Source organism: Pseudomonas sp. OTU5201 (assembly GCF_038440135.1).
GTDB lineage: Bacteria > Pseudomonadota > Gammaproteobacteria > Pseudomonadales > Pseudomonadaceae > Metapseudomonas > Metapseudomonas resinovorans.
Genome location: NZ_JASATC010000022.1, coordinates 57,672 through 98,461, shown reverse-complemented (window position 1 = coordinate 98,461; position 40,790 = coordinate 57,672). Strand labels below are relative to the sequence as shown.

Annotated in this window: 42 protein-coding genes (1 of these 42 only partly in view); 20 read left to right on the top strand and 22 right to left on the bottom strand. The window is 63.9% G+C overall.

Annotated elements, in window-relative coordinates; genetic code table 11:
* Nucleotides 1-87 precede the first annotated feature (87 nt).
* The 7 genes from AAHM40_RS15450 to AAHM40_RS15420 all read right to left on the bottom strand — a co-directional run bounded on the left by AAHM40_RS15450 (nucleotide 88) and on the right by AAHM40_RS15420 (nucleotide 8,617).
* A complete protein-coding gene (locus AAHM40_RS15450) occupies nucleotides 88-270 on the bottom strand; it encodes a hypothetical protein (RefSeq protein ID WP_342245432.1) in 183 nt (60 codons plus the stop codon).
* Complete coding sequence (locus AAHM40_RS15445; RefSeq protein WP_342245431.1) at nucleotides 267-1,397, bottom strand: PepSY-associated TM helix domain-containing protein; 1,131 nt, start codon at nucleotides 1,395-1,397, stop codon at nucleotides 267-269. Before AAHM40_RS15445 ends, AAHM40_RS15450 begins: the two co-directional genes overlap by 4 nt.
* Nucleotides 1,398-1,443: 46 nt before the next feature.
* The gene (locus AAHM40_RS15440; RefSeq protein ID WP_342245430.1) at nucleotides 1,444-3,822 is read right to left on the bottom strand and encodes a TonB-dependent siderophore receptor; all 2,379 of its coding nucleotides are present in this window, start codon (nucleotides 3,820-3,822) and stop codon (nucleotides 1,444-1,446) included.
* 225 nt (nucleotides 3,823-4,047) lie between these two features.
* The gene (locus AAHM40_RS15435; RefSeq protein WP_342245429.1) at nucleotides 4,048-5,007 is read right to left on the bottom strand and encodes a FecR family protein; all 960 of its coding nucleotides are present in this window, start codon (nucleotides 5,005-5,007) and stop codon (nucleotides 4,048-4,050) included.
* Nucleotides 5,004-5,522, bottom strand: a complete 519-nt coding sequence (locus AAHM40_RS15430) for an RNA polymerase sigma factor (protein ID WP_342245428.1) — start codon at nucleotides 5,520-5,522, stop codon at nucleotides 5,004-5,006. Before AAHM40_RS15430 ends, AAHM40_RS15435 begins: the two co-directional genes overlap by 4 nt.
* 165 nt (nucleotides 5,523-5,687) lie before the next feature.
* On the bottom strand, nucleotides 5,688-6,098 hold the full coding sequence (locus AAHM40_RS15425; protein ID WP_342245427.1) for a PA2817 family protein: 411 nt from the start codon (nucleotides 6,096-6,098) through the stop codon (nucleotides 5,688-5,690).
* 71 nt (nucleotides 6,099-6,169) lie between these two features.
* Nucleotides 6,170-8,617 (bottom strand): acyl-CoA dehydrogenase, encoded by a 2,448-nt coding sequence (locus AAHM40_RS15420; RefSeq protein ID WP_342245426.1) that lies wholly within the window; start codon nucleotides 8,615-8,617, stop codon nucleotides 6,170-6,172.
* Between the two features lie 152 nt (nucleotides 8,618-8,769).
* Between AAHM40_RS15420 and AAHM40_RS15415 the strand changes: the two genes are divergently transcribed.
* From AAHM40_RS15415 to AAHM40_RS15390, 6 genes are all read left to right on the top strand, one after another.
* Entirely contained in the window at nucleotides 8,770-9,447 is a 678-nt protein-coding gene (locus tag AAHM40_RS15415) for a transglutaminase-like domain-containing protein (protein ID WP_342245425.1), read from the top strand.
* Between the two features lie 72 nt (nucleotides 9,448-9,519).
* Complete coding sequence (locus AAHM40_RS15410; protein ID WP_280285467.1) at nucleotides 9,520-10,437, top strand: AAA family ATPase; 918 nt, start codon at nucleotides 9,520-9,522, stop codon at nucleotides 10,435-10,437.
* Nucleotides 10,437-11,384, top strand: a complete 948-nt coding sequence (locus AAHM40_RS15405; protein ID WP_342245424.1) for a DUF58 domain-containing protein — start codon at nucleotides 10,437-10,439, stop codon at nucleotides 11,382-11,384. Before AAHM40_RS15410 ends, AAHM40_RS15405 begins: the two co-directional genes overlap by 1 nt.
* Nucleotides 11,381-13,369 (top strand): transglutaminase TgpA family protein, encoded by a 1,989-nt coding sequence (locus AAHM40_RS15400; RefSeq protein WP_342245423.1) that lies wholly within the window; start codon nucleotides 11,381-11,383, stop codon nucleotides 13,367-13,369. Before AAHM40_RS15405 ends, AAHM40_RS15400 begins: the two co-directional genes overlap by 4 nt.
* Nucleotides 13,370-13,425: 56 nt before the next feature.
* Nucleotides 13,426-14,187, top strand: a complete 762-nt coding sequence (locus tag AAHM40_RS15395; protein ID WP_342245422.1) for a CHAD domain-containing protein — start codon at nucleotides 13,426-13,428, stop codon at nucleotides 14,185-14,187.
* A gap of 117 nt (nucleotides 14,188-14,304) precedes the next feature.
* Nucleotides 14,305-15,102, top strand: coding sequence for an acyl-CoA thioesterase (locus AAHM40_RS15390; protein WP_342245421.1), 798 nt, complete (start codon nucleotides 14,305-14,307; stop codon nucleotides 15,100-15,102).
* A gap of 144 nt (nucleotides 15,103-15,246) precedes the next feature.
* Here AAHM40_RS15390 and AAHM40_RS15385 read toward each other — a convergent pair whose 3' ends face one another.
* From AAHM40_RS15385 to AAHM40_RS15375, 3 genes are all read right to left on the bottom strand, one after another.
* On the bottom strand, nucleotides 15,247-15,603 hold the full coding sequence (locus AAHM40_RS15385) for an Mpo1-like protein (RefSeq protein WP_028627299.1): 357 nt from the start codon (nucleotides 15,601-15,603) through the stop codon (nucleotides 15,247-15,249).
* Nucleotides 15,604-15,698: 95 nt separating this feature from the next.
* Nucleotides 15,699-17,180 carry a methyl-accepting chemotaxis protein gene (locus AAHM40_RS15380; RefSeq protein ID WP_342245420.1) on the bottom strand — a complete coding sequence of 494 codons (1,482 nt, stop codon included), beginning with the start codon at nucleotides 17,178-17,180 and terminating at the stop codon, nucleotides 15,699-15,701.
* 106 nt (nucleotides 17,181-17,286) lie between these two features.
* Nucleotides 17,287-18,093: a TatD family hydrolase gene (locus AAHM40_RS15375; RefSeq protein WP_342245419.1), complete on the bottom strand. Its 807-nt coding sequence runs from the start codon at nucleotides 18,091-18,093 to the stop codon at nucleotides 17,287-17,289.
* Nucleotides 18,094-18,327: 234 nt separating this feature from the next.
* On the opposite strand from AAHM40_RS15375, the gene AAHM40_RS15370 reads away from it, so the two are divergent.
* Together AAHM40_RS15370 and AAHM40_RS15365 are read left to right on the top strand one after the other, a co-directional pair.
* Nucleotides 18,328-19,749 (top strand): transglycosylase SLT domain-containing protein, encoded by a 1,422-nt coding sequence (locus AAHM40_RS15370; RefSeq protein WP_342245418.1) that lies wholly within the window; start codon nucleotides 18,328-18,330, stop codon nucleotides 19,747-19,749.
* A 101-nt stretch (nucleotides 19,750-19,850) separates the two neighbouring features.
* A complete protein-coding gene (locus AAHM40_RS15365) occupies nucleotides 19,851-20,285 on the top strand; it encodes a DoxX family protein (RefSeq protein WP_342245417.1) in 435 nt (144 codons plus the stop codon).
* 44 nt (nucleotides 20,286-20,329) lie between these two features.
* On the opposite strand, the gene AAHM40_RS15360 is transcribed toward AAHM40_RS15365, so the two are convergent.
* From AAHM40_RS15360 to thpR, 3 genes are all read right to left on the bottom strand, one after another.
* Nucleotides 20,330-21,367, bottom strand: coding sequence for a lipase secretion chaperone (locus AAHM40_RS15360; protein WP_342245416.1), 1,038 nt, complete (start codon nucleotides 21,365-21,367; stop codon nucleotides 20,330-20,332).
* A gap of 55 nt (nucleotides 21,368-21,422) precedes the next feature.
* Nucleotides 21,423-22,367, bottom strand: a complete 945-nt coding sequence (locus tag AAHM40_RS15355) for a triacylglycerol lipase (protein ID WP_342245415.1) — start codon at nucleotides 22,365-22,367, stop codon at nucleotides 21,423-21,425.
* A gap of 211 nt (nucleotides 22,368-22,578) precedes the next feature.
* Nucleotides 22,579-23,109, bottom strand: a complete 531-nt coding sequence (gene thpR / locus AAHM40_RS15350) for an RNA 2',3'-cyclic phosphodiesterase (RefSeq protein WP_342245414.1) — start codon at nucleotides 23,107-23,109, stop codon at nucleotides 22,579-22,581.
* A 197-nt stretch (nucleotides 23,110-23,306) separates the two neighbouring features.
* On the opposite strand from thpR, the gene AAHM40_RS15345 reads away from it, so the two are divergent.
* Complete coding sequence (locus AAHM40_RS15345) at nucleotides 23,307-23,615, top strand: class I SAM-dependent methyltransferase (RefSeq protein ID WP_280285480.1); 309 nt, start codon at nucleotides 23,307-23,309, stop codon at nucleotides 23,613-23,615.
* Between the two features lie 29 nt (nucleotides 23,616-23,644).
* Here the strand turns inward: AAHM40_RS15345 and greB are convergent, their stop codons facing one another.
* From greB to AAHM40_RS15330, 3 genes are read right to left on the bottom strand one after another with little or no spacing between them, the layout of a single operon-like run.
* Complete coding sequence (greB, locus tag AAHM40_RS15340; RefSeq protein ID WP_342245413.1) at nucleotides 23,645-24,142, bottom strand: transcription elongation factor GreB; 498 nt, start codon at nucleotides 24,140-24,142, stop codon at nucleotides 23,645-23,647.
* A gap of 34 nt (nucleotides 24,143-24,176) precedes the next feature.
* Nucleotides 24,177-26,681, bottom strand: coding sequence for an ABC transporter permease (locus AAHM40_RS15335; protein ID WP_342245412.1), 2,505 nt, complete (start codon nucleotides 26,679-26,681; stop codon nucleotides 24,177-24,179).
* A complete protein-coding gene (locus tag AAHM40_RS15330) occupies nucleotides 26,681-27,364 on the bottom strand; it encodes an ABC transporter ATP-binding protein (RefSeq protein ID WP_342245411.1) in 684 nt (227 codons plus the stop codon). Before AAHM40_RS15330 ends, AAHM40_RS15335 begins: the two co-directional genes overlap by 1 nt.
* A 10-nt stretch (nucleotides 27,365-27,374) precedes the next feature.
* On the opposite strand from AAHM40_RS15330, the gene AAHM40_RS15325 reads away from it, so the two are divergent.
* From AAHM40_RS15325 to AAHM40_RS15315, 3 genes are all read left to right on the top strand, one after another.
* The gene (locus tag AAHM40_RS15325; RefSeq protein WP_342245410.1) at nucleotides 27,375-27,980 is read left to right on the top strand and encodes an arylesterase; all 606 of its coding nucleotides are present in this window, start codon (nucleotides 27,375-27,377) and stop codon (nucleotides 27,978-27,980) included.
* Between the two features lie 56 nt (nucleotides 27,981-28,036).
* Nucleotides 28,037-28,309: a hypothetical protein gene (locus tag AAHM40_RS15320; protein WP_342245409.1), complete on the top strand. Its 273-nt coding sequence runs from the start codon at nucleotides 28,037-28,039 to the stop codon at nucleotides 28,307-28,309.
* Nucleotides 28,310-28,391: 82 nt separating this feature from the next.
* Nucleotides 28,392-29,354: a L,D-transpeptidase family protein gene (locus AAHM40_RS15315; protein WP_342245408.1), complete on the top strand. Its 963-nt coding sequence runs from the start codon at nucleotides 28,392-28,394 to the stop codon at nucleotides 29,352-29,354.
* Between the two features lie 199 nt (nucleotides 29,355-29,553).
* Here AAHM40_RS15315 and oprI read toward each other — a convergent pair whose 3' ends face one another.
* Nucleotides 29,554-29,805, bottom strand: a complete 252-nt coding sequence (oprI, locus tag AAHM40_RS15310) for an outer membrane lipoprotei OprI (RefSeq protein ID WP_003448337.1) — start codon at nucleotides 29,803-29,805, stop codon at nucleotides 29,554-29,556.
* A 455-nt stretch (nucleotides 29,806-30,260) separates the two neighbouring features.
* On the opposite strand from oprI, the gene AAHM40_RS15305 reads away from it, so the two are divergent.
* Together AAHM40_RS15305 and AAHM40_RS15300 are read left to right on the top strand one after the other, a co-directional pair.
* Nucleotides 30,261-31,535, top strand: coding sequence for a hypothetical protein (locus tag AAHM40_RS15305; protein ID WP_342245407.1), 1,275 nt, complete (start codon nucleotides 30,261-30,263; stop codon nucleotides 31,533-31,535).
* Between the two features lie 19 nt (nucleotides 31,536-31,554).
* On the top strand, nucleotides 31,555-31,839 hold the full coding sequence (locus tag AAHM40_RS15300) for a GNAT family N-acetyltransferase (protein ID WP_028627315.1): 285 nt from the start codon (nucleotides 31,555-31,557) through the stop codon (nucleotides 31,837-31,839).
* A gap of 59 nt (nucleotides 31,840-31,898) precedes the next feature.
* Here the strand turns inward: AAHM40_RS15300 and AAHM40_RS15295 are convergent, their stop codons facing one another.
* Together AAHM40_RS15295 and AAHM40_RS15290 are read right to left on the bottom strand one after the other, a co-directional pair.
* Nucleotides 31,899-32,972 (bottom strand): 3-deoxy-7-phosphoheptulonate synthase, encoded by a 1,074-nt coding sequence (locus AAHM40_RS15295; protein WP_280285488.1) that lies wholly within the window; start codon nucleotides 32,970-32,972, stop codon nucleotides 31,899-31,901.
* Nucleotides 32,973-33,140: 168 nt separating this feature from the next.
* Nucleotides 33,141-33,551 carry a PilZ domain-containing protein gene (locus tag AAHM40_RS15290; protein WP_342245406.1) on the bottom strand — a complete coding sequence of 137 codons (411 nt, stop codon included), beginning with the start codon at nucleotides 33,549-33,551 and terminating at the stop codon, nucleotides 33,141-33,143.
* On the opposite strand from AAHM40_RS15290, the gene AAHM40_RS15285 reads away from it, so the two are divergent.
* The 5 genes from AAHM40_RS15285 to cysB all read left to right on the top strand — a co-directional run bounded on the left by AAHM40_RS15285 (nucleotide 33,550) and on the right by cysB (nucleotide 37,448).
* Nucleotides 33,550-33,936, top strand: a complete 387-nt coding sequence (locus AAHM40_RS15285; RefSeq protein WP_342245405.1) for a thioredoxin family protein — start codon at nucleotides 33,550-33,552, stop codon at nucleotides 33,934-33,936. The genes AAHM40_RS15290 and AAHM40_RS15285 overlap by 2 nt on opposite strands.
* Nucleotides 33,937-34,890: a putative 2-dehydropantoate 2-reductase gene (locus AAHM40_RS15280; RefSeq protein ID WP_342245404.1), complete on the top strand. Its 954-nt coding sequence runs from the start codon at nucleotides 33,937-33,939 to the stop codon at nucleotides 34,888-34,890.
* 13 nt (nucleotides 34,891-34,903) lie between these two features.
* Entirely contained in the window at nucleotides 34,904-35,809 is a 906-nt protein-coding gene (locus AAHM40_RS15275; protein WP_028627320.1) for a 5'-nucleotidase, read from the top strand.
* A 44-nt stretch (nucleotides 35,810-35,853) separates the two neighbouring features.
* A complete protein-coding gene (locus tag AAHM40_RS15270) occupies nucleotides 35,854-36,354 on the top strand; it encodes a universal stress protein (RefSeq protein ID WP_274800787.1) in 501 nt (166 codons plus the stop codon).
* 119 nt (nucleotides 36,355-36,473) lie between these two features.
* Nucleotides 36,474-37,448, top strand: coding sequence for an HTH-type transcriptional regulator CysB (cysB, locus tag AAHM40_RS15265; protein ID WP_342245403.1), 975 nt, complete (start codon nucleotides 36,474-36,476; stop codon nucleotides 37,446-37,448).
* Between the two features lie 105 nt (nucleotides 37,449-37,553).
* On the opposite strand, the gene AAHM40_RS15260 is transcribed toward cysB, so the two are convergent.
* Both AAHM40_RS15260 and AAHM40_RS15255 read right to left on the bottom strand, forming a co-directional pair.
* Nucleotides 37,554-37,907, bottom strand: coding sequence for a hypothetical protein (locus AAHM40_RS15260; RefSeq protein WP_342245402.1), 354 nt, complete (start codon nucleotides 37,905-37,907; stop codon nucleotides 37,554-37,556).
* 4 nt (nucleotides 37,908-37,911) lie between these two features.
* On the bottom strand, nucleotides 37,912-38,646 hold the full coding sequence (locus tag AAHM40_RS15255) for a phosphoadenylyl-sulfate reductase (protein ID WP_028627324.1): 735 nt from the start codon (nucleotides 38,644-38,646) through the stop codon (nucleotides 37,912-37,914).
* Between the two features lie 194 nt (nucleotides 38,647-38,840).
* On the opposite strand from AAHM40_RS15255, the gene thrH reads away from it, so the two are divergent.
* Nucleotides 38,841-39,458: a bifunctional phosphoserine phosphatase/homoserine phosphotransferase ThrH gene (gene thrH / locus AAHM40_RS15250; RefSeq protein ID WP_342245401.1), complete on the top strand. Its 618-nt coding sequence runs from the start codon at nucleotides 38,841-38,843 to the stop codon at nucleotides 39,456-39,458.
* A 114-nt stretch (nucleotides 39,459-39,572) separates the two neighbouring features.
* Here the strand turns inward: thrH and pabB are convergent, their stop codons facing one another.
* Nucleotides 39,573-40,790: the 3' portion of an aminodeoxychorismate synthase component I gene (gene pabB, locus AAHM40_RS15245; RefSeq protein ID WP_342245400.1), read on the bottom strand. It continues 135 nt past the right edge of the window; the window shows 1,218 of its 1,353 coding nt (coding positions 136-1,353); its start codon lies beyond the right edge, outside the window; it ends in the stop codon at nucleotides 39,573-39,575.

The following is a 40,790-nucleotide window of genomic DNA, read 5'->3' as shown; positions in this document are numbered from 1 at the left end:
TTGCGCGCCGTCTACCCCCCAATCCCCCCCAAAAAAAACCCGCCCCCCCGCCACTGGGGGGGGGGGGCCTTTTTTGCACGTCTCGAATCAGCGCTTGCGGCTGATCGGGCGGCGCAGGAGCGGCCAGGTGCTCAGCAGGGCAGGCACCCCCAAGCCCAGCCAGGACAGGGCGTCCCACCAGCCATCGCCCAGCAGGGCACTGAACAGGCCGAGGGCGCCTAGCAGGACGATGAACAAGGGCAGGGCGAAGGTGGATTGGCGCCAGTTCATGCTGTCGCTTCCTCGGATGAGCGCTGTCCAGTGGTGCGTCGCAGGCGAACCCACCAGAGATAGAGCCCGCTGCCGAGCACGATGATGGTGAGGATATCCAGTGCGGCCCAGAGCAGTTGCATGGGACGGCCGCCGTAGTCGCCGAAATGCAGTGGCTGGGACATCGCCAGTGCATCCATGTACCAGGGACGCTGCGCGACGGCAGTCACCGCTAGGGTGCGCGCGTCGATCAGCACCGGCGTCCACAGGTGGGCCGTCAGGTGAGAGCTGCCAACCATGAATACCGTGTAGTGGTGCTCGCTGGAGAAGCGGGTGCCGGGGAAGGCAATGAAATCCGCCTGCATGCCAGGCAGTGCGTCGGTGGCAATTGTCAGCACGTTGTCCACGGGGGCGCGCCCGGTGAGTGGCGGTGCGTTGCGGTAGGGTTCTACCAGGGCGGTCAGCGCGTCCTGTCGCCAAGCGCTGATCAGAAGGTCGGCGCAGGCGCTGATGACGCCGGTGACACCCACCACCAGCGCCCAGGTCAGGGTGACGATGCCGATGAGGTTGTGCAGGTCCAGCCAGCGGGTTCGTGTGGAGCGCAGGTGACGCACTTGGGCGAACTTGAGGCGTCGCATGAAGGGCGAGTAGAGCACCACACCGGAGACGATGGCGATCACGAACAACAGGCCCATGAACGCCAGCAGCAGCTTGCCAGGCAGCCCGGCGAACATGTCCACGTGCAGGCGCAGGATGAACATCAGCACCCCGCCGTTGGCGGCCGGCATGGCCACGGGTTCGCCAGTGCGGGCATCGAGCATGAAGGTGTGCGAGGCGTTCGGCTCGGTACCGGCAGTGGCGGCAGTGATGGCGACCACGCCGTTCGGCTCGTCTTTCTCAAAACCCAGGTACTGCACCACCTCGCCGGGGCGGTGGCGCTGGGCGGCATCCACCAGTTGCTGCAGACCCAGGTGCGGGGTGCCAGGGGCCATTTCGCGCAGCTCGGGCGCTTCACCCAGCAGGTGCTCCAGCTCGTGGTGGAAGATCAGCGGCAGCCCGGTAAGGGCCAGCATCAGCAGGAAGAGGGTGCAGATCAGGCTGGTCCAGGTATGCACCTGGGACCAGCGCCGGATGGTGCGGCTTTGCATGGCGATTCCCGATTCAAGGGCCGCCCCGCGGGGCGGCCGTGTTTCGTCAGAACTTGTAGTTCACGCTGCCGACCACGGTGCGTTCGTCGCCGTAGTAGCACCAGTAGCCGTCGCAGGTGGACAGGTATTCCTTGTTGAATACGTTCTTCGCGTCCACCGCTACCGAAAGACCGCGCAGTGAGCTGTTCAGGCGGCCCAGGTCGTAGTGGGCCGAGGCGTCGTACACGGTGTAGGAACCGGTATGGCCGAGCCAGGTGTTGGCCGTGTTGCCGTAGCTGTCCCCCACGTAGCGCACGCCGCCAGCGATGCCGAAACCGTCGAGGATGCCGCTGTGCCAGGTGTAGTCGGCCCAGGCGGTGGCCTGGTTGCGCGGCACCTGGGCCATGCGGTTGCCCTTGTCGGCACCTTTCTGGATTTCGCTGTCGGTGTAGCTGTAGGAGGCCACCAGCTTGAGGTTCTCGGTGACGTCGGCGGTGGCTTCCAGTTCCAGGCCGCGTACTTCCAGCTCGCCGATCTGGCGGGTCACGCTGCCTTCGGTGACGCTGACGTTGGTCTGGGTCAGGTCGTAGACGGCCGCGGTCAGCATGGCGTCGGTGCCGGGCGGCTGGTACTTGATGCCCACCTCGTACTGTTTGCCCTCGGTGGGTTCGAACGACAGCGTGCTGTCGACGTTCGCACCCATCGCCGGCTGGAAGGACTCGGCGTAGGAGATGTACGGGGTGATGCCGTTATCGAACAGGTAGCTCAGGCCCACGTTGCCGCTGAAGGCCACATCGCGCTGGGTGTTGGTGGCGTCGTTCTTGTTGTAGAAGGTGGTGCCGGTGTGCACCCAGTCTTCGCGGCCGCCGAGGCTCAGGCGCCAGTTGTCCAGGGCGATTTGGTCCTGGATGTAGAGGCCGGTCTGGCGGGTCTTCTGGTTGAAGTCCTGCATGGTGAAGTAGCTCACGCCGGACAGGTCGGCGCCATAGATCGGGTTGTTGACGTTGATCGGCGGCACCCCCATCCCGTACAGCCAGCGATAGTTGGTGTTGGCGCGCTGATGGTCGAGGCCCAGCAGCAGGGTGTGGTCCAGCTCACCTGTGCTGAAGTCGGCCTGGAAGTTGTTGTCCACGGCGAATTGGCTGATGTCTTCGTCGACGATGCCGGACTCGCGGTTGACGTTACCGTCGGCATCGATGCTGTTGAAGGTGGCCACGTTCACCGCCTGGAACTCCAGGTCGCTCTTGGTGTAGCGCAGGTTCTGGCGGAACTGCCAGACGTCGTTGAAGCGGTGCTCGAACGCGTAGCCAAGGGCGTAGTAGGTGCGGTCGTAGAAGTCCCAGTCCGGCTCACCCAGGTTCTTGTGGTGGGAGATGTCACCGAAAGGCGAGTCGATCTTGGTGCCCTGCAGTGGCAGGAACTGGCCTGTAATGCCGGTATCGTCACGCGTGTACTGCGAGAGGAAGGTCAGACGGGTGTCGTCGTTGATGTTCCAGGTCAGGCTCGGCGCGAGGTTGTAGCGCTTGTCCGGGATGTGGTCGATGGGCGAGTTGCTGTCGCGCACGGTGCCGCTGACGCGGTAGAGAAACTGGTCCTCGTCGTCGATCTTGCCGGTGCTGTCGAAGTTGATCTGCTTGTGTTCGTTGCTGCCGGCCTGCAGTTCCAGCTCGTTGGCCTGTTCTTCCTGCGGGCGGCGACTGACCATGTCCAGCAAGCCGCCGGGCGGGGTCTGGCCGTAGACCGAGGACGCCGGGCCGCGAAGCACGGCGATGCGCTCCAGGTTCCAGGGCTCGATCTTAGGGTTGGCGAAGGAGCCTACCGGCAGCGGCAGGCCGTCGAGGAACTGGGTCGGCACGAAGCCGCGAACCTTCAACCAGTCGGAGCGGGAGTCGGAACCATAGCCGCTGCTCATCACGCCGGCGGTGTAGCGCAGGGAGTCGTTGAGGTTGAGGGTGGGGCGCGAGTCCAGCTGCTCGCGGGTGATCACCGAGATCGAACGAGGGATTTCGATGATTGCGGTGTCCGTCTTGGTGCCGGCGGCAGTGCGGGTGGCGACCATGCCGGTGGTCGGGCCCCAGGCGGTTTCATAGCTGCGGCTGCCATCGATGTTCACGTCCGGCAGGTTCATCGCCTCATCGGCAACGGGGGCCAGGCTGTAGCTGTCGGTGCCGTTCTGCACCAGGCGCAGGCCGCTGCCCTGCAACGCCTGGGACAGTGCCTGCAGCGGGCTCAGTTCACCCTGCACGGCTGGGGCAGCCTTGCCAGCGGTGAGGGTCGGATCGACGCTGAGGACGATGCCGGCATTCGCGGCGATGCGATTCAAGGTGCTGGCCAGCGACGCGGAGGGGAGTTGGTAAGCCTCGGCCAGGGCCTGGGTGGACAGGCCGCCGAGGGTGATGGCCAGTGCCAGCACGGTGTGGCGGAGCGGGGCAGTAGCAGGGTGCATTGCGAACATCTCCTAAGTGAGAAATCGTCTCAATGCCTTCTTGCCGAACCAGAATCGAAAAGTGACAGGGGGATTGAGAAAATTTTCCGGTCCCGTCCCTGGACTCGTTGTTTTGTGGGGTGGAGAGCGCTTTTTCTGGCTATTTCACAGCCTCGAACGCCAAGGCACTACCGCGCGGTGGAGATCGTTTGAGCGATTGCCACCCTGCGGGACAGTCATGGCGTGTCAGTCGTTCGCGGGCACCACGCGCACCCACCAGTCGCTGTAACGCTCGATGCGCACTGGCAGGCTGGGGGGCAAGGCGGCGAGCGCCTTGTCGCTGTCGTTCAGCGGGAAGACACCACTGATGCGCAAGTTGGCCAGGGCCGGGTCCAGGCCCAGGTAGCCGCTGCGGTACTCACCCAGGCTGTCGATCAGCTGTGCCAATGGCATGTCGTCGGCCACCAGCATGCCGTGGCTCCAGGCCTCCGCGCCCACCGGTGCGGGTTCGCTCTTACCGAGGAGCTTGCGGTCGATGCGCACCTGTTCACCGGCCTGGATCACCCGTTCGCCCGATGCACTACGAGGCGCTGCGGCAACAGCCGATTCGAGCACGATCAACCGGGTCGACTCGCCCTCGCGGCGTACCAGGAAGCGGGTGCCCAGGGGCTGCAGACGGCCCTGCTCGGTTTCGACGATGAACGGGCGCGGGTCGTTGTGGCCGGTCTTCACCAGGATTTCGCCGCTGTGCAAGTAGAGCCGGCGCTGCGCTCGGTCGAAGTCGATGTCCAGGGCGGTACGGCTATTGAGTTGCACGATGCTGCTGTCTGCCAGGCGCAGTTCACGCTGCTCGCCACGGGCGGTCAGTTCATCCGCCAGGTAGTCCCCGAGGGGGTGCTGCTGGGCGAGTAGGCCAAGACCCAGGCCCACGGCCAGTACCAGGGCCAGGGCGTTTCCGGCGATTCGATGTGGGCTGCGCCGCCGCACGCCGCCGCTGCGCAACAAGGCACGGCGGGCCGGGGTGGGGGCGGCCGCTGCCAGTTGCTGGTCGATCCCCGCCAATTGCTGCCAGACCTGGGCGTGCTCCGGTCGCTCGCCGAGCCAGCAGCGGAACGCGTGCCGTTCCTGCTCGGTGGCCTCGCCGGAGTCCAGGCACAACTGCCAGGCGATGGCCTCGTCCAGGGCGCGTGCGGACACCCGGCTCATGTCGGCTCTCCATAGAGGGCGATGTAGCACTGGCGCATGCCTTGGGCCAGGTACTGGCGTACCCGTGAGGGGGAAACACCCAGGCGCTCGGCGATCTCGGCGTGGCCGAGGCCGTCCAAGCGGTTGTAGAGGAAGGCGGCCCGCGCCTTGCTGGACAGCTGGCCCAGTAGACGGTCGATTTCCCGGAGGCTTTCCAGGATCAGCGCCTGTTCCTCGGGGCTCGGGTGCAGGTCCTGGGGCGCATGGGCCAGTTCTTCCAGGTAGGCGCGTTCCAGGTCATGGCGGCGGAACTGATCCACCAGTAGCCCACGGGCGATGGTAACCAGCAGGGCGCGGGGCTCGCGGGGAGGTTGCAGATCGGCCCGGGCGAGCAGACGCAGGAAGGTGTCCTGGCTGACGTCTTCGGCGCGCTGAGGGCATTGCACCGTCTTGCGTAGCCAACTGAACAGCCAATCACGATGGTCTCGGTAAAGCAGCCCTACCAGATGCGGGTTCGCGGGATCACCGGCCGACACGCTGACCTCATTGAAATGATCTGAAAAGAGTGATTAAGAATTATTCGCGATGATGACAGAGGCTGGCCCTATGCCGCAATCGTGGTGGGGGGAATGGGCGATGGGTGGTGGTGGGGCGGGGGAAAGGAGGCGGGGCGGCAGGGAGGTGCCGCCCCGGATGGGGACTCAGTGCTTGCTGCCATTGTTCGTCAGGGCCAGCAACTGCTTCTCCTGGTTCCAATCGAAGGGCTCATCGTTCTGCTCCGCCTCATAGCGACGCTCGTCGAGGCGCTGGAACAGGTCGATTTCCTCGTCGGGCATGAAGTGCAGGCAATCGCCGCCGAAGAACCAGAGCAGGTCGCGCGGCACCAGGTGGGCGATCTGCGGGTAGCGATGGAAGACCTGGCTGATCAGGTCCTGGCCCATGTACAGGCTGCCTTCCGGGTCGCGCGGCAGTTCACTCATCAGTTCGTCGAAACGTTCGACGAAGAGCGCGTGGTTCTCCTCGGGAACCTGTTCGGCCTCGCCCAAGGCGACCAGGATGCTGCGCAGGTGGGCGAGCAGAGCGAGGTGATGGTCGAGGTAGGGATTGGCCATGGCGGATTTCCTGAAGCTTGATCGGGCGCGGGAGTATAAAGTCCTCCGCGCCCGCTGTCCTGCCTGCGGGCTCAGCGGGTCTTGCCGGGGCTGAGCGCAAGGTCCTCCTTGGCGAAATCGTCTACATCTATCACCTGCCGGCGCGCCGTTTCGGCCGCTTGCAGCTGTTGCGCTTCGCCGTCATCCAGCAGGCCGGCGGCCAGTGCGGCGGTTATTTCGCTCTCGCCCGGCGCCGGTTTGAGTACGCCGGACTTGAGGGCTTGCTGCAGTTTCTTCCGCGCGGCCTGGCTGGCGTTCGACAGGTCGATGGCCTGCTGCAATGCGCCTACCGGGTCGGTGGCGGACTGAGGTCGATAGCAGCCGGCGAGCAGCTCTTCCAGGGCCGGGTCGCCACGGTCGCGGCCGATCACCCCGGCCACTTCGGCATCCAACCGATCCGAGGGGCCGGGGTGGCGTCGGCCGAGCGGGAACACCAGCACCCGCAGCAGGCCGCTCATCAGGGCATTGGGGAAGTTATCGAGCAGCCCGTCCAGGGCCTGCTCGGCCTTGCCCAGGCTCTCTTCCAGGGCCCAGCGCAGCAGTGGCTGCAGGTGCTCGGGGTAGTCGCGGTCGTGGTAGCGCTTGAGGGCGGCCGAAGCCAGGTAGAGGTAGCTCAAGGCGTCGCCCAGGCGTGCGGACAGGCGTTCGCGGCGTTTCAGCTCGCCGCCGAGCAGCAGCATGCTGCTGTCGGCCAGCAGGGCAAAGCTCGCAGCCAGGCGGTTGAGGGCGCGGAAGTAGGGGCGGCAGAGGTTGTCGCCGGGGACATCGCCGATGCGCCCGAGGCTGAGGCCGAGCAGCAGGCTGCTGGCGGCATTGCCCACGGCGAAGCCGATATGGCTCAGCAGCAGCTGGTCGAACTCTGCCAACGCCTGTTCGCGGTCGTCGCGGCCCGCCAGGGCCATTTCGTCGAGCACGAAGGGATGGCTGCGAATGGCGCCCTGGCCAAAGATCATCAGATTGCGCGAGAGGATATTGGCGCCTTCCACCGTGATCGGGATGGGCGCCCCCTGCCAGGCGCGACCCAGGTAGTTGTTGGGGCCGAGGATGATGCCCTTGCCGCCGTGCACGTCCATGGCGTGGCCGATGCATTCGCGGCCACGCTCGGTGAGGTGGTACTTGAGAATGGCCGAAAGCACGGAGGGTTTCTCGCCGAGGTCCACGGCGCTGGCGGTGAGGATGCGCGCGCTGTCCATCAGCCAGGCGTTGCCGGCGATGCGCGCCAGGGCTTCCTGGATGCCTTCGAAGGCGGCCAGGGGCACATTGAACTGTTCGCGGACGCGGCAGTACTGGCCGCTGACCAGGCTGGTGAACTTGGCCATGCCCGTAGCCGCCGCCGGCAGGGAAATGGAGCGGCCCACGGAAAGGCAGTTCATCAGCATCATCCAGCCTTTGCCGAGCTTGGCCTGGCCACCGATGACGAAGTCCAGGGGCACGAACACGTCCTTGCCGGAGTTGGGACCGTTCATGAAGGCGGCGCCCAGGGGCAGGTGGCGCCGGCCTATCGTCACGCCGGGGGTGTCGGTGGGCACCAGGGCCAGGCTGATGCCGAGGTCTTCTTCCTCGCCCAGCAGGTGGTCCGGGTCATGGGCCTTGAAGGCCAGGCCGAGGAGGGTGGCCACCGGGCCGAGGGTGATGTAGCGCTTTTCCCAGGTCAGGCGCAGGCCCAGGACTTCCTGGCCCTGCCACTGGCCCCGGCAGACGATGCCGACATCGGGCATGGCGCCGGCGTCGGAGCCGGCCAGCGGGCCGGTCAGGGCGAAGCAGGGGATGTCCTCGCCGCTGGCCAGGCGCGGCAGGTAGTGCTGGCGCTGCTGGTCGGTGCCGTAGTGCAGCAGTAGTTCGGCGGGGCCGAGGGAGTTTGGCACCATCACGGTGGACGCGAGGTCGGCGCTACGGGTGGCCAGCTTCATTGCCACCTGGGAGTGGGCGAGGGCGGAGAAGCCCTTGCCGCCGTACTCCTTGGGGATGATCAGGGCGAAGAAGCCATGCCGTTTGATGTGTTCCCAGGCCTCGGCTGGCAGGTCCAGCTGCTGGCCGATCTCCCAGTCGCTGACCATGGCGCAGAGCTCTTCGGTGGGGCCGTCGAGGAAGGCCTGTTCTGCTTCCGTCAGCTGCGGGCGCTGGGCGTCCAGGAGCTTGTGCCAGTCCGGGCGGCCGCTGAACAGTTCGCCATCCCACCAGACGGTGCCGGCTTCAATGGCGTTGCGCTCGGTCTCGGACATGGGCGGCAGTACCTGCTGGAACCAGGCGAACAATGGCGCGCTGAGCCATTTGCGGCGCAATTCCGGCAGCGCCAGGGGCAGGGCGACGCCCAGCCATGGCAGCCAGAGCAGAAGCAGCAGCCAGCCCGGAGCGCGGCTGAACAGCCCCATCGCCAGCAGGAAGCCGGCCACCAGGGCCAGGGCGGGCAGGGGAGCGGTGCGGCGGTGGGCAAGATAGGCATCGCCCAGGATCAGAGCGAGTAACCAGAACAACAGCATGGTCGATCCTCCTTGATGGCGGCGCGGGGCTGTCACGAGCTTAGTCGCCATCCGGAACCATGGCGACAGGAACGGCGAGCTTGGCCGGATCGTCGTTTCCCCGCCGGGAATGCCCTCTATAGACTGGGCCGATGCCCTGAGGAGCAACCCCCATGCAGTGCTACCTGGAACCCGGCCGCTTCGTTGATAGTGACCACCCCCTGGTGGTCGAGTTCGCCGAAAGGCACCGCGGCGCGAGCGCCGATCCTATTGATCAGGCTGTCAGCCTGTACCGCGCGGTGCGTGACGAGATCCGTTACAACCCCTACGTATTCAGCCGGGTACCCGAGACACTCAAGGCCAGCCACGCGCTGGCTGTCGGGGAGTCCTATTGCGTGCCCAAGGCTATCCTTCTCGCCGCCTGCGCCCGGCATTGCGGCATTCCCGCGCGCATCGGGCTGGCCGACGTGCGCAACCACCTCGCCACGCCCAGGCTGTTGGAATTGCTGCGCAGCGAAGTGTTTGCCATGCACGGTTACACCGAGCTGTACCTCGATGGCCGCTGGGTGAAGGCCACGCCGGCGTTCAACTTGGCGCTGTGCCGCCTCTTCGACGTTCCGCCGCTGGAGTTCGATGGCCGTCACGACAGTGTCTTCCACCCGTTCAATCGCCATGGCGAGCGCTACATGGAATACCTGGCGGACCATGGTCAGTTCGACGACCTGCCGGAGGCGCTGTTCTTCGACCACCTGGCCAGTGTTTACCCGCACCTGTTCAGCGAAGGCGCGGCTTTCCTTTCCGGTGACCTCCATGCGGAGGCGGGCACAGCGAGCTGGCGCACAGTTTCATGAGTAAAGTTTGCCGGCCGCTTTGCCATTGTCCGGCCTGCCAGTAGCATCGTCGCATTACACAGGGAGCGATGAATGCGAACAAAACTGGACGCCTGTCTGCACGCGGTCAACCAGGTACTGCTGGGCAAGGAAGCGCAGGTGCGCCTGGCCCTGACCTGCCTCCTGGCCCGCGGGCACCTTTTGATCGAAGACCTGCCCGGCATGGGCAAGACCACCCTGGGCCATGCCCTGGCCAAGGTGCTGGGGCTGAGCTTTCAGCGCATCCAGTTCACGTCGGACCTTCTGCCCGGCGACATCCTGGGCACCTCGGTGTTCGACAAGGACAGCAGCCAGTTCGTCTTCCATCCCGGCCCGGTGTTCGCCGAGCTGGTGCTGGCAGACGAGATCAACCGGGCTACCCCAAAGAGCCAGAGCGCCTTGCTGGAAGCGATGGAGGAAGGGCAGGTGACCATCGAAGGCGCGACCCGCCCGCTGCCGGAGCCTTTTTTCGTCATTGCCACCCAGAACCCGGTGAGCCAGGGCGGCACTTTCGCCCTGCCGGAATCGCAACTGGATCGCTTCCTCATGCGCCTCTCCCTCGGCTATCCGGCCAGAGCCGCAGAAAAGGCCCTGCTGCAGGGCGAGGCGCGTCGCGCGCTGTTACCGCGTCTGGAACCCGTCTTCACACATGCCGAACTGGGGTTGATCCAGGCGGAAGTACCCAAGGTGGTGGCGCGCGACGCACTGGTGGATTACGTATTGCGCCTGGTGGACGCCACGCGCAGCCAGCCGCAGTTCGCCTGGGGCCTTTCACCACGTGCCAGCCTGGCGCTGCTGTCGGCGGCGCGTGCCTGGGCGCTGCTGGCGGGGCGCGACTACGTGATTCCGGAAGATGTCCAGGCTGTGCTGCCCTCGGTGGTCGGCCACCGCCTGCGTGAGCGTGCCGATCCCTCCGGCCATGGTGGTGGCGCACTGGTGCAGTGGCTGCTGCGCGAAGTGCCGGCGCTCTGATGCTGGAAATCCAGGTCGCTCGCTGGTTGGCCCGGCGTATCCCGCCGGCCAGTCAGGTACGTCTCGATCAGCGACGGATCTTCATCCTGCCCACCCGCGCCGGCGCCGCCTTCGGGTTGGCCCTGGTGCCCATGCTGCTGGTGGCGATCAACTACCAGAACAGCCTGGCCTACGCGCTGACCTTCCTGCTGCTATCGGTGTTCCTGGTGGCCATCTTGCACACCTTTCGCAACCTGTCGGGGCTGAACCTCAAGGCCGCGGGTGGTGCGCCGGTGTTTCTCGGCGAGCAGGCGCATTTTCACGTCACCCTGGAAAGTGGCGGTCGCGAACACCAGGCCATTGCCCTCGGCTGGCCGCCCTTGCCCCTGCAGGTGCAGGACGTAGTGGCTGACGGCGCTTGTGGGGTGGAGCTGCACCTGCCGACCGAGCGCCGCGGCTGGCTGCGGCCCAGGCGCTTGCGCGTCGAAAGCCGCTATCCCCTCGGGCTGCTGGTGGCCTGGAGCTGGGTGGACCTGGATCAGGCACTATTGGTTTACCCACGCCCACTGGTGGGCGATCTGCCGCTGATACCCGGCCACGGCGACGAGGACGGCGACGATGGCCAGCATGTGCTCGGCGCCGGCGCGGACGACTACCAGGGGCTGCGTGCCTACCAGCCGGGCGACTCGCGCCGACGTCTGCACTGGAAGGCCTATTCGCGGGGGCAGGGTTTGTTCGTGAAGGACTTCGCCGCGTTGGCCGGGCGTGATCTCTGGCTCGACCTGGAGCCGCTGGACGGCGGCCTGGAACAGCGCCTGGGGCTGCTCTGCCATTGGGTGTTGCAATTCTCGGCACGCGGCCAGCCCTTCGGCTTGCGCCTGGGGGGGCAGGAGCTGGCGCCGGACACCGGTGAGGTCCATCGAGAGGCCTGCTTGCGCGCCCTGGCGCTGTTCGGGGGGCAGCAATGAAGACCGGCCTGCCGATCACCCGCATCAGCCTCACCTGGCTGCTGGTCGCCCAGGTGCTGGTGATCCTGCCGCACTTGCCTTACCTGCCGCTGTGGATCATCGCCATGTGGCTGGGCTGCGCCGGTTGGCGCATCCAGATCTTCCGCATGCGTGCGCAGTACCCCAGTGGCGTGGTCAAGGCCGCGCTGATCCTGGCCATGGCCCTGGGCGTGTTCCTCTCACGGGGCACCCTGGTGGGGCTGGAGGCGGCCGTCGTGCTGCTGGTGGCGGTGTTCATCCTCAAGTTGTTGGAGTTGCGCAGCCAGCGCGACGCCCTGGTGCTGATCCTGCTCGGCTTCTTCACCCAGGTTACTGCCTACCTGTTCAACGACGGCATGCTCGCCGCCCTCTACAGCCTCTTGCCCCTCTGTGCCTTGCTGGCCGCCCTGGTGGGGCTGCAGCAGAGCCGCTTCGCCGAGCGCCCGCTGGTGCCGCTGAAAGCCGCCGGCAGCCTGCTGCTGCAAGCGGTGCCACTGATGCTGCTGCTGTTCCTGTTCTTTCCGCGGCTGGGGCCGCTCTGGTCACTGCCGCTGCCGAACGACAAGGGTGTCACGGGTTTGTCGGATGCCATGAGTCCGGCCGACATCGCAGAACTCAGCCGCTCCGGCGATCTGGCCTTCCGCGCCAGTTTCGAGGGGCCGGTGCCGCCGATGAGTCAGCTCTACTGGCGCGCGCTGACCCTCGAGCGCTTCGATGGGCGTCGCTGGTCCCAGTCCCTGGGTGCCCAGCATGCACCGGCTGCCGACTGGCGCAAGGAAGGTGAAGCGCTGCGCTACAGCATCGTCATGCAAGCCAGTGGCCGGCCCTGGCTGTTTGGCCTGGATGTCGCCGAGACGAGCGAGGAGGGCGTGCGGGCCACGGCCGACTTCCGTCTGGAACGGCGTCGGCCGGTGGACCGCTCGCTGCTCTACCAGGTCACTTCCTGGCCTCAGGCGGTGCGCGAGCCCGAGGGTAATCCCGGAACATTGACCCGGGCCCTGCAGTTGCCGCCCGAAGGCGAGCCGCGCACGCGGTCCTGGGCGAATGAACTCAAGCGGCAGCACACCGATCCGCAGGAACTGGTGGATGCGCTGCTGGCGCATTTTCACCGCGAACCCTATGTCTACACGCTCAAACCGCCGCCGCTGGGGGCGGACAATATCGATGGGTTCTTGTTCGATACCCGTCGGGGGTTCTGCGCCCACTACGCAGGCGCCATGACCTTCGTCTTGCGCGCCGCCGGCATTCCCGCGCGGGTGGTGGCCGGATACCAGGGAGGCGAGCTCAATCCGGCCGGCAACTACGTGTTGGTGCATCAGTTCGATGCCCATGCCTGGGTGGAGTACTGGTTACCGGGGCGTGGCTGGATCAGTGTCGACCCGACCTTCCAGGTGGCGCCGAACCGCATCGAGCGGGGCCTGGAAGAGGCCGTGGCGGGGGAACAGAGCTTCCTCGAGGGCTCACCCCTGTCGCCCTTGCGCTATCGACAGTTGGCCTGGCTGAACCAGGTTCGGCTCGCCTGGGACAATCTCAATTACGGCTGGCAGCGCTGGGTGCTGGGTTATCAGGGCGAAGCCCAGGTCGAACTGGTGCGGCGCTGGTTCGGCAGCCTGGACGGGCGTGCCCTTGGCGTTGGCCTGGTGGGGGCCGGCGCGGTGCTGATGGCGGTACTGGCACTGTTTCTATTTGCCCCCTGGCGGCGAGAGCGCGACCCGCAATTGCGCCAGTTCCAGGTTTTCGAGCGGCTCCTGGCGCGCCATGGCGTGGTGCGCGGCAAGGGGGAAGGACCGCGGGCCTTCGCTGAGCGTGCGACTCGCGAGCTGCCCCGGCAGGCGGCGTTAATCCGGGCTTTCCTTGCGGCCTTCGAAGCCAGCCGCTATGGCAGTCGCCAGGGGCTCGACTCGGCCAGGCCCCTGCGTGCCCTACGTAAGGGGTTGCCCTGGCGCCTGCGGGGAGTGCGCGGATGATCCATGCTCAATAGTGCCGCGCCCGTGTATGGGCCTGATATCTGGAGAGACTGAACATGGCCAGTTCGCTGGACGATCTGATTGCTCAGGTGATTGGTCTTGAGATTCGTCTGAACGCCTGCGTCGAACGCCTGGCAGCCCGGACGGATGACGAGGCCCTGCACGACCTGCGAGTAGCGACCAGGCGCCTGCGCAGCTTGCTGCGTCCGTTTCGTGGGCTGCCCGCAGCGGATGTGCTTAGTCAGGCTGCGGCTGACGTGGCAGCGCTGAGCGGCCCGCTGCGGGACCTGGAAGTATTGATCGTCGAATTACGCAGTCACGGCCTGGACCGACTGACGCAGGATCGCGAGCAAGCGCGGCGCACGGGCTATGCGCAGTTCCTCCTGGCGCCGGAACTGTCGCGCTTGTTTCAGGTGCTCGACGCCTGGCCGCATCTGATGCGGGTGTGTGATCGCGAAGGGCTGCTGAAGGGCGGGCGCAAGGCAATCGAAAAGTTCCTTGCCAAGTGTCGGCGCCGGCTCGAAGACGGGCTGCGCGACCCCTCGCATGATCGGCATCGCCTGCGTCTGCTGATCAAGCGCCTGCGCTATGGGTTGGACGCTTACCCGGGAGTCGTCGAGCTATCTCCCAAGGCCCGGCGTCTGCTGGTGGGGGCGCAGTCCGCGCTGGGCAAGTGGCACGACCATGTCCAGTGGCTGGCCCGTGCGGAGCAGGAGCCGGACCTGCGACCGCGAATTCGCGCCTGGCAATTGGCGCTGCATGCGGCGGAAGTTCGCTCGGACCGGGTGCTGGAAAAGCTCTTGCGGCGCCTCGTCTGACCCGACCTTGGCCGATCTCCCCTTGGTGTTGGCGTGGCTGCCTTGCGGCGCGGCTTTCGAGCCGGAGAGGCAATGCCCTAAGATCGCCGCTTGGGCGTTTCACTACAGGGATTTCTGATGAACTTTTCCGAATTGATCCAGGCGGCTCGCAGCAATCCGAGCCGCGTGGTAGTGCCTGCGACCTGGGGGCAGGGGCGGGCGGTTTTCGGTGGCGTGGTCGCTGCACTGGCCTTCGACGCCATGCAGGCGAAGGTCGAGCCGGGCCGCCCGGTGCGTTCCCTGGCCACCACCTTTGTCGGTCCCCTGGAGCCCGAAGTACCGGCCAGTTTCGAGGCCGAGTTGTTGCGCGAGGGGAAAGCGGTGAGCCAGGTGTTCTGCCGCGTGGTGCAGAAGGGGCAGGTCGTAGCGCTGGTGCAAGGCAGTTTCGGTGGGTCGCGCCAGTCGGTGGTGCACATGGATGCTGAACCCGCTCCCGAGATGAAACCGGCTGCCGACTGCTTCGAACTGCCCTTCATCCCGGGCGTTACCCCGGAGTTCACCCGCAATCTGGCCATGCGCTGGTCCATTGGCGGCATGCCATTCTCCAACAGTCGCGAGCGTGACATGGGTGGCTGGGTGCGTTTCCGTGGAGACGTGGCGCGTGAACCGATTGCTGAGGCCCACCTGCTGGCCCTGGTGGATGCCTGGCCGCCGGCTACCGTGCCGCACCTGCCGGAGCCCGCACCGGGCAGCACTCTGACCTGGACCATCGAATTCGTGCAGCCACTACCGAAGCTGGATACCCACGACTGGTGCAAATACCGCGCGCGCATCGAACATGCCCGCGATGGTTACGGCCACGCTGCGGCGGCCTTGTGGGCGCCGGACGGCGAACTGGTGGCCATGAGTCGGCAGACAGTGGTGGTGTTCAGCTGAGCACCCGGCCATGGCACGAACGCCTTGGCTGGAACTGCCGTCATCCGGTATCCATAGGATGGCGTTGAGCGAAGCGATACCCATCAGTACTGATAGACGGGAATCGCTAGCTCCACCGATCCAACGAACTACCATGCTCCGGTTTCAGCGCTTCTTGCGCCAGTTGCGCCACCACTGGCCACTGAGCAGGAAGCGCGGAAAGGTGACGAACTGCTCCACCAGCAGCCGGCCTATGGCGTCCTTGCGGTCGCTGAAGGGCTCTGGTTGCACCCCTTCGAGCTTGTGCCCGCGCCCCTGCAGGGCCAGGGAGGCAATGATGCCGATGATCCCCAGCACGAATGGCCGGAAGCTGAAGCTGAACAAACCATAGACCAGGGTGATCGCCGCGACGATGAACAACGGCACGGCAATCACATGCAGGATCAGGTTGGCAGGATGCTGGTGGTTGTCGGCGTAGGTCCGCCATTGCCACGCATGCAGATTGGGAAGTCGTTTGCCCATGACCGGCTCCTTGAGGGAATGTCGGCAGCATAGTCCGGCCCTTGCGAGCCGGCGAATGCCTTCTTCCTATGGAGCAGATAGGCCGCTGCGGGTCGTCAGGCGCGCAGTTTGAGCCGGCGTATAGCCTGGGATAGCTCGCTGGCCAGCCCCGCCAGCTCATTGCTGGTGGCGGCGGATTCCACGGTCTGGCTGACGGTGAGTTCGGTGACGTCGCGAATACCCACCACCGCGCGGGTCATTTCTTCGGCCACCTGGCTCTGTTGCTCGGCCGCCACGGCGATCTGCGTGTTGCTCTGGCGCATCTGCGCTACCGCGCCAGTGATGGCCGCCAGGGCCGCACCGGCTTCATGGGCGGCCTGCACGCAATCATCGGCCTTGATCGAGCTTTCTCGCATGAACTCCACCGCGTCGCGCGTACCGGCCTGGAGCGTGCTGATCATGCTGGTGATCTCGTCAGTGGAGTCCTGTACGCGCTTGGCCAGGTTGCGAACCTCGTCCGCCACCACGGCGAAGCCACGGCCCATTTCCCCGGCGCGAGCGGCCTCGATGGCTGCGTTCAGTGCCAGCAGGTTGGTCTGCTCGGCGATGCCGTGGATGACGTTGACCACGCCGCTGATCTTCTGGCTGTCCTCGGCGAGGCGCTGGATGGTTTCGGCGGTCTGCTGTACGCCGGAAGAAAGCCCGGCGATGGAGTACTCGACGCGTTCCACCACCAACTGCCCGGCACCGGCCAACTGGTCGGCATTTTGCGACTGGTCGCGGGTGTCCGCGGCATGCTGGGCGATGTGGTGGACGGTGGCGGACATCTCGTTGATGGCGGTGGCCGCCTGATCGGTTTCGCTCTGCTGGCCGAGCATCCCCTGACGGACCTCACCCATGCTGTTGGCCAGACGTGCGGCCCCCTCGTCAAGGCGGGCGACGGCCTGGGCCACGGTGCTGACCACGCGTTCGTAGCCCGCCTGCATGGCGTTGAAGGCGCTGGCCATCTGGCCTACCTCGTCACGACTGTCGAGCGGCACGCGGGCAGAGAGGTCGCCGCTGCGCTCGACGTCGAGCATCACGTCCTTGAGGGTGTTCAGGTGGCTGAGCAGGAATCGGATCAACAGCTGCGATGCCGCCAGCAAGGCGACCATCAGCAGGAACACAGAAATCGCATACTCGATAGCGCGATCACCAAACAGCTGGATCAGGCTCGGGCTGCTGGCCAGCACCGCGACACGTTGGCCGTCGGGGCGGTCGAACACCAGGGCGCCTGTGGTGGGATCACTGCCGAGCAGGTTGTCGTGCTTCAGTGCCACCCAGCCATTGGCCCTGGCCAGGGCGTGGCCGCCGGGCAATTGGGGAGCGCTGCCAGGGTTGAATGTGATGATCCGGGGCAAAGCGGGAAGGGGCTGGTCGGCGGGCCAGGACTTGAGCAACTGCGCTTGGGTCGCGGCGGCGGCACGGGCATCTTCGGCACGACCCTGCTGCTCCAGGAAGAGCGCGTGCAAGACCAACAGCAGGGTGGTGAAGAAGGCGACCGCGTTGACGGCCCAGAACTTGTACTTCAGGGAAATATCGCGAATCCAGGTACCCATGATGTTCTTCTTATGACTCGGACGGTGTTGGCAAGGTGCCAGTATTTTCCGACAGAAATTTCCTACCGGAGTTGATCCGAATCAACAGGAAACGGGGTCGAGTCGCTCAGTCGGTGGCCGGCAGCCCGAAGAAAGCGCGCGCGCATGCGGTGGTGTGAAGGGCGAGTTCTTCCGGGCTTTCGCCACGGTGCAGGGCGACCTCTCGCAGCACTTCGGTGAGGAAGGCCGGTTCGTTGTGGCCGTGCTTGGGCTTGGGTCGCAGGGAGCGAGGCAGCAGGTAAGGAGCGTCGCTTTCGAGCATCAGGCGGCCACGGGGAATGTCGCGCACCAGGGGGTGCAGGTGAGTGCCACGGCGTTCGTCGCAGATCCAGCCGGTAATGCCGATGTGCAGGTCGAGGTCGAGGTAGCCGTAGAGGGCGCGCTTCTCGCCGGTGAAGCAATGCACCACGGCGGCGGTCAACCGGTCGCGGAACTCCCGCACGATGGCCAGCAGGCGTTCGTCGGCGTCGCGTTCGTGGAGGAACACCGGCTTGCCCAGTTCGACGGCCAGGGCCAATTGCTCTTCCAGGGCTTTCTCCTGCTGCGGACGTGGTGAGAAATCGCGGTTGAAGTCCAGGCCGCATTCGCCGACTGCACGTACCCGCGCTTCACCCAGCAGCGCGCGAAGTTGCCGTTGGCTATCGCTGTTCCAGTCACTCGCTTCGTGGGGATGCACACCGGCGGTACTGAACAAGCGCAGGCCGCTTTCATCCAGTTGCTCGGCGGCCAGCAGGGCCTTCTCGCTATCTTCGAGGCTGGTGCCGGTCAGCACCAGTTGACAGACGCCGGCTTCCCGGGCGCGCTCCAGCAGGGCCCGGACGTCGCGGGCGAGGCTGGGGTGGGTCAGATTGACGCCGATGTCGATGAGTTGCATGGTGCTACCTCAGGTTGGAGCAGGCAGCATAACAAAGCTCGAAATAATTCTAAAAAAACCAATCTTTACAGGAACTTGGCGGCATATGTTGAAGTCGATACCACGCTTTGACTGGCATCGAGCGCGAAGCTGTGACACTCTCCGCGCCCCTCGCTCGCCAGCCAAGGATTCGCGGCGCAGCAGCTCTACACGTTCGGGCGCGCGCTGACACCCCGCCCAGTCCCTGGAGAATCGATGACGCGACCGCTGCTGTTCCTGCTCTGCTTGCTGGCGCTGCTGCCCTATCCGGCGAGCGCGCGCCTGGCAGGGCCGCCGGAAGTCTGGCAGCAGCCGGCCGAAGCACGGGACCTGGCACAGATCCGCCGCACCGGCGTGCTCAAAGTGTTGGTGAACCAGAGCCGCAACAGCTCCGGTGAGGTCAAGGGCGAATCGGTCGGCATCGAATACCACCGCATCCGTGCTTTCGAGCAGTTTCTCAACCGCAACGCCCGCGACGGGCGTGAAATCAAGCTGAAGATCTTGCCCAGGTCCAAGGACCAGTTGCTTGCTGCGCTACAGCGAGGCGAGGGCGATCTGGTGGCACCGGGAGAACTGATCAACCAGGGAGTTGGCGCCAATGTCAGTGCCAGTGCGCCACTGCGCAAGGATGTGCCGCTGGTGCTGGTCAGCCGCCAGGGACAGCGCCGTTATCAGCGCCTGGAGCAGTTGTCCGGCCGTAGCATCGCGCTGCCCGTGGGCAGTGCCGCGGGCGAGGCGTTGCGCCAGGTGAACGAGACGCTTGCCAGGCGTAATCTGGCGCCCATCGTTGTTGAGTGGGTCGATCCGACCCTGGCGGTGGAGGATGTGCTGGAGATGGTCCAGGCCGGCATTTTTCCGCTGACCGCGGTGGAGCAACCGATCGCCGAGCGGTGGGCCAAGGTGATGCCCAAGCTGCGCCTCGACAGGCACCTGGTGCTGGACCGACAGGGAGACATGACCTGGTTCGTCCGCCGGGATGCTCCGACACTGCGAGCCAGTGTCAACCGATTCCTGGCCGAGTACCGGGCGCCGGATGACCAGGATGCGGCTTTCCAGCGCGTGTATCGGCGCGTGTACAGGGTGCATAACCCCCTGGCGCGTAACGAACGCCAACGCCTTGAACGGGTGCGCCCGGTGTTGCAGCGCTACGCGGACCAGCATGACTTCGATTGGCTCAGCCTGGCCGCGCTTGCCTATAAGGAGTCCAGCCTTAACCCCTCCGCCAAGGGCGCCAGCGGCGCCACCGGGCTCATGCAGATAACCCCTGGCGCGGCGCGCAGCGTCGGTGTGGGGAATATCCAGAAGCTCGATAACAATGTGCAGGCGTCGGCCAAGTATCTGGCCATGCTGCGCCGTAACTTCTTCGCCAGCGCCCAACTCGACGAGCGCGAGCGAATGGCCTTTGTCCTCGCTGCCTACAACCTTGGTCCGCAGCGGGTCCAGGCGATGCGTGCAGAGGCCAGGCGCCGTGGTCTGAACTCGAACCAGTGGTTCTTCCAGGTGGAGCGCATCGCCGGTGAGCAAGCGGGTATGGGTGTCGTGAACTACGTCAACAGCGTGAACAAGTACTACCTGGCGTACGACCGCGAGCGTTATCTACTGGAGCCTTCGAAAAAGGCCGGTAAGACGCGTAAATAATCGAATTAATCGATTATTGCGCTGAGAAATTTGCGATTTTAATATCAAATAATTCTACTAAGCTTGTGTTCATCGACTCCCACAACACAAGGAACACCTCGATGAGCAACCCGATCAAACCCATCCTCGCCACCAACGCCGGTTATGGCATCACCTTGCTGCGGATCATTACCGGTCTGACCTTCATGGCTCATGGCGCACAGAAGCTCTTTGGCATGTTTGGCGGTTATGGCCTGGCGGGTACCGGGCAGTGGATGGAAAGCATCGGCCTGACTCCCGGCTACCTCATGGCCCTGATGGCTGGAAGTGCGGAGTTCTTCGGTGGCCTGGCCCTCGTGATCGGCTTGCTGGTGCGTCCGGCCGCAGCCGCACTGGTCGTCGCGATGGTGGTGGCCGTGTTCAGCGTGCACTGGGCCAGCGGCTTCTTCATCACCAACGGTGGTTTCGAATACGCCATGATCCTCGCCCTGATCAGCGGTACCCTGCTGATCGAAGGTGCCGGCAAGATGTCCCTGGATCGCAACCTGGCCAACTGAACCAGGTAATGAAAGAGGCCCGCTTCGGCGGGCCTCTCTGCGTTTCAGGGCTGCTTTTTCCGTGCCGCCGCCAGTTCGACCGCGGCCTGGAGGCGCAAACGCTCCTGCGGATTGAATCCTTCTTCTTCCAGGCGGCTGATGGCCGCAGCCTTATCGCCCGCACTGAGGCCCTCGCTGGCCTCGATACGCGTTTTTTCCTTCAGGTAGGCCTGCAATCGCTGCTGCCATTGCAGACGCTGTTGATCCAGGGTTTCCAGCCTGGCCGTGGCCTCGGCGCCGACCAATTGCTGGCGCAGTTGGCGAACCTGCTCGGGGCTGCCGCCTGCGGCCTGAAGCGCACCCACCTGGGCGCGGAGTTCCGCCTGGAGCTGGCTGGCAGCCATGGCCTGCAGTGCCTCGGGCAGAGTGCTGCGCAATTGGTCAATGGCCGCAGCCTTGCCCGCAGGGTCCAGGGCGGTATCCCGCTGAATGGCCAGGCGCTGCAGCGTAAAGCCGTTGTAGGCTTCTTCGTTGGCGAAGAATGCCTGATGAGCATCAGCGCTGAAGATCCTTGCCCGCAGTGCCTGTACCGCCGCTTCCCGCTGACGCAGGGCCGTGAGGTCGGCGAGCAGCGGCAGTTCGCGCTCCAGTTGCACCAGTTGGCGCTTGTAATCGAGGTACTGGTCGAGCAATGCCAGTGCCTGGCTCTCGGCCGGTGCGTCCAGTTGCTCGGTGATATGACCCCGCAGGCGCTGGATGCTGCCGCTCAGGGGCTCTTCTCCCTGGGTGCTGAGGAAGTAATCGAAGATGCGCCGGATGTCCTCAGTGACGAGCAGGTTGCCTGCGGCATCGACATGGAAGCGGCCATCCACGCCTGTTCCGGCCAGCGACGCAGGCATGGCTTTCTTGCTGGGCACCGCCATAGGGGGACTGTCTGGAGCGAGGACGGTGGTGGGTGCCACCGCCAGTGTGGTTGGTGTGGTGGCAGTTTTGCGTGGCGGGGTGACGCTGAAGGCCGCTGGGGCCGGATTGCCGCCCCATTGCAGCAGGATGGCCAAGGCGCCGGCAAAGGCGATGGGAAGCAGCAGGAGGAATTTTTTCACTGGGGCTCTCGGCAGGCTGGGCAAGTGCGGGGCCCGAAGACCCCGCGGAATGGGCTCAGAGCCCGTCGTTCTTCAGCCGGTTGGCCTGTTGACGATAGACGGTGACCGGATCGGTTTCGAACAGGCTGGTCAGCCCAAGCGTCTGGTTGACCTCGTCCAGGTGGTTCATCCGGTAGTTGTCGCGGATGACTTTGCCCAGGTGCGAGCTGCAGCGTCCCACGAGGCCGTCGTTGGCTTCGCCGTTGAAGGTCAGGGAACTGGCACCGAGCAAGGCATCACTGACATCCAGAACGTTGGTCAACGGGCTGGTTCCACTCCAGGAGTAGTAGCGCACGCCATTGACCTGGTAGGCACCTTCGCCACAGGTCGTGGCGGGCAGGCCCTGCGGGAATCGTGCGTTGAAGGCGGCTGCACCTTGGCTGTTGAGTGACGCCAGCGCGCCGAGGGCGTTCTGCTGGAGGTCGCTGCTGCTGCCGGAGAGGAAGTTGATCAGCGCACCCAGTCCGTTGACGATGCCGGCCAGCAATGCTTCGCCGGCAGAGCCTGGCGGCACGTTGCGGATGAAGTCGGCGGTGGCCGAACCCTTGTGTGGCGCGCCGACGCTCGTGGCGGAGGCGACCAGGTCAGGGCGTGCGGCAGCCACGTAGCGAATGGTCGGGCCGCCATGGCTGTGACCGATCAGGTTGACTTTGGGGCTGCCGCTGATAGCGACGATTTCTTCTACCTGCTCGAGCAGCTCTTCGCCGCGTGCTTCGGTGGTGTTCAGCTGGCTGACTTCGGTGACGTAGACGCGGGCGCCGTCGCGGCGCAGTGCGGAGGGAACGCCGTACCAGTAGTCGACGCCGAGGATGCTGTCGAATCCGAGCATGCCGTGGGTGAGGACGATCGGGTAGCGGGTCTGGGTATAACCGCTGGAGCCGAACCAGAGGGCCTGGGCCTGTCCGGAGGCGGCGAGACCAGCGGCAAGGCATAGGGCGAGCAGGGTCTTGTTCTTCTTCATGTGTGCTCTCGACTGTTGTTCGTGGGAGGGCCGGACTGCATTCCGTGGCGTGGCCACGCCCATCCTGGGCGTGCACTTCGAACAGGGCGGATGGCAGAAACCATGCCAGTGGGCGCGAGATGCGGATAAGTGCTCTGGATTGGGGTTTTTGCAGATGTTTACATCCGTTCACCCAATGATGTCGGCCAGTTTCCTGTTACGGGGCGAAACGTCAGGCTGGGGTCGGAGGCCGCAACGGCCATTGTCCGATGGCGTGATAGCGGGTGCCCCTGGCGCTGTTTTCCGAGGCATAGAGGGTGAATTCGGTGGCCGGCCAATCGAAGGTTGGGGTGGGTGCGGAGGGCAGTCTCGGGCAGTGGCGGGCCAGGGTCAGATGGGGTTTGAACGGGCGTGTCTCCAGGTTGAAGCCTGCACTCAGCAATGTTTCACGCAGACTGTGCTCCAGGTCGGTCAGGGCGATTGGCGTCCTGCTCGGTGCCAGGTACAGCAAGCCGTTCTTCCAGCGCGCCAGGCGATCCAGCTGCAGGGTGAACGCCGTGGGCGTCAGACTCGCGGCCAATGCCTCCAGTGACGCCACCTGGCCTCGGGGTTGCGAGCCGAGGAAGGCAAGGGTCATGTGCAGGTTCTCGGGCGCCACGGACTTGCCATCGATGGGATTCCGGGCGCGCCAATCGCTGATGTCGCGGGCCAGTTGCGGGCAGCAGGGAATAGCGAAGAACAGGCGCAGCGGCGGGGTGCTCATGGGCGTCTCGCAGGGCGAAGTGGTCGCCTTGACAGTATTGCGCGGGCTTCTCTAGGATGTCGCCCCATGCGCCGATTTAGTCAGCTACTTGCGGGGCGCGGAAGTCTTCAGAGGCTTCGAAATACCGCTAAAGCGCTGGTTCGGTGTCGCCTCTCACCGCTGCCCAGCGGGATCCAATGAGGCGGAGACATGACACCATGACCTGTCCCCAACCGCTGCTCCGACTAGCCCCGATCACCACTGGGCTGGTATTGCGCAATCCCCGAATACTGCTCGGCGGTTCCCACCAGCCGACACTCCTGCGTTATCTCGAAGGTTGGCCCCAGCGCTGGGGTCGCCCGCGCAACTTCCTCATTCAGTTCGTCCGCGAAGGCGAGTCGCTCGCCCGTTTCTCGTCCGACAGCTTTGACATGGCCGTGATCCAGGCGCCTTCGGCGGAGGAGTTGCCAGAAGCGCTCAGTCAGCTGGTGCGGGTGGCGCGGCAGGGGCTCATTACTCGTCGTTGATTCGTGGCGGATTACCCCGTCACGGCGCTCTACGGATAATCGATCTCGACCACGTACCAGGTCTTTTCCCCCGTCGGGGCGTTGACTCGCACTTCGGCGTCCAGCGCCTTGCCCACCAAGGCGCGTGCCAAGGGGGAGTCGATGCTGATTTGGTTCTGCTTCAGGTCGAATTCGTCGGGCCCGACGATGCGGTAGCGGGCTTGCTCGCCATCATCGTCTTCCAGGGTCACCCAGGCACCGAAGTAGACCTTGCCGGGGTCGGCCGGACGTTCGCGCACCACCTTGAGGCTTTCCAGGCGCTTGGTCAGGAAGCGCACACGGCTGTCGATCTCTCGCAGCATCTTCTTGCCGTAGGTGTACTCGGCGTTCTCCGACCGGTCTCCCTGGGCAGCCGCTTCGCTCACGGCCTGGGTGACCTTGGGCCGGCGTACGTGCCACAGCTCATGGAGCTCCGCGCGCAGGCGAGCTTCGCCTTCCGGGGTGATCAAGGGTGTACCGGCGTTGCGGGGTGGGCGATAACGGCTCATGGCGGTCCTGCAGGAATTCGGGAGGCAAAGCCTATCAAGCTTCGCGCAGGACCGTCAGTGGGCTGGCGTTGAGTGCGCGGCGCGTGCCGATCACGCCAGCGGTACCGACCAGCAGGGCGCCCAGCAATGGCAGCAAGAGCAGCCAGGGGTGGGGCTGCCAGTGCAAGTCAAAGGCGAAGCGGTAGAGCAGGGCGCTGACCAGTTCGCAGCCGAGGGCCGCGAGCAGGCCACTGCAGGCACCAAGCAGCGCAAACTCCGCACGCCGTGCCTTCAGCAAGAGCTGCCGTTCGGCGCCGAGCGCGCGGAGCAAGGCGCCTTGGCGGATGCGCTCGTCCAGCGTGGATTGCAGCCCTGCGAACAGCACGGCAAGACCTGCGGCGAGGACGAAGAGCAGCACGAACTCCACTGCCAGGGTGACCTGGGCCAGGATGCTACGCAACTGCGCCAGGATGGCTTCCACCTGCAGCAGGGTGACGGCGGGGAAGGCGCGAGACAGCTCCACCAGCTCGCGGTCGTGGCGCGGGGGCAGGTAGAAGCTGGTGAGGTAGGTGACGGGGAGGTCGGAAAGGGTGTCCGGGGCGAAGATCATGTAGAAGTTCGGCTGGAAATTGTCCCAGTCCACCTCGCGCAGGCTTGTCACCTGGGCATCTCGCTGCAGGCCGCCCACGCTGAAACTGAGGCGGTCGCCAAGCTTTAGCCCAAGGCTTTCGGCGAGCTTGGCTTCCACCGATACGCCCGGCAACGCGGTTTTCGGCAGGTCAGTCCACCAGTGACCCGCCACCAGCCGGTTATCACTCGGCAGCTGGGCCGACCAGGTCAGGCTGAGGTCACGCTGCACAGCACGTTCGCCCTGGGATTCCTTGCTGACGAGCTTGCGTACAGCTTCGCCATTGATGGCGGTGAGGCGGCCAGGTACCACCGGGTAGAGTGGTGTGGGGTGGGGCGAGAGGCTGGCAAGGCGGTTGGCGAAGGCTTCCTTTTCGGCGGGCAGGACATTAAGGGCGAAATGGTTAGGCGCGTTCTCCGGTAGCTGGTTTTGCCAGGTGTCCAGCAATTCGCCGCGCAGCAGTGCAATCAACGCCATGGCCAACAGGATCAGGCCGAATGCCAGGGACTGTCCGGCTGCCGCCAGGGGGTGGCGCAGCAGTTGGCCGATGCCCAGGCGCCAGGGCAGGGTCGCACTGGCCAGGAGTCGGCGCAGTCCTTTCAGTCCAGCCAGTAGCGCGCCGCCCAGCAGCAGGGCTGCGACCAGGCCGCCGCCGAGCAGGGCGAGCGTGAGTTTCAGGTCGAGGCTCAGGCGCCACATGATCAGGCCGAGGGCTAGAAGTGCGGCACCGTATATGAGCCAGGCGCTGGGGGGTAGCGGCAGCAGGTCGCGGCGCAGAACCCGTAGTGGTGGAACACGGCCCAGTGCAGCCAGTGGCGGCAGGGCGAAGCCGGCCAGGGCAAGCAGTCCGGTGGCGACTCCCGCCAGCGCTGGCACCATGCCGCCGGAGGGAATCACTGCTGGTAGTAACCCGCCCAGCAGTTTGAACAGCATCGCTTGCGCAAGCCAGCCGAACACGGCGCCCAGAGCACTGGCAAGCAGGCCCAGTAATGCCAGCTGCAGGCCGAATAGAAGAAGGGCTTCAAGGCGAGACAATCCAAGGCAGCGCAGCAGTGCGCTGGCGTCATAGCGGCGCGCGGCGAAGCGAGCGGCGGACAGGGCTACGGCAACCCCGGCGAGCAATACGGCAGCGAGACTGGCCAGGTTCAGGTAGCGCTCGGCACGGCCAAGAGCGCCGCCGATCTGGCGGTTGCCCTGGCGAGCGTCTTCCAGCCGCTGGTTGGCCTCCAGGCCGGGTTCAATGGCAGTCCGGTAACGACTCAGGAGTTCATTAGGGCCACTCCAGAGTTCGCGATAGCGTACGCGGCTGCCGGGCTGTACTACACCGGTCGCTTCGAGGTCGTCCAGGCTGATCAGCACCCGTGGGGTGAGACTGTAGAAGTCGCCGGCGCGATCCGGCTCGTAGGTCAGCACCCGCGTCAGGCGCAGGGACTTCTGTCCGACGTCGATACTATCGCCGGGCTTGAGATTCAGGGTGGCGAACAAGCGTGCCTCGGCCCACGCTTCGCCAGGTTCGGGGCCGCTGCCAGTCGTTTCTTCGCCATAGGGCTGCGCCGCGCTCTTCAGCTCCCCGCGCAATGGATAGGCCGGGTCGACGGCCTTGACGCTGGATAGCTGGATCCCGTCGTCAGCGGCGATCACGCTGGAGAACTCCACCGCGCGGGCGTGCCTCAGGCCTAGCTGCAGGCCGCTTTCAACCTGTTCGGCCTTGGCGGGGGATGAGCCGCTGAGCAGCAAGTCGGCACCGAGGAACTCAGTTGCGCGTAGCAGCATGGCGGCGTTGAGGCGGGCACTGAAGTAGCCGATGGCACTGCTGGCGGCGACCGCGACCAGCAGGGAGAAGAACAGCACTCGTAGCTCGCCGCTGTGGGCATCGCGCCACAGCTGGCGTGCGGCCATTGCCAGCAGGCGAGCGAACGGCAGTCGTCGCATCAGGGCTCCACCTGCTCGACCAGGCGTCCGCCTTCGAGGCGGATCAGGCGACGGCAACGATGGGCCAGACGCTCGTCATGAGTCACCAGTACCAGGGTGGTGCCGCGCTCCTGGTTGAGCTGGAAGAGCAAGTCGCTGATGCGTTCGCCGGTATGGCTGTCGAGGTTGCCGGTGGGCTCGTCGGCGAAGAGTACATCGGGCTCGGCGGCAAAGGCGCGAGCAATGGCGACTCGTTGCTGTTCGCCACCGGAAAGCTGGCGCGGATAGTGGCTGAGTCGCTGGCCAAGGCCGACCCGCTCCAGCAGCTGGCGTGCGCGTGCGCGTGCATCCCGGTGACCTTCCAGCTCCAGCGGGAGCATGACGTTTTCCAGAGCGTTGAGGTTGTCCAGCAACTGGAACGACTGGAACACGAAGCCGACATGTTCTGCGCGAACCCGCGCACGTTGGTCTTCGTCCAGGCTCGACAGGGCGCGGCCGGCCAGGTGCACTTCGCCGGCACTGGGCAGGTCGAGCCCGGCCAGCAGGCCAAGCAGGGTGGATTTGCCAGAGCCGGAGCTGCCGACGATGGCCAGACTGTCGCCCTTGCCGAGGTCGAGGGAGAGGTCGTGAAGGATGATCAGCTCGCCTTCCGCGCTGGGAACCACTTTGCTAAGGTTCCGCGCATCAAGAATGCTTGCGCTCATGGAGAATCCAATGCGTGCCTGGTTGTTGGGCGGCTGCCTGTCCCTGTTTCTGTTGGCGCAGGAGGCCATGGCGGGGACCGTGCTGGTCGTCGGCGATAGTATCAGCGCCGCTTTCGGGCTGGAATCCAGTCAAGGTTGGGTGTCTTTGCTGGAGAAACGCCTTGCCGAGAAGGGTTACAAGCAGCGAGTGGTGAACGCCTCGATCAGCGGCGACACCAGTGCTGGCGGGCTGTCCAGGCTTCCGGCGCTCCTCGCTGAGCACAAGCCTGAACTGGTGATAATCGAGCTTGGTGGCAACGATGGGTTGCGTGGCCAGCCGCCGGCGCAATTGCAACAGAATCTTGCCAGCATGATCGACAGCTCCAAGGAGCAGGGCGCCTCGGTGCTGCTGCTCGGTATGCGCTTGCCGCCGAACTATGGGGCTCGCTACATCACGGCTTTCGCGAATGTCTACAGCACGCTGGCCGCGGAGAAACAGGTGCCGCTGGTACCTTTCTTCCTAGAGGGGGTGGGCGGTGTGCCGGAAATGATGCAATCCGATGGGATTCACCCGCGGGCGCAGGCGCAGTCGCGGTTGCTGGACAACCTGTGGCCGACCCTGGAACCCATGCTCTGACGCTTTTCCCGCGGCTCGCTTTCGGCTAATGTTGCGCACCCTCCCTGGAGTCCTCCATGCCGCGCCCCGTCTGGTCCCTGTTTGGCTACAAAGTAATAGAGCCTGACGAGCAACTCGACCTGTTCGCCTGTCGCGAAGTGCGTCTGCATCTGGTGGCACGCCAGCTCGAACTGGGTGGTTTCGCCGATCGGACTCTCTGCGGTGGCCTGCTGCCCGCTCGGCCACGCTGGAGTACACTGGAACTGCAATTGTTGCGAGACCAGCGCCTTTGCTCCAACTGCCGTTCTACCCTCGAGGCTCAGCGTCAGGGGCAGCACTCGGTCTGGTAGGAAGCCTGAGGGCTCCCGGTGCGGCTCGTGCCGGTGTAGAATTCCGAGTTTTTTAATCAGTCAATTTGTCAAGGATTCCCGGATGTTGCCGCGCTTTACAGCCGTCGCCCGCTCCCTGTCATTAGCGTCCCTGCTGGTGGCTGGCCCTGTTGCAGCCCTTGAGTTGCCCCTGCCGCCGCCCGGCGAAGACATCGTCGGCCAGGTTCAGGTGATCAAGGCCAAGTACGAAGACACATTCGCCGATATCGGCGTTGCCAATGACTTGGGCTACCTGGAAATGGTCGCCGCCAACCCCGGCGTCGATCCCTGGCTGCCTGGCGCGGGCACCGAGATCATATTGCCGACCCGCTACATTCTTCCGGCGGGGCCGCGCGAAGGTATTGTGATCAACCTCGCCGAGTACCGGATGTACTACTTCCCGAAAGGGCAGAACGTCGTTCATACCTATCCGCTTGGCATTGGTCGTGAAGGCTGGGGTTCACCCATCGCGCACACCACCATTACTGCCAAGACTTCCAACCCGGCCTGGTATCCGCCCAAGTCCATCCGGGAAGAGCATGCGGCGGACGGCGACCCGTTGCCTGCCGTGGTGCCTCCAGGACCGGATAATCCCCTGGGTCCGTTCAAGTTCAAGTTGGGCGTGCCGGGTTACCTGATTCATGGTTCGAACAAGAAGTTCGGTATTGGTATGCGCGTTAGCCACGGTTGCTTCCGCATGCTGAACAACAACGTCCTGGCCTTGGCGGCCATGGCGCCAGTAGGCACGCCGGTGCGCATCATCAACGAGCCCTACAAGTTCGGCGTCAGTGGCGGCAAGGTCTATCTGGAAGCCCACGCACCGCTGGATGATCACGGCGACCCGTCAGTGGTGGACAAGCACACCGCCGTGATCAATGCACTGCTCAAGCGTGAGGAATTGGTCAACACCATTCGCCTGGACTGGGACGTGGTGCGTGAAGTGGTTGCGGCTGAAGACGGCCTGCCGGTGGAAATTGCTGAACCCAATTCGGCGTTGGCGGCCAGCACGCTGAATACTGAGCTGTAAGGGAACTCGCCCTTGAAGTAAGCCCGCTGAGCGATGCGCCAGCGGGCTTTTCTTTTGCCCGCCAGTTGGTGATGTGCATGAGTCAGGTTCTTGGGTGGAGCGAGGTGACCGGTTAAGCCGGTAAACGGGGGGTGAAAAAGTGAAGGCGATAAAAAAGCCGATCCAGCGAACTGGATCGGCTTCATAGCCTGAAAGGCTATTACTTGCGGCTGGCTTTTTCCAGCATACGCAGGGCGCGTTCGTTAGCCTCGTCAGCGGTCTGCTGGGCTTTCTGAGCGGCGGCCAGAGCTTCGTCAGCCTTGCGGTAGGCTTCGTCAGCACGGGCTTGAGCGCGAGCAGCTGCATCTTCAGTAGCAGTCAGACGGGCTTCAGTTTCTTTGGATACGCTGCTGCAACCGGTGGCCAGAACTGCGGCCAGAGCCAGAGCAGAGAATTTCAGAACGTTGTTCATCGTGTTCCCCTTAAGGTGGACATTTCCATAAAGCAATTCCCCGAGCTTGGGAAATTAGCCGGCGTACATACTACCCATAACTTGTAGTAAGTAAACTCACCTTGCGCAAGGCAGGCACATTTTTTTCAGCTTGCCGGCTAGTTCACGAGCAAACAGCGAGGTCGCTGATCAAAAAACAGGCAGCTTGATTGTTCTTTGATCAGTCGAAATTCCAAGTGTAGGCCCAAGCCAGCGACTCGGGCAGGTTCTTGCTCATCTTCTGACAAGCGTTACCTCGACCCGGGGTAGGGATGTGGTTCGAGGGTGAAATTTGCTTTGAAAAAGGGAACTTTTTCAGAGAACCGGGAATTATCTTCATCTATACAAAGAGCGGCCGTGGTAGTGCCTTCGGGTGGCTGATAAGCTCTCCTGGCTTCCGATATCCATAGCGAAGCGCAGACTTCAAGGACGTCACTATGTCGAAGATTTTCAAGTGGGGATTGCTCTCGGTTCTGGCCGTGGGTCTGATCATCAAGTTGTCGCTCTGGTGGTCGGTCAGATCGATCATGGATGACGCCATCAGCAAGTTGTCGCCGGTAATGGATATCACCTACGGCGGCATAACTTCCTCCTTTGATGGTCGGGTTGGCCTGGAAAATCTTCAACTTCGTGTTCCGGCCATCGGGGACAGCCTGCAGGTGCAGCGGGCTGAGCTGAAGTTCAAGAGTCTCAGCGAACTTCTCAGCTTCAAGGAGCGCCTGGCGGAGGGCAAGTTTCCGGAGCAGATGGCGGTTAGCTTGAAGGGCATCGCACTGGAAGTGCACGGCCCGTTCATGCAGCAGCTTTACAACACCCCGGCAGAGCGCAGCGTGTTCACGGCTATGAGCGAAGTGGCTTGCGGCGAGGTGCGCAATATCGGTACCAACGAGCTGCTGGAGATGGGCTATCGCACCCTGGAAACGGATGCGGAGTTCTCCTACCTATTCCAGCCAGGTGCACAGAAACTGAGCCTCAATCTGACGTCCGATACCCGCGACATGGGTGAAGTGCGCCTCAGTCTGTCCTTGTCTAACATGTCGGAGAAGCCGGGCGACCTCAGGGTCAATCCGCCGCATCTCTCCAGCGTGATATTTGAACTGAACGACAACCAGTACCAGCGCAAGGTCCAGCAGTTCTGCGCCGGCAAGCTCGGCCAGTCCGAGGATGTGTACCTGAACATGGCAATACAGCAGTTCGACGCCGTGCTGCGCAGCCAGCGCGTGGCCCTGGGACAGTCGATGCTGGATGCCTACGGTCGCTACCTGAAGGACCCGCAGTCGCTGCGCGTGGAGCTGACGCCGAGCGACGGCATGGCCTGGGATGGGCTGCAGTTCTTCGATGCCAAGGATGTGGTGACCATGTTGCGTCCGGCCGTTCTGGTGAACCAGGAGCTGGTGCAGCCGGTCGAATTCGTCTGGGTCGATCCGGCGGCAGCGCGAAACGAGCACACGGCGCTGGAGAAGATCACGGCAGAAGTGGAGAGCGAAGACGACGAACGTGCCGTGCAGCAGTATGAGTTCGTCAATGTTGCCGACCTGTCGGGATATGCCGGTAAGCGGCTGCAGTTCATCACCTTCGATGGCGCCTATTACCAGGGTGTATTACACAAGGTGGAGAACGGGAAGGCGTATCTCAGTGTGCAGTTCGGTTCCGGCACGGCTGAGATGTTCCTTCGGCTGGAAAAGATAGATAAGGTACGGGTCAGGTTTTAGACCCCTCAGAGGAGTAGTGATGAGCGAGGCATTGTCCATCCACCATGACCAGGCAGGTCATCAGTTCGAGACCACCGTGGACGGTCATCGTGCATACCTGGCCTATATGGACTTGGGTAAACAGACGTTGGACATCTATCGCACATTCGTGCCAAACGTCCTGCGTGGTCGCGGGATAGCCGCGGCGCTGACTGAATCAGCCCTGGAATTTGCCGAGGATCATGGTTACACCGTGATCCCATCCTGCTCCTATGTCGAGCGCTATATCGAGCGTCGTCAACGTCAGTCCCACCAGAACGGCTGAATAAGCGTGCAATGAAAAACGCCGGGCATTTGCCCGGCGTTTTCGCTTCCAGCTGTCGATCAGCGCTGGCGCTTGGGCAGCACATCCTTGAGCTTGGCGTGCATGCTGCGCAGGGCTTTCTCGGTGGTGTCCCAGTCGATGCAGGCGTCGGTGATGGAAACGCCGTACTTCAGTTGGTCGAGGTCTTTCGGAATCGACTGGCTGCCCCAGCCGAGGTGGCTTTCCACCATCAGGCCGACAATGGAATTGTTGCCTTCCAGAATCTGGTTGGCGACGTTGTCCATGACCAGGGGCTGCAGGGCCGGGTCCTTGTTGGAGTTGGCGTGGCTGCAGTCAACCATCACGTTCGGACGGATGCCGGCCTTGGTCAGCTCCTGCTCGCAGATGGCAACGCTGACCGAGTCGTAGTTCGGCTTGCCGTTGCCGCCGCGCAGGACCACGTGGCCATAGGCATTGCCCTTGGTGGTGACGATGGAAACGCCGCCTTCCTGATTGATACCCAGGAAGCGGTGCGGGCTGGAAACAGACTGCAGGGCGTTGATCGCCACGGTCAGGCTGCCGTCGGTGCCGTTCTTGAAGCCGACGGCGGAAGACAGGCCGGAAGCCATTTCGCGGTGGGTCTGGGATTCGGTGGTGCGGGCGCCGATGGCCGACCAACTGATCAGATCCTGCAGGTACTGCGGGGAGATCGGGTCCAGGGCTTCCGTGGCGGTGGGCAGGCCTTTTTCGGCCAGGTCACGCAGCAATTGGCGGCCGATGTGCAGGCCATCCTGGATCTTGAAGGAGTCGTCCAGGTATGGATCGTTGATCAGGCCTTTCCAGCCGACGGTGGTGCGTGGCTTTTCGAAGTACACGCGCATGACCAGGAAGAGGGTGTCTGACACCTCGGCGGCCAGGACCTTGAGGCGATCGGCATACTCATGGGCAGCCTTGATGTCGTGGATGGAGCAGGGGCCCACGACTACGAACAGGCGATGGTCCTTGCCATCGAGGATGTTGCGGACCACCTGGCGGCCATTGGCGACGGTGTCCAGTGCTTCATCGGTCAGGGGAATTTCGCGCTTCAACTGCTCCGGCGTGATCAGGGTCTCGTTGGAGGCAACGTTAAGGTCGTCGATCTGTAAATCAGCCATCGTGCTTTTCATCGTTCAGGGTCGTCAGGTCACGGGTGCAGGCCGCCAGCGATCCCCGTATGGCGGAGAGCACAGCAGTAAAAACGCGGCGGGGACCGGAACCTTAACGCTTTCCACGCAGCCTCGACAATGGCGAATGCACGCGCCGGACGTGGAATTTGCACGATTTCAGACGGGGGCGAAGTCCGCAGCGTGCAGGGCGATCCATTCCTTTGCCACGGCCTCTGGTGCCAAGGCGTGGCCAACGGATTTCTCGCGCTGCTTGCGGTACTGCTCGATCAGGCAGATCTGCTCCATCATTCGCACGCGGAACATGTTCTCCTCATCGGTGAAGGCGATGCCGATCATGTAGTCCTCGACCAGTTTGCGGCACCAGGCCACTGTCCCGGAAAAGCGGGCCTGATCGCCCAGCAACGGGATGCGGAGTTCTATCGCGGTGCCGCGCCGAAACGCACGGGTGGAGTTGCATGCCACCCCACCCAGGCTGATATCGTGCAGCCGCTGCAGGGGTATGTGCCTGCCTTTGCGCGGAACCAGCTCGACGGGCATCTCCGTCGGGTGACGCAGGAATTGACGCATGATCGCGAACCCCCGAAGCCTCGAAAGCGGCATCGCACCAGACACTATAGTGCCCGAGCTGGAGCTGACCGACCTCGATGCCGATCACCGTTTGCTCGACTTGTCTGGCACTTCCCTGGTGATTTTTACGAGTCCGGGATGTGCCAGTTGCCGTTGGGCCCGCCAGAATCTGCCGGGTGCGGCCTTGCCGGTGGACCGATTGTGCTGGATAGATGCCGGCAATAATGGTGGGCTGGTCCAGCGTTATGAGGTATTCCACCTGCCTGCGTTGTTCGTGGTCCGAAATGGCCAATTCCATGGCGCGCTGCACTCCAGCCTGCGGCGCGAAGATCTGATTCATGCCCTTGGCCTGGCATTGGCCTGGCCGGCAGAGGAGCTTCCCTAGATGAATTCAAGCAAACCGCGCATCGGCATCATCGGTACCGGTGCAATCGGCGGCTTTTATGGCGTGATGCTGGCCCGCGCCGGCGCGGACGTGCATTTCCTGCTGCGCAGCGAGTACGACGCCGTGGCGGCTCGCGGCCTGCAACTGAACAGCGCGGTGCATGGTGCCCAGGCACTGTTCCCGGTCCAGGCCTACCGTGATGCAGCCGAAATGCCACCGTGCGACTGGCTGTTGGTCGGAGCCAAGACCACCAGCAATGCTGCATTGGCGCCGGTTATCGCCCAGGCTGCGGCGCCGGGCGCCAAGGTCGTGCTGCTGCAGAACGGGCTGGCAGTGGAAGACGAACTGCGTCCGCTGCTGCCCGATTCCCTGCACCTGCTTGGTGGTCTCTGCTATATCTGCGTGCACCGCTCGGCGCCAGGGGTGATCGAGCACCAGTCCCTGGGCGCGGTGAATCTCGGCTACCACTCGGGGCCGGCTTGTGACGAGGCGGAACGCCTGGCTCTGACGGAGGAGGGCTCGGCATTGTTCAAGGCGGCCGGCATCGATTCGGCCGCCGTGGGCAACCTTGAACAGGCGCGCTGGCAGAAGTTGGTCTGGAACGTGCCCTACAACGGCCTGTCGGTACTGCTGAATGCCGGTACCACTGCGCTCATGGGCAATGCCGACAGCCGAGAGCTGATCCAGGCGATCATGCAGGAAGTGGTGGACGGCGCTACTGCAGTCGGCCATCGCATCCCGGACAATTTCGCCTCCAAGCTGCTGGCCTCCACCGACCGCATGCCCGACTATCTGCCGAGCATGTACCACGACTTCGTGCAGAAGCGCCCGCTGGAACTCGGCGCTATCTATGAAGCCCCGCTTGCCGCAGCCGCCGCTGCGGGATTCGAGATGCCGCGCGTTCGCGCGCTCTACCAGGCGCTACGCTTCATCGATGCGCGCAACCAAGGCTGAGAGGCGGACCTTCATGGGCAAAGGGCTGGGTGACAAGCTGGTGCTGGCAATTTCGTCGCGGGCGCTGTTCGACCTGGACGAGAGTCATCGGGTCTACGAGGCGGAAGGCATTGAAGCCTACCGCCAGTACCAGATCGACCACGAGGAGGAGGTGCTGGCCCCCGGCGATGCCTACCCGTTAGTGGAGAAGCTGCTCGCCCTGAACGAGCAACTGGGTCAGCAGCGGGTGGAGGTCATTCTGGTGTCGCGCAACAGTGCCGATACCGGCCTGCGAGCTTTCAACTCCATCCAGCACTACGGTCTGGGTATCTCCCGCGCTGCCTTCGTCGGCGGTCGCAGCCCGGAGCCTTATCTGCGTGCCTTCGGTTGCCACCTGTTCCTGTCGACCCATGCCGAAGACGTGCGGGGCGCCCTGCAAAGCGGGTACGCCGCTGCCACCATTCTCTCGGGCGGTCCGCGTCGTGCCGCCAGCAATGAACTGCGCATCGCCTTCGACGGCGATGCAGTGGTTTTCTCCGACCATTCCGAGCGTATCTACCAGACTGGCGGTCTCGAGGCCTTCCAGGCCCACGAACGGGACTCCGCGCGCGAGCCGCTGGATGGCGGTCCCTTCAAGCCCTTTCTCTCGGCGCTGAACCGGCTGCAGCAAGAGTTCCCGCCGGACGCCTGCCCGATCCGTACGGCGCTGGTAACCGCACGTTCCGCGCCGGCGCACGAGCGAGTTATTCGCACTCTGCGTGAGTGGGACATCCGTCTGGACGAATCCTTCTTCCTGGGCGGGTTGGAAAAGGCAGCGATCCTCGAGACCTTCGGCGCGGATGTGTTCTTCGACGATCAGGCCGGGCACTGCGAAAAAGCACGCGATGTGGTGGCTACCGGGCATGTGCCCCATGGTGTGAGCAACGAGCCACAGTTCTGACTAAGCTCTGGTGAGGCCGGCCATGTAGGGCGGGAGGAGGCCTCATGATTCGCTCCATTCTCTATGCCACGGACCTCGGTCTCTATGCTCCCTATGTGCTGCAACACGCCTTATCCCTTGCCAGGGCCTTCAATGCCCAACTCTATGTGGTGCACGCGGTCGAACCTCTTGGGCTGTTTGCCGAGTCGGTGCTGCAGACCTATCTCGATGACGACACGCTGAAGGAGCTGCGGGCCAAGGGGCTGGGCACCGTCATGTCGAGCATCGAGCAGCGGGTGCTGGAGGGGTTTCGCGACGAAATGGGCGAGGCCGTGCAGGACCTGGACATGATTCGTGCCGTGCGGGTGGTCCAGGGTGATCCGCCGCTGGTCATCCTCGAAGAAGTGCAGAAACTCTCGGTGGATCTGCTTGTGGTGGGGAGCCACAGCCACGGTACGTCACTGGAAACACCGCTGGGCCGAACCGCCGCGCGCCTGGTGCAGTTGTCCGAAGTGCCGGTTTACCTGGTTCCCATGCTCCAGCATCGCGGACGTAACGACTTCTGATCGCCGCTGGTCGCACGTTGTGCAAAGCAGAAAAAAGCGTCTAGTTTTATTCAGCAAACCATTAATATGGTTATAAACGCCGCCGACATCCTGCGGCGTATCCGCTTTGAGGAATGCCTATGAAGCTCCAGCAACTGCGCTACATCTGGGAAGTGGCGCACCACGACCTGAACGTGTCCGCCACTGCACAAAGTCTCTATACCTCGCAGCCGGGCATCAGCAAGCAGATCCGCCTGCTGGAAGACGAGCTGGGTGTCGAGGTATTTGCCCGTAGCGGCAAGCACCTCACCCGTGTAACGCCTGCCGGGGAGCGCATCATCACCACGGCTGGTGAGATCCTGCGCAAGGTCGAGAGCATCAAGCAGATTGCCCAGGAATTCTCCAACGAGAAAAAGGGCACCCTCTCCATTGCCACCACCCATACCCAGGCGCGCTATGCATTGCCGCCGGTGATCGGTAGCTTCATCAAGCAGTATCCGGATGTCGCGCTGCATATGCATCAGGGCACTCCGATGCAGATCGCCGAGATGGCTGCCGACGGCACCGTCGATTTCGCCATCGCCACCGAAGCCCTGGAGCTCTTCGGTGACCTAGTGATGATGCCGTGCTACCGCTGGAATCGCTGCGTCATCGTTCCCCAGGGCCACCCGCTGGCAAAACTGCCCAAGCTGACTCTCGAAGCCCTGGCCGAACACCCCATCGTGACCTACGTATTCGGCTTTACCGGTCGCTCCAAGCTGGACGAGGCGTTCAGCCACCGCGGCCTGACTCCCAAAGTGGTGTTCACTGCCGCTGACGCCGACGTGATCAAGACCTACGTGCGGCTGGGGCTTGGCGTGGGCATCGTGGCCAAGATGGCGGTTGACGCCAAGCTCGATAGCGATCTGGTGGTGCTCGATGCCGGTGAACTGTTCGAAGCCAGCGTGACCAAGATCGGTTTCCGTCGTGGCACCTTCCTGCGCGGCTTCATGTGCGACTTCATCGAAAAGTTCGCTCCGCACCTGACCCGCGACGTCCTGGCCAGAGCAGTGCAGTGCCACAACAAGGCCGAACTGGACGAACTCTTTCACGACGTGGAGCTGCCGACTTACTAAGCGGCTCAGCAAGAATGAAGCCCGGCACACGCCGGGCTCTTCTTTTATTGGGGCAAGGTCGTTGCGAGTGGGCTTCGCGGCGCTCAGCCACAACCTGCGAGACGCTTAAAGGTGATCCAGGCCCTTGCGGTTGGCCAGGTCCTTGAGGCGTTCGACTTCCAGCTCACTGGATTCAGGGGTGGGCGAGGGCGGTTGCAGCACATCGCGGAGAAAGGCCAGGAACACGGTGTAGACCTGCTCCTGGCCATCATCATCACGCACCACGAAGAAGGGGGCTGTTTCCACGGCGTAGTGTTGCGCTGCCATCCAGCCGGCGCTGGCCGGGTTGCGCTCGTCGGCCACCAGAATGCGGTCGATCCGCCCCAGGTGGCCACTGCGCTCCAGGCGCTCCATCACATCCCGGCATTTGCGGCAGTCCTGGCCGTCGGCCAGGACCTTCTTCACCAGGGTGATGCGCATCGTGTCAGGCCTTGCTGATGAGGTTGCCGGCGTGCAGCCCGCATTCCTTCTGGGTGGCTTCTTCCCACCACCAGCGGCCTTCTCGCTCGTGCTGGTTCGGCAGCACCGGGCGGGTGCAGGGCTCGCAACCGATGCTGATGAAGCCGCGTTCGTGCAGCGGGTTGTAGGGAATCTCCAGCATGCGGATATAGGCCCAGACTTCTTCGCTGGTCATTTGTGCCAGCGGGTTGAACTTGTACAGCGGCTTGTCCGGCGTGGAGAAGGCGCTGTCCAGTTCCAGTGCTGCCACCTGGGAACGGGTGCCCGGGCTCTGGTCGCGGCGCTGGCCGGTGGCCCAGGCCTTGACGGTAGAAAGTTTGCGCTTGAGCGGCTCGATCTTGCGGATGCCGCAGCATTCGCCATGGCCGTCCTTGAAGAAGCTGAACAGCCCCTTTTCCTTGACGAAGGGCTCCAGCAGTCGCGGGTCCGGCGACAGCACTTCGATCGCGATGCCGTAGTGTTCACGCACCTGTTCGATGAAGCGGTAGGTCTCCGGGTGCAGGCGACCGGTATCCAGACTGAATACCTTGACGTTCTTGTTCAGTTTCCAGGCCATGTCCACCAGCACGACGTCCTCGGCGCCGCTGAAGGAGATCCACAACTCGTCGCCGAAGTGCTCGAAGGCAAGCTTGAGGATGTCCTGGGGGGACTTTGTGGCGTAGGCCGTTGCGAGTTCGGCGACGTCGAAAGGTTGGCTCATCAGGCAGGCTTCCTTTTAAGGGATGGCGCTAGGCGCGCTCTATGGCGCGCATCTTAGCAAAGGGGAGTTATGCCCCTAAATAACCATGAGGAAGCACCACTGCCTTATTTGGCTATAAGCGTTGCATTGCACGGTATCGGGTGAGTCGCTAGAGTGCCGCCTCCAATCAAAAATGCCATGCGGGGAAACTGCTCGTGGAAATCGCCTGTCTCGACCTTGAAGGTGTACTGGTTCCGGAAATCTGGATTGCCTTCGCGGAAAAAACCGGAATCGAAGCGCTCAAGGCGACCACCCGGGACATTCCGGACTACGACGTGCTGATGAAGCAGCGCCTGCGCATCCTTGACGAGCATGGCCTCAAGCTCTCCGACATCCAGGAAGTGATCGCTACCCTGAAGCCGCTGGAAGGCGCCGTGGAGTTCGTCGACTGGCTACGCGAGCGCTTCCAGGTGGTCATTCTTTCCGACACCTTCTACGAGTTCTCCCAGCCGCTGATGCGCCAACTGGGCTTCCCGACGCTGCTCTGCCACCGCCTGATCACCGATGAGACCGACCGCGTAGTGGACTACCAACTGCGCCAGAAAGACCCCAAGCGCCAGTCCGTGCTCGCCTTCAAGAGCCTCTACTACCGTGTGATCGCCGCCGGCGACTCGTACAACGACACCACCATGCTCAGCGAAGCCCATGCCGGCATCCTGTTCCATGCCCCGGAAAACGTGATCCGCGAATTTCCGCAGTTCCCGGCGGTGCACACCTACGAAGACCTCAAGCGTGAGTTCATCAAGGCCTCCAGCCGCCAGTTGAGCCGCTGAATCCCGCCCATGAAAAAGCCCGCGAAAGCGGGCTTTTTCGTTTCTCCGGGGATTGTCGGATAAACCTGTAGGGGCGAATGAATTCGCCCCTACAAAGAGCATCCACACCAGGGATCAGGTTTCGCTCATCCCCTCCAGCGTCTGCATCAGCACCTTCACCTTGGTGATGGATTCCCGGTACTCCTCCTGCCAGTCGGAGTCGGCAACGATGCCACCACCGCCCCAGCAACTGGCTTGGCCGTTCTTCACCAGCACGGTACGGATGGCGATGGAACTGTCCAGCTCTCCGCGCACATCCAGATAAAGCAGGGAGCCGCAGTAGATCGAGCGGCGGGTGGGCTCCAGCTCGTCGATGATCTGCATGGCGCGGATCTTCGGTGCGCCGGTGATGGAGCCGCCGGGGAAGCTGCCGGTGATCAGGTCCAGCGCATCCTTGCCGGCTGCCAGGCGGCCTGTAATGGCGCTGACCAGGTGATGCACGTTGGGATAGCTCTCCAGGGCGAACAGCTCTGGCACTCGCACCGAGCCGATGGCGCAGCTGCGCCCCAGGTCGTTGCGCAGCAGGTCGACGATCATCAGGTTCTCGGCGCGGTCCTTGCGGCTGGCCAGCAGTTCCGCTGCCTGGGCGCGGTCTTCTTCCGGCGTACGGCCGCGCGGCCGGGTGCCCTTGATCGGGCGGGTTTCCACCTGGCCTTGGCTGACCTTGATGAAGCGCTCCGGCGACAGGCTGAGGATCGCCCCGCCATCGTTCAGCGCCTGGTAGCCGGCGAAGGGGGTAGGGCAGGCGGCACGCAGGGCCTGGTAAGCCGTCCAGGGGTCGCCTTCGCAGGGAGCCTGGAAGCGTTGGGTGAAATTCACCTGATAGCAGTCGCCAGCCTGGATGTAGGCCTGCACCCGTTCGATGGCGTTGCGGTACTGACCTTCCTCCAGGTTGGCGCGAAACGGCGCGCGCAGGCGGAAGGGGTCAGAAGGCGCCTTGCAAGGCTCGCTGAACAGGGCGACCAGTCGCGCGCGCTCGGCTTCTGCCAGGCTCGGATGGAACACCAGTTGGCTGGTGCGCAGTTGGTGGTCACTGATCAGTGCCCAGCCGTAGAGGCCGAGCTGGGCGTCCGGCAACTGGAGGTCGTCGATGGCCTGGTCCGGCAGTTGCTCCACGCGGCGGCCGAAGTCATAGGCCAGGTAGCCGACCAGCCCGCCGACGAACGGTAAGTCGATCCCCGCTGGCAGGCTGGCCTCGCCCAGGCCGTCTAGAGCCCTTCGCAAGCGCTGGGCGAAGTCGTTGGCCGATTCGCCCGGTGCCGCTGCAAATGCTGCCAATGGCCAAGCGCTGAA

Excerpts from the sequence above, each read along its gene's own strand:
- AAHM40_RS15415 (WP_342245425.1), top strand. The coding sequence starts at position 8,770 with ATGCAGTGCTACCTGGAACCCGGCCGCTTCGTTGATAGTGACCACCCC.
- AAHM40_RS15355 (WP_342245415.1), bottom strand. The coding sequence starts at position 22,367 with ATGAAGAAGAACAAGACCCTGCTCGCCCTATGCCTTGCCGCTGGTCTC.
- AAHM40_RS15410 (WP_280285467.1), top strand. The coding sequence starts at position 9,520 with ATGCGAACAAAACTGGACGCCTGTCTGCACGCGGTCAACCAGGTACTG.
- AAHM40_RS15365 (WP_342245417.1), top strand. The coding sequence starts at position 19,851 with ATGAGCAACCCGATCAAACCCATCCTCGCCACCAACGCCGGTTATGGC.
- AAHM40_RS15330 (WP_342245411.1), bottom strand. The coding sequence starts at position 27,364 with ATGAGCGCAAGCATTCTTGATGCGCGGAACCTTAGCAAAGTGGTTCCC.
- AAHM40_RS15320 (WP_342245409.1), top strand. The coding sequence starts at position 28,037 with ATGCCGCGCCCCGTCTGGTCCCTGTTTGGCTACAAAGTAATAGAGCCT.
- oprI (WP_003448337.1), bottom strand. The coding sequence starts at position 29,805 with ATGAACAACGTTCTGAAATTCTCTGCTCTGGCTCTGGCCGCAGTTCTG.
- AAHM40_RS15390 (WP_342245421.1), top strand. The coding sequence starts at position 14,305 with ATGAACTTTTCCGAATTGATCCAGGCGGCTCGCAGCAATCCGAGCCGC.
- AAHM40_RS15275 (WP_028627320.1), top strand. The coding sequence starts at position 34,904 with ATGGGCAAAGGGCTGGGTGACAAGCTGGTGCTGGCAATTTCGTCGCGG.
- AAHM40_RS15300 (WP_028627315.1), top strand. The coding sequence starts at position 31,555 with ATGAGCGAGGCATTGTCCATCCACCATGACCAGGCAGGTCATCAGTTC.
- AAHM40_RS15270 (WP_274800787.1), top strand. The coding sequence starts at position 35,854 with ATGATTCGCTCCATTCTCTATGCCACGGACCTCGGTCTCTATGCTCCC.
- AAHM40_RS15255 (WP_028627324.1), bottom strand. The coding sequence starts at position 38,646 with ATGAGCCAACCTTTCGACGTCGCCGAACTCGCAACGGCCTACGCCACA.
- AAHM40_RS15285 (WP_342245405.1), top strand. The coding sequence starts at position 33,550 with ATGATCGCGAACCCCCGAAGCCTCGAAAGCGGCATCGCACCAGACACT.
- AAHM40_RS15375 (WP_342245419.1), bottom strand. The coding sequence starts at position 18,093 with ATGCAACTCATCGACATCGGCGTCAATCTGACCCACCCCAGCCTCGCC.
- AAHM40_RS15405 (WP_342245424.1), top strand. The coding sequence starts at position 10,437 with ATGCTGGAAATCCAGGTCGCTCGCTGGTTGGCCCGGCGTATCCCGCCG.
- AAHM40_RS15400 (WP_342245423.1), top strand. The coding sequence starts at position 11,381 with ATGAAGACCGGCCTGCCGATCACCCGCATCAGCCTCACCTGGCTGCTG.
- greB (WP_342245413.1), bottom strand. The coding sequence starts at position 24,142 with ATGAGCCGTTATCGCCCACCCCGCAACGCCGGTACACCCTTGATCACC.
- AAHM40_RS15280 (WP_342245404.1), top strand. The coding sequence starts at position 33,937 with ATGAATTCAAGCAAACCGCGCATCGGCATCATCGGTACCGGTGCAATC.
- AAHM40_RS15435 (WP_342245429.1), bottom strand. The coding sequence starts at position 5,007 with ATGAGCCGGGTGTCCGCACGCGCCCTGGACGAGGCCATCGCCTGGCAG.
- AAHM40_RS15325 (WP_342245410.1), top strand. The coding sequence starts at position 27,375 with ATGCGTGCCTGGTTGTTGGGCGGCTGCCTGTCCCTGTTTCTGTTGGCG.
- AAHM40_RS15450 (WP_342245432.1), bottom strand. The coding sequence starts at position 270 with ATGAACTGGCGCCAATCCACCTTCGCCCTGCCCTTGTTCATCGTCCTG.
- thpR (WP_342245414.1), bottom strand. The coding sequence starts at position 23,109 with ATGAGCACCCCGCCGCTGCGCCTGTTCTTCGCTATTCCCTGCTGCCCG.
- AAHM40_RS15260 (WP_342245402.1), bottom strand. The coding sequence starts at position 37,907 with ATGCGCATCACCCTGGTGAAGAAGGTCCTGGCCGACGGCCAGGACTGC.
- AAHM40_RS15380 (WP_342245420.1), bottom strand. The coding sequence starts at position 17,180 with ATGGGTACCTGGATTCGCGATATTTCCCTGAAGTACAAGTTCTGGGCC.
- AAHM40_RS15385 (WP_028627299.1), bottom strand. The coding sequence starts at position 15,603 with ATGGGCAAACGACTTCCCAATCTGCATGCGTGGCAATGGCGGACCTAC.
- AAHM40_RS15370 (WP_342245418.1), top strand. The coding sequence starts at position 18,328 with ATGACGCGACCGCTGCTGTTCCTGCTCTGCTTGCTGGCGCTGCTGCCC.
- AAHM40_RS15335 (WP_342245412.1), bottom strand. The coding sequence starts at position 26,681 with ATGCGACGACTGCCGTTCGCTCGCCTGCTGGCAATGGCCGCACGCCAG.
- AAHM40_RS15445 (WP_342245431.1), bottom strand. The coding sequence starts at position 1,397 with ATGCAAAGCCGCACCATCCGGCGCTGGTCCCAGGTGCATACCTGGACC.
- AAHM40_RS15425 (WP_342245427.1), bottom strand. The coding sequence starts at position 6,098 with ATGGCCAATCCCTACCTCGACCATCACCTCGCTCTGCTCGCCCACCTG.
- AAHM40_RS15295 (WP_280285488.1), bottom strand. The coding sequence starts at position 32,972 with ATGGCTGATTTACAGATCGACGACCTTAACGTTGCCTCCAACGAGACC.
- AAHM40_RS15305 (WP_342245407.1), top strand. The coding sequence starts at position 30,261 with ATGTCGAAGATTTTCAAGTGGGGATTGCTCTCGGTTCTGGCCGTGGGT.
- AAHM40_RS15290 (WP_342245406.1), bottom strand. The coding sequence starts at position 33,551 with ATGCGTCAATTCCTGCGTCACCCGACGGAGATGCCCGTCGAGCTGGTT.
- AAHM40_RS15440 (WP_342245430.1), bottom strand. The coding sequence starts at position 3,822 with ATGCACCCTGCTACTGCCCCGCTCCGCCACACCGTGCTGGCACTGGCC.
- AAHM40_RS15420 (WP_342245426.1), bottom strand. The coding sequence starts at position 8,617 with ATGCTGTTGTTCTGGTTACTCGCTCTGATCCTGGGCGATGCCTATCTT.
- AAHM40_RS15315 (WP_342245408.1), top strand. The coding sequence starts at position 28,392 with ATGTTGCCGCGCTTTACAGCCGTCGCCCGCTCCCTGTCATTAGCGTCC.
- AAHM40_RS15395 (WP_342245422.1), top strand. The coding sequence starts at position 13,426 with ATGGCCAGTTCGCTGGACGATCTGATTGCTCAGGTGATTGGTCTTGAG.
- cysB (WP_342245403.1), top strand. The coding sequence starts at position 36,474 with ATGAAGCTCCAGCAACTGCGCTACATCTGGGAAGTGGCGCACCACGAC.
- AAHM40_RS15345 (WP_280285480.1), top strand. The coding sequence starts at position 23,307 with ATGACCTGTCCCCAACCGCTGCTCCGACTAGCCCCGATCACCACTGGG.